Source organism: Microbacterium sp. Cr-K32, assembly GCF_000708345.1.
GTDB lineage: Bacteria > Actinomycetota > Actinomycetes > Actinomycetales > Microbacteriaceae > Microbacterium > Microbacterium maritypicum_A.
Genome location: NZ_JARD01000020.1, coordinates 56,352 through 107,813 on the forward strand (window position 1 = coordinate 56,352; position 51,462 = coordinate 107,813).

General features: G+C 68.0%; 51 protein-coding genes and 1 tRNA gene (1 of these 52 cut by a window edge). 34 read left to right on the forward strand and 18 right to left on the reverse strand.

The genetic code is table 11. The annotated features are described in order from the left end of the window. Both GZ64_RS0110450 and GZ64_RS0110455 read right to left on the reverse strand, forming a co-directional pair. Positions 1 to 263: the 5' portion of an arylsulfatase gene (locus tag GZ64_RS0110450; protein ID WP_029266409.1), read on the reverse strand. Its footprint begins 2,092 nt before the window's first position; only the first 263 of its 2,355 coding nucleotides appear in the window; the start codon lies at positions 261 to 263; its stop codon lies beyond the left edge, outside the window. Positions 264 to 386: 123 nt separating this feature from the next. Continuing rightward, on the reverse strand, positions 387 to 881 hold the full coding sequence (locus GZ64_RS0110455) for a DUF1269 domain-containing protein (protein WP_029258438.1): 495 nt from the start codon (positions 879 to 881) through the stop codon (positions 387 to 389). Between the two features lie 334 nt (positions 882 to 1,215). On the opposite strand from GZ64_RS0110455, the gene GZ64_RS0110460 reads away from it, so the two are divergent. The 5 genes from GZ64_RS0110460 to GZ64_RS0110480 are packed head-to-tail and all read left to right on the forward strand — an operon-like array spanning position 1,216 to position 6,648. Beyond that, positions 1,216 to 2,643 (forward strand): amino acid adenylation domain-containing protein, encoded by a 1,428-nt coding sequence (locus GZ64_RS0110460; protein WP_051667964.1) that lies wholly within the window; start codon positions 1,216 to 1,218, stop codon positions 2,641 to 2,643. Continuing rightward, complete coding sequence (locus GZ64_RS0110465; protein WP_051667967.1) at positions 2,628 to 3,962, forward strand: hypothetical protein; 1,335 nt, start codon at positions 2,628 to 2,630, stop codon at positions 3,960 to 3,962. The genes GZ64_RS0110460 and GZ64_RS0110465 overlap by 16 nt, the downstream gene beginning before the upstream one ends. Before the next feature lie 11 nt (positions 3,963 to 3,973). Next, complete coding sequence (locus tag GZ64_RS0110470; RefSeq protein WP_081859732.1) at positions 3,974 to 4,744, forward strand: enoyl-CoA hydratase/isomerase family protein; 771 nt, start codon at positions 3,974 to 3,976, stop codon at positions 4,742 to 4,744. A 42-nt stretch (positions 4,745 to 4,786) separates the two neighbouring features. Next, on the forward strand, positions 4,787 to 5,512 hold the full coding sequence (locus GZ64_RS0110475) for a response regulator transcription factor (RefSeq protein ID WP_231479869.1): 726 nt from the start codon (positions 4,787 to 4,789) through the stop codon (positions 5,510 to 5,512). A gap of 5 nt (positions 5,513 to 5,517) precedes the next feature. Further along, positions 5,518 to 6,648 (forward strand): sensor histidine kinase, encoded by a 1,131-nt coding sequence (locus GZ64_RS0110480; RefSeq protein WP_197020521.1) that lies wholly within the window; start codon positions 5,518 to 5,520, stop codon positions 6,646 to 6,648. Positions 6,649 to 6,693: 45 nt separating this feature from the next. Here GZ64_RS0110480 and GZ64_RS0110485 read toward each other — a convergent pair whose 3' ends face one another. The 3 genes from GZ64_RS0110485 to GZ64_RS19875 all read right to left on the reverse strand — a co-directional run bounded on the left by GZ64_RS0110485 (position 6,694) and on the right by GZ64_RS19875 (position 10,214). After that, positions 6,694 to 8,604: a heavy metal translocating P-type ATPase gene (locus GZ64_RS0110485; RefSeq protein WP_029266421.1), complete on the reverse strand. Its 1,911-nt coding sequence runs from the start codon at positions 8,602 to 8,604 to the stop codon at positions 6,694 to 6,696. A gap of 79 nt (positions 8,605 to 8,683) precedes the next feature. Then, positions 8,684 to 9,973 (reverse strand): Na+/H+ antiporter NhaA, encoded by a 1,290-nt coding sequence (nhaA, locus tag GZ64_RS0110490; RefSeq protein ID WP_029266423.1) that lies wholly within the window; start codon positions 9,971 to 9,973, stop codon positions 8,684 to 8,686. Between the two features lie 67 nt (positions 9,974 to 10,040). Further along, on the reverse strand, positions 10,041 to 10,214 hold the full coding sequence (locus GZ64_RS19875; protein ID WP_017831028.1) for a hypothetical protein: 174 nt from the start codon (positions 10,212 to 10,214) through the stop codon (positions 10,041 to 10,043). Between the two features lie 72 nt (positions 10,215 to 10,286). Between GZ64_RS19875 and GZ64_RS0110500 the strand changes: the two genes are divergently transcribed. Next, a complete protein-coding gene (locus GZ64_RS0110500) occupies positions 10,287 to 11,930 on the forward strand; it encodes an MFS transporter (RefSeq protein WP_036331396.1) in 1,644 nt (547 codons plus the stop codon). Between the two features lie 23 nt (positions 11,931 to 11,953). Here GZ64_RS0110500 and GZ64_RS0110505 read toward each other — a convergent pair whose 3' ends face one another. Together GZ64_RS0110505 and GZ64_RS0110510 are read right to left on the reverse strand one after the other, a co-directional pair. Further along, a complete protein-coding gene (locus tag GZ64_RS0110505) occupies positions 11,954 to 12,391 on the reverse strand; it encodes a cupin domain-containing protein (RefSeq protein WP_029266427.1) in 438 nt (145 codons plus the stop codon). 57 nt (positions 12,392 to 12,448) lie between these two features. Further along, positions 12,449 to 12,919 (reverse strand): hypothetical protein, encoded by a 471-nt coding sequence (locus GZ64_RS0110510; protein WP_156040317.1) that lies wholly within the window; start codon positions 12,917 to 12,919, stop codon positions 12,449 to 12,451. A gap of 156 nt (positions 12,920 to 13,075) precedes the next feature. Between GZ64_RS0110510 and GZ64_RS0110515 the strand changes: the two genes are divergently transcribed. The 3 genes from GZ64_RS0110515 (at position 13,076) to GZ64_RS0110525 (ending at position 15,671) form a co-directional block, all read left to right on the forward strand. Continuing rightward, positions 13,076 to 13,960, forward strand: coding sequence for an aldo/keto reductase (locus tag GZ64_RS0110515; RefSeq protein ID WP_029266431.1), 885 nt, complete (start codon positions 13,076 to 13,078; stop codon positions 13,958 to 13,960). Position 13,961: 1 nt separating this feature from the next. Further along, positions 13,962 to 14,717 (forward strand): SDR family oxidoreductase, encoded by a 756-nt coding sequence (locus GZ64_RS0110520; protein ID WP_029258422.1) that lies wholly within the window; start codon positions 13,962 to 13,964, stop codon positions 14,715 to 14,717. A 93-nt stretch (positions 14,718 to 14,810) separates the two neighbouring features. Further along, the gene (locus GZ64_RS0110525; protein WP_029258421.1) at positions 14,811 to 15,671 is read left to right on the forward strand and encodes a helix-turn-helix transcriptional regulator; all 861 of its coding nucleotides are present in this window, start codon (positions 14,811 to 14,813) and stop codon (positions 15,669 to 15,671) included. Between the two features lie 43 nt (positions 15,672 to 15,714). Here GZ64_RS0110525 and GZ64_RS0110530 read toward each other — a convergent pair whose 3' ends face one another. Further along, the gene (locus tag GZ64_RS0110530) at positions 15,715 to 17,454 is read right to left on the reverse strand and encodes a CocE/NonD family hydrolase (RefSeq protein ID WP_029266433.1); all 1,740 of its coding nucleotides are present in this window, start codon (positions 17,452 to 17,454) and stop codon (positions 15,715 to 15,717) included. 119 nt (positions 17,455 to 17,573) lie between these two features. Here GZ64_RS0110530 and GZ64_RS0110535 point away from each other — a divergent pair, with 119 nt between their 5' ends. Together GZ64_RS0110535 and GZ64_RS0110540 are read left to right on the forward strand one after the other, a co-directional pair. Further along, complete coding sequence (locus GZ64_RS0110535; protein WP_029266435.1) at positions 17,574 to 18,185, forward strand: TetR/AcrR family transcriptional regulator; 612 nt, start codon at positions 17,574 to 17,576, stop codon at positions 18,183 to 18,185. Between the two features lie 50 nt (positions 18,186 to 18,235). After that, positions 18,236 to 19,339, forward strand: a complete 1,104-nt coding sequence (locus GZ64_RS0110540; protein WP_029266437.1) for a magnesium and cobalt transport protein CorA — start codon at positions 18,236 to 18,238, stop codon at positions 19,337 to 19,339. A 119-nt stretch (positions 19,340 to 19,458) separates the two neighbouring features. Here GZ64_RS0110540 and GZ64_RS0110545 read toward each other — a convergent pair. Continuing rightward, positions 19,459 to 19,531, reverse strand: a tRNA-Arg gene (locus GZ64_RS0110545). Positions 19,532 to 19,547: 16 nt separating this feature from the next. Next, on the reverse strand, positions 19,548 to 20,363 hold the full coding sequence (locus GZ64_RS0110550) for an SGNH/GDSL hydrolase family protein (RefSeq protein ID WP_029266439.1): 816 nt from the start codon (positions 20,361 to 20,363) through the stop codon (positions 19,548 to 19,550). Positions 20,364 to 20,455: 92 nt separating this feature from the next. Between GZ64_RS0110550 and argS the strand changes: the two genes are divergently transcribed. Continuing rightward, positions 20,456 to 22,120 carry an arginine--tRNA ligase gene (gene argS / locus GZ64_RS0110555; protein WP_029266441.1) on the forward strand — a complete coding sequence of 555 codons (1,665 nt, stop codon included), beginning with the start codon at positions 20,456 to 20,458 and terminating at the stop codon, positions 22,118 to 22,120. A 40-nt stretch (positions 22,121 to 22,160) separates the two neighbouring features. Beyond that, a complete protein-coding gene (locus tag GZ64_RS0110560) occupies positions 22,161 to 23,006 on the forward strand; it encodes an LmeA family phospholipid-binding protein (protein WP_029266443.1) in 846 nt (281 codons plus the stop codon). Positions 23,007 to 23,049: 43 nt separating this feature from the next. Here the strand turns inward: GZ64_RS0110560 and GZ64_RS0110565 are convergent, their stop codons facing one another. The 4 genes from GZ64_RS0110565 to GZ64_RS0110580 are packed head-to-tail and all read right to left on the reverse strand — an operon-like array spanning position 23,050 to position 26,365. After that, a complete protein-coding gene (locus tag GZ64_RS0110565; RefSeq protein WP_029266444.1) occupies positions 23,050 to 23,799 on the reverse strand; it encodes an alpha/beta fold hydrolase in 750 nt (249 codons plus the stop codon). 2 nt (positions 23,800 to 23,801) lie between these two features. Then, entirely contained in the window at positions 23,802 to 24,383 is a 582-nt protein-coding gene (locus GZ64_RS0110570) for a TetR/AcrR family transcriptional regulator (protein ID WP_029266446.1), read from the reverse strand. Continuing rightward, positions 24,361 to 25,263 carry an alpha/beta fold hydrolase gene (locus GZ64_RS0110575; protein WP_029266448.1) on the reverse strand — a complete coding sequence of 301 codons (903 nt, stop codon included), beginning with the start codon at positions 25,261 to 25,263 and terminating at the stop codon, positions 24,361 to 24,363. The genes GZ64_RS0110570 and GZ64_RS0110575 overlap by 23 nt, the downstream gene beginning before the upstream one ends. 55 nt (positions 25,264 to 25,318) lie before the next feature. Continuing rightward, positions 25,319 to 26,365 carry a YihY/virulence factor BrkB family protein gene (locus GZ64_RS0110580; protein ID WP_021199356.1) on the reverse strand — a complete coding sequence of 349 codons (1,047 nt, stop codon included), beginning with the start codon at positions 26,363 to 26,365 and terminating at the stop codon, positions 25,319 to 25,321. Between the two features lie 147 nt (positions 26,366 to 26,512). Here GZ64_RS0110580 and lysA point away from each other — a divergent pair, with 147 nt between their 5' ends. From lysA to prfA, 5 genes are all read left to right on the forward strand, one after another. After that, entirely contained in the window at positions 26,513 to 27,931 is a 1,419-nt protein-coding gene (gene lysA, locus GZ64_RS0110585; protein ID WP_029266452.1) for a diaminopimelate decarboxylase, read from the forward strand. A 21-nt stretch (positions 27,932 to 27,952) separates the two neighbouring features. After that, positions 27,953 to 29,257, forward strand: coding sequence for a homoserine dehydrogenase (locus tag GZ64_RS0110590; protein WP_029266454.1), 1,305 nt, complete (start codon positions 27,953 to 27,955; stop codon positions 29,255 to 29,257). 2 nt (positions 29,258 to 29,259) lie between these two features. Continuing rightward, positions 29,260 to 30,222, forward strand: a complete 963-nt coding sequence (gene thrB, locus GZ64_RS0110595) for a homoserine kinase (protein ID WP_029266456.1) — start codon at positions 29,260 to 29,262, stop codon at positions 30,220 to 30,222. Between the two features lie 159 nt (positions 30,223 to 30,381). Further along, a complete protein-coding gene (gene rho, locus GZ64_RS0110600; RefSeq protein WP_231479870.1) occupies positions 30,382 to 32,313 on the forward strand; it encodes a transcription termination factor Rho in 1,932 nt (643 codons plus the stop codon). Positions 32,314 to 32,324: 11 nt separating this feature from the next. Beyond that, positions 32,325 to 33,404: a peptide chain release factor 1 gene (gene prfA / locus GZ64_RS0110605; RefSeq protein ID WP_021199361.1), complete on the forward strand. Its 1,080-nt coding sequence runs from the start codon at positions 32,325 to 32,327 to the stop codon at positions 33,402 to 33,404. 21 nt (positions 33,405 to 33,425) lie between these two features. On the opposite strand, the gene GZ64_RS0110610 is transcribed toward prfA, so the two are convergent. After that, positions 33,426 to 34,079: a response regulator gene (locus GZ64_RS0110610; RefSeq protein WP_029266460.1), complete on the reverse strand. Its 654-nt coding sequence runs from the start codon at positions 34,077 to 34,079 to the stop codon at positions 33,426 to 33,428. After that, a complete protein-coding gene (locus GZ64_RS0110615; protein ID WP_029266462.1) occupies positions 34,076 to 35,719 on the reverse strand; it encodes a sensor histidine kinase in 1,644 nt (547 codons plus the stop codon). The genes GZ64_RS0110610 and GZ64_RS0110615 overlap by 4 nt, the downstream gene beginning before the upstream one ends. Positions 35,720 to 35,887: 168 nt before the next feature. Between GZ64_RS0110615 and GZ64_RS0110620 the strand changes: the two genes are divergently transcribed. Beyond that, entirely contained in the window at positions 35,888 to 37,432 is a 1,545-nt protein-coding gene (locus GZ64_RS0110620; RefSeq protein ID WP_029258407.1) for a CitMHS family transporter, read from the forward strand. Positions 37,433 to 37,502: 70 nt separating this feature from the next. After that, on the forward strand, positions 37,503 to 37,910 hold the full coding sequence (locus tag GZ64_RS0110625) for a phage holin family protein (RefSeq protein WP_029266464.1): 408 nt from the start codon (positions 37,503 to 37,505) through the stop codon (positions 37,908 to 37,910). A gap of 21 nt (positions 37,911 to 37,931) precedes the next feature. Here the strand turns inward: GZ64_RS0110625 and epsC are convergent, their stop codons facing one another. Both epsC and cysK read right to left on the reverse strand, forming a co-directional pair. After that, complete coding sequence (epsC, locus tag GZ64_RS0110630; protein WP_029266466.1) at positions 37,932 to 38,504, reverse strand: serine O-acetyltransferase EpsC; 573 nt, start codon at positions 38,502 to 38,504, stop codon at positions 37,932 to 37,934. A gap of 8 nt (positions 38,505 to 38,512) precedes the next feature. Beyond that, the gene (gene cysK, locus GZ64_RS0110635) at positions 38,513 to 39,451 is read right to left on the reverse strand and encodes a cysteine synthase A (RefSeq protein ID WP_029266468.1); all 939 of its coding nucleotides are present in this window, start codon (positions 39,449 to 39,451) and stop codon (positions 38,513 to 38,515) included. Positions 39,452 to 39,551: 100 nt separating this feature from the next. Between cysK and prmC the strand changes: the two genes are divergently transcribed. The 14 genes from prmC to GZ64_RS20045 all read left to right on the forward strand — a co-directional run. Beyond that, entirely contained in the window at positions 39,552 to 40,412 is an 861-nt protein-coding gene (gene prmC, locus GZ64_RS0110640; RefSeq protein WP_029266470.1) for a peptide chain release factor N(5)-glutamine methyltransferase, read from the forward strand. 52 nt (positions 40,413 to 40,464) lie between these two features. Continuing rightward, positions 40,465 to 41,199, forward strand: a complete 735-nt coding sequence (locus GZ64_RS0110645) for an L-threonylcarbamoyladenylate synthase (protein WP_029266472.1) — start codon at positions 40,465 to 40,467, stop codon at positions 41,197 to 41,199. Continuing rightward, entirely contained in the window at positions 41,196 to 42,365 is a 1,170-nt protein-coding gene (locus tag GZ64_RS0110650; protein ID WP_021199370.1) for an MraY family glycosyltransferase, read from the forward strand. The genes GZ64_RS0110645 and GZ64_RS0110650 overlap by 4 nt, the downstream gene beginning before the upstream one ends. Beyond that, positions 42,365 to 42,883 (forward strand): hypothetical protein, encoded by a 519-nt coding sequence (locus GZ64_RS0110655; protein WP_021199371.1) that lies wholly within the window; start codon positions 42,365 to 42,367, stop codon positions 42,881 to 42,883. Before GZ64_RS0110650 ends, GZ64_RS0110655 begins: the two co-directional genes overlap by 1 nt. Before the next feature lie 132 nt (positions 42,884 to 43,015). Continuing rightward, positions 43,016 to 43,813 carry a F0F1 ATP synthase subunit A gene (atpB, locus tag GZ64_RS0110660; protein ID WP_036271459.1) on the forward strand — a complete coding sequence of 266 codons (798 nt, stop codon included), beginning with the start codon at positions 43,016 to 43,018 and terminating at the stop codon, positions 43,811 to 43,813. Positions 43,814 to 43,857: 44 nt separating this feature from the next. Further along, positions 43,858 to 44,094, forward strand: coding sequence for an ATP synthase F0 subunit C (gene atpE, locus GZ64_RS0110665; RefSeq protein WP_021199373.1), 237 nt, complete (start codon positions 43,858 to 43,860; stop codon positions 44,092 to 44,094). A 27-nt stretch (positions 44,095 to 44,121) separates the two neighbouring features. Next, a complete protein-coding gene (locus tag GZ64_RS0110670) occupies positions 44,122 to 44,679 on the forward strand; it encodes a F0F1 ATP synthase subunit B (RefSeq protein ID WP_021199374.1) in 558 nt (185 codons plus the stop codon). Continuing rightward, positions 44,679 to 45,470 carry a F0F1 ATP synthase subunit delta gene (locus GZ64_RS0110675; RefSeq protein ID WP_029266477.1) on the forward strand — a complete coding sequence of 264 codons (792 nt, stop codon included), beginning with the start codon at positions 44,679 to 44,681 and terminating at the stop codon, positions 45,468 to 45,470. The genes GZ64_RS0110670 and GZ64_RS0110675 overlap by 1 nt, the downstream gene beginning before the upstream one ends. A 47-nt stretch (positions 45,471 to 45,517) precedes the next feature. After that, positions 45,518 to 47,158 (forward strand): F0F1 ATP synthase subunit alpha, encoded by a 1,641-nt coding sequence (gene atpA / locus GZ64_RS0110680; protein ID WP_021199376.1) that lies wholly within the window; start codon positions 45,518 to 45,520, stop codon positions 47,156 to 47,158. A gap of 19 nt (positions 47,159 to 47,177) precedes the next feature. Beyond that, positions 47,178 to 48,074 carry a F0F1 ATP synthase subunit gamma gene (locus GZ64_RS0110685; RefSeq protein WP_017830990.1) on the forward strand — a complete coding sequence of 299 codons (897 nt, stop codon included), beginning with the start codon at positions 47,178 to 47,180 and terminating at the stop codon, positions 48,072 to 48,074. A 21-nt stretch (positions 48,075 to 48,095) separates the two neighbouring features. Continuing rightward, on the forward strand, positions 48,096 to 49,550 hold the full coding sequence (gene atpD / locus GZ64_RS0110690) for a F0F1 ATP synthase subunit beta (protein ID WP_017830989.1): 1,455 nt from the start codon (positions 48,096 to 48,098) through the stop codon (positions 49,548 to 49,550). A 2-nt stretch (positions 49,551 to 49,552) separates the two neighbouring features. Beyond that, positions 49,553 to 49,813, forward strand: coding sequence for a F0F1 ATP synthase subunit epsilon (locus GZ64_RS0110695; RefSeq protein WP_017830988.1), 261 nt, complete (start codon positions 49,553 to 49,555; stop codon positions 49,811 to 49,813). Between the two features lie 76 nt (positions 49,814 to 49,889). Continuing rightward, positions 49,890 to 50,636 (forward strand): YaaA family protein, encoded by a 747-nt coding sequence (locus GZ64_RS0110700; RefSeq protein ID WP_029266479.1) that lies wholly within the window; start codon positions 49,890 to 49,892, stop codon positions 50,634 to 50,636. 145 nt (positions 50,637 to 50,781) lie between these two features. Next, positions 50,782 to 51,462, forward strand: a 681-nt coding sequence (locus GZ64_RS20045; RefSeq protein ID WP_081859733.1) for a DUF5684 domain-containing protein, incomplete at its 3' end; no start/stop codon positions are given.

The window sequence follows — 51,462 nt, forward strand, 5'->3', positions numbered from 1 at the left end:
GTCGTGTGGAATCGGGTGTACTTCAGCCCGGCGTTCCCGAGGCGTTCGGCCGTGGGCGTGTGTATCGGGCCGCCGAATGCGCTCGACGCGCCGAAGCCCACATCGTCGAGGAGGATCACCAGGACGTTCGGTGCGCTCTTGGGCGGGCGCTTGGCGACGAGGGGAGGGAAGTCGGCCTCCGACTTCTTCGCGTCGAAGACGACGGGCCCCTGATACTCACGGTCAGGAAGCGGCAGGATCGATCCGGGCAGTTCCGCGGTCATGGAAGTTCCTTCTTCGTATACATGGGGTGTATCGCGAGTGCATGGGGGTGTATCGCGAGCTGGACGCCGAGCACCGCGGGTCGGACGGAGCCAGCCACCGTGCTCGACGTCCGTGTGAATCGACTACTGCGCGCCTCCGAGGTCGTGGATGAGCTCCTTCTCGTCCTCGGCGGAGAGGGAGGTCTGGACGACCGTGCCCTGGAACGGCGCGAGTGCGGCGGCGAACTTGTCCTCGGTGATCTTCGTCGCGTACACGACGACGGCGGACTTGCCGGCGGAGACCGTGCTCTTCACCCGGTCGCGGAACTCCGCATCGATGCCGGTCTTGTCGAGGCCGGCGAACAGCGCGCCGAAGAGGCCGCCGAAGAGCAGTCCGGCGATCGGTACGAAGAACAGGAGGCCGATGAGCATGCCGAAGAGTGCACCGCCTGCGGCTCCGACACCGACGTTGCCGGCAGCGCCCGGATACTCGACCTTGGTCTTGCCCTTCTCGTCGACCTTCACGAGCGCGAGGCCCGCGAGCTCGACGACCAGGTCGTTCTGCAACGACAGGATCTCGTCGTAGGCCCCTTCCGCCTGGGGCTCGGAGTCGAAGGAGATGACGATCAGTTCGGCCATGGGTGAGTTCCCTTGTTCAGGGCTGAGTCGACCACCCTCAGCCGTTGACGACAGGAGGCCACTCCGCGGTGGCTCCCGCTCGAGGTCAGGCTAACCGTGCTGGACCCGCGAAACGCGGGCGTCACCGTGAATTCACCCGGGGGACCTTCGGCGATGACAGGGGATACGCAGGGAACTGATCACGCTCTGTAATGATTGCCCGCCGCCGCGGGAGGTCGGTCGCAAAATACTGGGCACACCGAAACGAAAGGTGTTCCCCGTGTCCGCTCCTGCTCCTCCCGCCGTATCCCCGTCCGCCCCGGGCGCTCCGTCCGCCCGCCGTACGATCCTCGACATGCTCAGCCGGTGGATGTGCGAACAACCGCTGGCCGTCGCGGCACGGCACGCAGGGCGGGAGCTGACCTACGGAGAGCTCGATCAGCTCTCCGGCGTGCTGGCGGCGGATCTTCGACGGAGAGGCGTCGGGAGAGGCGATCGGATCGGGATCTTCGTGGAGCGCGGATTCGAGATGGTGGTCGCCATCGTGGCCGCACTGCGGCTCGGAGCGGCGTATGTGCCCGTCGATCCGCGAATCGCCACCGAGGTCCATATGGCGCATGTGGTCGCTGTGACGGGCATGCGTGTCGTGCTCACCCAGGCGCGGTTCGCGGACCGCGTGACGTCGGCGACGGGCATCCTGGCGGTGCCGATCGATCGCGCCCGCACCGCGGACGCGGATGCCTCTCCGCAGGAGACGGTCGCGCCACGCGCCGGAGATGAATGCGTGATCATCTTCACGTCCGGAACGACGGGTACGCCCAACGGCGTGCGGGTGACCCACCGCAACCTCGAGAACTTCCTGTTCGGAGGGCCCGGAGCGCTCGGCATGAAGCCGGGGACCGTGGTCGCCCAGATCCTCAACATCGCTTTCGACATGGCGGTCTGGGAGATCCTCGGCGCGCTCACCCACGGTGCCACGCTGCACATCCGCGGACGGGACTTCGCCGAGGCTCTGCGTGCCGCAGACGTCGTGATCGCGACCCCGTCGATCCTCACCCCGCACGACCCGCGACGGCTGGGCCGGTTCACCGCCGTGGCCGTCGCCGGGGAACGGTGCCCTCGTGCCCTCGCCAACCGCTGGGCTGCCGTGACGGATTTCTACAACTCGTGCGGTCCGACCGAGATCACGATCGTGAACACGATGCATCTGTGCACCCCCGATGAGGCGGATCCGCCGATCGGGCGTCCGATCCCGGGAACGACCGCCTACATCCTGGATGAGGGTGGCGCTCCGGTCGCCGACGGCGAGGTCGGGGAGATGTGGGTCGGGGGAGCGGGGGTCACCGCCGGGTACCTGGGAAACCCGCGTCTGACCCGCGACCGTTACCGACTCGACCCGTTCTCCGACGACGGCAGTCTCATGTTCCGCACCCGCGACCTCGCCCGATGGAATGCGGACGGAGATCTCGAGCACCTCGGACGCACGGACGACCAGGTCAAGATCCGGGGCTTCAGAGTCGAACCCGACGCCGTGAGCGCACTGCTCGAGCGGGAAGACTCCGTGCAGCACGCGGCCGTCCTCCCCACCGATGATCGCACCGCGCTGGTCGCTTTCGTGACTCCGGAGGACGCCGACGTGGAGGCTGCGCTCGCCCATGTGCGTGAAGCACTGCCGTACTACTGCGTGCCGGAGATCGTCCATCTCGAACCGGCTCTTCCGATGACGACGCGCGGCAAGGTCGACCAGACGGTGCTGAGGAGCCACGCATGGCGAGCAGCGTGACTCCCGGGACCCACGTGCGCTCCGCGGCGCTCACCGGGTGGCGGCTTCTTCTCACCCGTCCTGCTCTGATGCCCTACAACAGGCTGGTGGTGCTGGTTCTCGCGCTCAACGCCGTCGTCGCCGGGATCATCGCCACGACCTCGGCCTCGATGTCGTCCGACGACGCCGCCACCCTCCTCATCACCATGAGCGGCGTGAACCTCACAGCCGCAGTGTTGATCCGCCAGCAGTACGTGATCAACCTCCTGTTCCGGCTCGCGACGAGCGTGCCGAAATCGGCGCCGCTGGCGGTCCGTCGACGTCTCGCGAAGGTCTACCACTTCGGTGGGATCCACGTCGGAGCCGCGGTCGCGGCCGTGGGCTGGTTCCTGGGGGGAGCCGCCACCGTCGTCTTCAGTGATTCCTTCTCCGTGTTCTCGAAGAGCGTGGCCGTCGCCCTCGTCGCGTGCCTGGTCGGAATCCTCGTACCGGCGCTGCCTCCGATCCGCCAACGCCGCCATGACCTGTTCGAGATGACCCATCGCTTCGGAGGATGGTCCGCTCTCACCCTCTTCGCCGTACTCACCGTGGCGCTCGCCGCCGATGCCGCCGACTCCGCCGGCGCTGCGGGGATCGGACGAGTCCTCGCCGCGTCGCCGTCGTTCTGGCTGCTGCTGGTCATCGTGCTCAGCGTCGTCGCACCGTGGCTGCGGCTCAGGAAAGTGCCCGTCCGCATCGCGACGCCGTCGTCTCACGTCGCACTCGCGGACTTCGATCACGGCGTGCGTCCCTTCGCCGGTTCGTCCACCACCCTGGCGCGGCATCCGCTCGGCCAGTGGCACTCGTTCGCGAATGTCGTCACCCGCGACGAGACCGGTTTCCGGCTCACCATCTCGCGGGCGGGGGACTGGACCGGAAGACTCATCGACGACGCGCCCTCGCATGTGTGGACACGAGGGATTCCGACGGCGGGCGTGGGAAACGTGGACAAGCTCTTCGAGCGCGTCGTGTGGGTCGCGACCGGAAGCGGGATCGGCCCGTGCCTGCCGCACCTCTTCGCCGACACCACGCCCTCGAAGCTCGTGTGGGCGACCAGAGAACCGGAAGCCACCTACGGCGACGATCTCGTCGAGTCCATCCGTGCCTCGCACCCCGATGCCGTGATCTGGAACACCAGCGAACAGGGGCGCCCCGACCTCGTGGCACTGGCGCTCGAAGAGTTCACGTCGTTCGACGCCGAAGCGGTGATCTGCATCTCCAACCAATCGACCACCCGCCGGGTCGTCTCCGCGCTGGAAGCCCTCGGGGTCCCCGCGTACGGGGCGATCTGGGACTCCTGAAAGGCCTTACCGTGTCCACACTGCTCATCAGCTCCGAGGGGACCACCCTCACCGTCACCCTCGACCGCCCCGCTCAGCTCAACGCTATGGGCATCGACGAGCTCGATGCCATCCGGCATGTGTTCACAGAGCTCGCCGAGACGGTGCCCGCGGATCGCCCCCGCGCCGTGGTCGTGCGTTCGACCGGAACACGCGCGTTCGTGGCCGGGGCCGACATCGCCGAGATGGCGGCCGCATCGTCCGACTCCGGTGAGCGCATCAGCCGCGCCGGACAGGCGGCCATGGACAGCATCGCCGCCTGCCCCATGCCGGTCATCGCCGCCGTCGACGGTCACGCGCTCGGAGGTGGGTGCGAACTCGCGGCCGCCTGCGACCTCGTGTACGCCACGGCGAACTCGCTCTTCGCGCTGCCCGAGGTCGGGTTGGGCCTGATCCCGTGCTTCGGCGGCACGTATCGTGTTGCCGCCCGGATCGGCGACGGCCGGGCGCGACGCATGGCCCTGACGGGCGAGCGGGTGACAGCCGCGACGGCGGAGGAGTGGGGTCTCGTCGACGCCGTGCTTCCCGACGCCGATGGGCTCGCCGCTGCGGTGGGCGGTCAGACGCTCGCGTTCAGCCGTGCGTCGAGGAGCGCGCTCGCCGCCGTGAAGGCCGCTTTCGCGATGCCCGCGCCGCTGCGTGCGGTGGCGGAGCGCACACTGTTCCGGGACGCTCTGGCACACGCAGATGGCCAGGAGGGCATGGCGGCGTTCCTGTCGAAGCGCGCCCCGTCGTTCCGCTGAGAGTGCAGGACTCTGTCGGCAACGACGACGTATCTTCGGAAGGTGCTCAGAACCGTGGAAGTGCAGTTGGCCGACCTCGCGAACGGCCGGGTGCTGGTCGTCGAGGACGATGAGGAGCTGCGCAGCATCCTCGTGGCCTATCTGCGTCGTGCCGGGTTCTCCGTCGAAGCGGTCGCCGACGGCTTCGCGGCGTTGGAAGCCGCGACGCTCAGTCCTCCGGATGTGGTGCTCCTCGACCGCATGATCCCCGGCGTCGACGGCGTGGAGATCTGCCGTCGTCTGCGCACCACGTCGAACGCTCCGATCCTCCTGCTCACGGCGATGGGGCAGCCGCATGAACGCATCGACGGCCTGGAAGCCGGCGCGGATGACTACGTCGTCAAGCCCGTCGCACCGCGCGAGATCGTGCTCCGCGTGATCCGGCTGTTGCAGCGGACCGCGCACCAGGGCGCCGGCGAGTCGCCGATCACCCTCGGACGGTTCCGTTTGACGCCGGCGATGCGGGTGATCCAGAGCGATGGCGTCGACCTGGAGCTGACCGTCCGGGAGTTCGAGCTGTTCGCTTTCCTCCTCCGCCACCCCGATCGGGTGCACTCGCGCGAGGAGATCGCCGGCGGAGCGTGGGGATGGGAGGCCGGAGACACCTCGGCTGTGGCCGTCAACATCCGTCGCCTCCGCCTGAAGGTCGAGCCCGATGCCTCCCGGCCGGTCGTCATCCGCTCGGTGTGGGGGCACGGCTATCTGCTCGACAGCGAAGGGACGAGATGAACGCGATGCTCCTCGAAACGCTCGGAGTCGTCGTGGCGGCGGTGATCCTGACCGGAGTCTTCGGGGCGGTCGCGCTTCGGCTGACCCGCAGGTACTCGATGCGCTGTCAGATGATGATCGTCGTGATGACGGTGGTCGTGGGGATGTCGGCATCCTTCGCCTTCGCGGCCTCTCGGATGCAGATCGAGGAGGACGATCTGCCGCTCATCCTCGGAGCGACGATCCTCGCCGGCTCGGGCACGATGCTGCTGGCGTGGCGCCTGGGCAACCGGCTGGTCGAGGAGAGCAGACGGATAAGCCTGCACACCCGGCAACTGGCATCGGGTCGTCCCCTCGACGACCACACGGTGGTGTCGAACTGGGAGTATCGGCAGATCGATCGAGAGCTCCACAACGCTGCGCGCGCGCTCCACGAGGCACGGGAGACGAATCTCCGGCAGGAGGAGGCGAGACGGCACCTCATCACCGGGATCTCCCATGATCTGAGGACACCGTTGGCCGCCATCGACGCGATCATCCGCGCTCACGAGGATGGGATCATCGAGGACCGTGTCGAGTTCACGACGAGGCTTCGCGCGCAGAGCAGTCGTCTCGGGGCGCTGGTCGAGGACTTCTTCGCGTTCTCGCTCATCGAGATCGATCGGGTGCCGCTGAGCCCGGAGCACCTCGATGTCGCCGATCTGGTCGGCGATGCCGTGGGAACAGCCCGTAATCTCGGCGCGACGGTGCACCTGGAAGTCGACGAGTCAGGCGACGTCACGGCCTTCGCCGATCCTCTCAGCATCGAGCGCATCTTGATGAACCTGCTCGCCAATGCGGTGCAGCACACCCCTGAGGGGACCGCGGCGACGGTCTTCCTGGAGGCCGATGCCGACGCGGTCAGGATCAGCGTGGAGGACCACGGCTCCGGCATGACCCCTGAGGCTCTCGAGCAGGCGTTCGATGCCGGATGGCGTGGCGACCTCGCCCGCACCCGGAGCATGGCCCCCTTGGCGACGAGCGGAGCCGGGCTGGGGCTGGCGATCGCGCGCGGACTCGCGGTGGCGAACGGCGGAACGCTGGAAGGTCGTTCGCAGAGTGGGGCCGGCTGCCGGTTCACCCTCACGCTGCCGCAGCGAGACCGTCCACATGGATGATCCGCCTCCGTCGGGTCGGTCGTCGTACGCGCAGGTCGTGACTCCTCACTCCTTGCGCTGCGGTGCCGGTGCCTCGGTCTTCACCTGCGGACGGGCGGGCGCGGAGGCGAGCACCGTCGAGGGGCCGCTCAGCGCCCGCAGCGCGTACAGGATCGTCGCGAGATCGACGAGCTCCTGGACGAGTGCTCCGACCACCGCGGGGATGAGGCCGGTCATCGCGACGATCATGAGACCGACGCTCAAGCCGATCCCGATCCAGATCGCGGTCAGGGCGACCCGCAGAGTGTGGCGACCGATCGACACCGCATCGACGAGCTTCGCGAGCGAGTCGACGAGGATCACGACATCAGCGGCATCGCCGGCAGCGGTCGCTCCCTTCGCGCCCATGGCGACGCCGATGTCGGCGGCGGCGAGCACAGGGGCGTCGTTCACGCCGTCGCCGACCATCATGATCGGCCGCGGTTGGAGTTCACCGGCGAGAGCGACCTTCTCGGGCGGAAGCAGCTCGGCGTGGATCTCCGAGATGCCCACCTGATGAGCCACTGATTCCGCCGTCGGCCCGACGTCGCCCGTGAGCATGACCACGCGATCCACCTCGTGCGTCCGCAACCACGAGACGACGGCCGCTGCTTCGGGCCTTGGGTGGTCGGCGAGTACGAGCACCCCGGCGAAACGGCCGTCGACGGCCACGTAGGCTGCGGCCTGACTCAGCTCCAACGTCGCCCGCACGGTGTCGGGCGCGAGAGCGGCCACGTAGGCGGGCTTGCCGACGACGACAGCTCGACCATCGATCTCGGCGACGACACCGTTCGTGGCCTCCTCCCTGGCCTCTGTCGCGACACGCAGCGCGAGTCCGCGCGCGTCCGCGGCGCGACGGATGCCCTCGGCGAGCACGTGCGTCGAGTACTGCTCCGCCGAGGCGGCGAGTTGCAGGACCTCGTCCGCGCCGAAGCCGTTCGCCGGCCGGACATCGACGAGTTCCGGTCGGCCCTGCGTGAGCGTTCCCGTCTTGTCGAAGGCCGCCGATCGCACGCGCGCGATCTGTTCGATGACGGCGCCGCCCTTCATGATCACGCCTGTCTTCGCCGCGCGTGAGAGGCCTCCCAGGAACGCGACCGGGGCGGCGATCAGGAGAGGACAGGGCGTCGCGAGCACGAGGACCTCGGCGAAGCGCGTCGCGTCGCCCGAGATGGCCCAGGCTGTGCCGGCCAGGACGAGCGACACCGCGGTGAAGGGGATCGCGAAGCGGTCGGCGAGCCGCACCACCGGCGCGTGGGAGTCCTCTGCGGCGTGCACGAGTGCGACGATCTGCTGGTACTGGCTGTCTGCGCTCGAGCGAACGGCCTGGATCCGCACAGCGCGACTGCCGTTGATCGCTCCGGAGAGCACCTCCCCTCCGGACTCGCGGGCCACGGGCATGCTCTCGCCGGTCAGCGATGACTCATCGAAGGTTCCGGTCTCGGTGAGCAGCACGCCGTCGACGGGCACCACCTCCGACGGGCGCACGAGGAGCACATCGCCGATCGCGACCTCGTCGACGGGGAGATCCCTCACCTCGTCCGAATCCGCGGCCTGTGCGTGCACGAGCACGTGGGCGATGCGCGGAGAACGATCCAGCAACGCGGACAGGTCGCGCTTCGCGCGACGGCCGGCGAAGTCTTCGAGCGCCTCTCCGCCCGACAGCATGAGCACGATGATGAGGGATGCGATGTACTCGCCGACGGCGAGCGTCGCCACCATCGCGACCACAGCGAGGATGTCGAGACCCACGTGGCCGCGAAGCACATCCCGCACCATGCCGACGAGGGTCCAGACGACGAACGCGGCCACGTAACCGGTGGCGATCCACCGTCCGATGACGGCCGCGTCGACTGCGTGCAGGATGAGCACGCCGACGAACACGAGGACGGTGGTCGTGATCGCCGGATAGCGCCATAGCAAGCGGAGAAACCTCATGCTCCAGCTTCCCGCGAATCGGTGCGGAGTGCCACCGACGGGCGGCGGGGCGGCCGGCCTTTCGAGCAACCGCCGTGCGTCAGCGCACCTGACCGGCGTCGTGAACCTCACGACGTCCCCGTGCATTGCTGCGCGCCAGGATGATCCCGCCGAGCAGGGCGGCGATGAACGATCCGACCAGTACCCCGATCTTCACGTGTTCGTCTGCAACCGAGCTCGATCCGTAGGCGAGTTCGCCCACCAGGAGGGACACCGTGAACCCGATACCGGCGAGGAACGCCATTCCGGTCAGATCGGGCCAGCGCAGCGACTCGTCCAGGCGCAGCGCAGGGAGGTGACTCAGCAGGAAGGTCGTGGCGAGGATGCCGATCGGCTTCCCGATCACGAGGCCGACGACGATTCCGATGGTGATCGGGTCCGTGAACGCCGACGTGAGGCCTGCCCACCCGCCGACGGTGACCCCGGCGGCGAAGAAGGCGAAGACCGGGACCGCGAACAGCGTGGCCACGATGCTCCAACGGTCGGCGAAGTGCGCGGCCATACCGTCGTAGACCGGTCGGCCGGCATCGTCCGTGCCGACCCGCACGCGGGCGCGCTCCGTCGCCGTGACGGGCACGACGAAGCCGAGAAGCACGCCGGCGACGGTCGCGTGTACACCGGATGCGTGGATGCACACCCAGACGGCGATGGCGAGGGGGAGCAGGATCCACCACGCCCGCACCCCCTTCGCCACCAGGGCGGCGAATCCCGCCAGCGGCAGCAGCGCCAGGATCAGCCACGGAAAGCTGATGGTGTCGGTGTAGAACGTCGCGATGATGGTGATCGCGATGAGGTCGTCGATGATCGCCAGCGTGAGCAGGAAAACCCGAAGGGCGGGAGGCAGGAACTTGCCGACCACGGCGATCACGGCCACGGCGAACGCGATGTCCGTGGCCGTGGGGATCGCCCAGCCGCGCAGGGCATCCGAACCGCCGGCGGCGTTGATCACGACGAAGATGAGAGCGGGAACCACCACGCCGCCGACCGCGGCCGCGATCGGCAGGGCGGCTCGACGCGGATCGCGCAGACGTCCGGCGACGAACTCCTCCTTCAGCTCGAGACCGACGACGAAGAAGAAGATCGCCAGCAGCCCGTCGGACGCCCAGGCGCCGACGCTGAGTTCGAGATGCAGTTCCGGGATGCCGAACGTGAAGTCGCGCACGGACTCGTACCAGGGGGCGGCGGGACTGTTGGCGAGGACGAGCGCGGCGAACGTCGCCGCGAGCAGGAGCGACCCGCCGAGGACGTCGCTGCGGGCGTTGGAGCGGATGCCGTTCCACAGCGCATGCGGGGCGAGGGAGAAACGGGCAGGGGAAGAATTCGGGGACACGGAAAAGACCTCACGCGAGAGAAGGGGTGAATGGCGCAGAAGACCACCGCCCCGTTCGAGGCGTGGTCTAGTTCCGTGGCGGCGGGCAGCCGGCGATCTCGCCGTGCGAGAGGGTGCCCCAGACACTGGTCCACCCGTTCGTGCCCGGGTGCAGGATGACCCGCATCCATTCCCTCATCGGGGTCGCCGAACGGAGACGGTGCGGGGCACGCGTCGAACCGGCGATCGAGAGGAGGGGCACGTATCGAGCCTATCGTCGTCCCGCTGGGATACCGCCTACCGCGATCGAATTTCGCTAACTAGGCTAGCGATCATGGAAAGATACGTGCGCTTGCGTTGGCTCGGGCTCGTCTTCATCAGCATCGCGGTCTCGCTGATCATCGTCGATTCGACGATCGTCAACGTGGCGATCCCCGCGATCGTGGAGGACCTCGGCATCACCTCGACCGAGGTCCAGTGGGTGCAGGAGTCGTACACGCTCGTCTTCGCGTCGCTGCTGCTCGTCTTCGGCAGCCTCGCCGACCGTTTCGGTCGACGCCGGGTGATGATCATCGGCGTCGTCGTCTTCGGAGCCTCGTCGGTGTTCGCCGCCCTGTCGCCGGACGGCGGCATGCTCATCCTGGCCCGACTGGCGCAGGGCGTCGGCGGTGCGATGATCCTCCCCACCACCCTCTCGATCATCAACGCGACCTTCCGAGGCAGGGAGCGCGGAATCGCGTTCGCCGTATGGGGTTCCACGATCGGTGGCATGGCGGCCGTCGGTCCGCTCCTCGGCGGGTGGCTCACGACCGCCTACTCGTGGCGCTGGGCTTTCGGCATCAACATCCCCCTCGGCATCATCATCGTGATCGGCGTGCTCCTGACCGTTGCGGAATCCCGCAGCGATCGCGTCTCCCGCGTCGACATCGTCGGAGCATTGCTGTCGATAGCGGCGATGGGAAGCCTCGTGTTCGGCCTGATCGAGGGACGGACCTACGGCTGGTGGCTCGTCGACACGCGGCCGCAGTTCGGAGACTGGGCCTGGCCGTGGGAGCTGTCGCCGATCCCGCTGTTCTTCGCTGTCGCCGTCCTCGCCGTCATCGCGTTCATCCTGTGGGGACGGCACCGCGAACGGGTGGGGAAGTCGACGCTGCTGGCGCTGCGGCTGTTCTCGATCTCCTCGTTCCGCAACGGGAACATCGCCGCAGCGGTGGTGTCGTTGGGGGAGTTCGGCATCATCCTCGCGCTTCCGCTCTGGCTGCAGTTCGTGCGCGGTTTCGAAGCCGTGCAGACAGGGCTGCTCCTGCTCGCGCTGGCGGGCGGATCGTTCCTCGCCAGCGGTGTCGCCGGAGCCTCGAGCGGAAAGGTCGCCCCGGTCTGGGTGGTGCGTGCCGGCCTCATCGCCGAGATCATCGGTGTCGCGGGAGTCGGCTTCGTCATCGGCCCTGACGCATCCTGGGGACCGCTCATCCCGTTCCTCTTCGTCTACGGACTCGGTGTCGGCCTCGCCACGGCGCAGCTGACCGGGGTCGTGCTCGCCGAGGTGCCGGTCGCGGACAGCGGGGCGGCCTCGGGCACGCAGTCCACGTCTCGGCAGATCGGCGCCGCCCTCGGCGTCGCTGTTCTTGGCACTGTTCTCTTCACCAGCACCGCCGGGATCCTCGCGTCTTCGCTCGACGAGCGCGGTGTCCCCGCCGCCCAGCGCGACCAGATCGTGTCGGCCGTGGTCGACAGCGCAGGGGCGGCGATCAGCGGGCTGGAGTCGAATGCCGCGACCGCTGATGTGGCCGATGATGCCAAGGCCGCCTTCTCCGAAGGGACCCGCTACGCCGCCTGGACAGCGGCAGGGTTCCTCGCCCTCGGCCTGCTCGCCACCGTGTCCCTCGGATCGACCACGGTGCGCACTCGACCGGAGGACGAGGACGGGCGGACGGAGGAAGAAGAAGGCCGCCAGCAAGACGACGAAAGAGCAATCTGACGGAGGGCGTCGCCACTCCCGCCCTACTGTCGCGAAGCAGGATCTCCGGTCCGCCGGTCGAAGCGCCCCGCGTAGTCGTCGTCGGTGATGTGCTCTTTCCACGCCGTGGTCTCCGCCGGGTCGTCCGCGTTCTCGAGCATGGCGATGTGCTCCATGAACGAGTCGCCGGCGGCGGCGTGCCAGTGATCCTGTCCGGGCGGCGTGTACAGCGTCTCTCCGGGGTGCACGTCGATGATCTGCCCGTCGCGCGTCCCGAAGCGGGCGACGCCCTGGGTGACACGAAGGTACTGACCTCGGGCGTGCGAGTGCCACGCGGAGCGCGCCCCGGGTGCGAACTTGACGATGGCCACGGTCATCCGTTGGTCCCCATCGTGCGGTGCGGCGATTCGGTCCACCCAGACGCCTCCCACGAACTGGTCTGCAGTGTTCTTGGCGGTCGGTGTGGTCGGTTCGAGGTTCACAGTGGCGTTCCCATCGCAGTGAAGGAGAAGGGGGGGCAGAGGAGGCGGGGAGTCGGGTCAGCGGAGAGCATTCTCGCGGATGTCGGCGAGCGCGTTCATGAACCCTTCCGAACATCCGCTGGATCCCGCGAGTCGGTCGACCACGATGTCGTCGAGCGGCGTGCCCACCACCTCTCTCGGGAGGGCATCAGCGAACCGCTGTTGATACCCCAGCGATATCTCGTCATCTGCCGGCGTGGTGATGTCGACGTCTGTGACGATGCCGTTCTCGATGGTGAGAGTCACGTCGTGATGGGACGGGAGCGAGCCATACCAGCCGCGTGCGGAGTACTCTCCGTCACGATAGGTGTCCGTGGTCACGGTGTCTCCCTCGACCCTCGGTGGTGCTGATGGTGCCGAGACGTCGGGCCGTGCATCGTCTGATCCGGCGCACGCGGCGATCGAGACGGCCGATGCCACGATGCCGACAGCAGCGGCGACCCGGCGCCCGACTTTCGTGGGGCTTTGCGGGGAAGCGGTGCGGGCCATGTTTCGACGGTACGCCCGTACCTCATCGCCTGGGGTGCTCTGCTGTTACCTGGATAGGTGGCCCCTGGTGCTGCGTTGCGGCGGGCGGGACTGACCGCTTATCCGTGTAACGACAGTCACTCCCAGGTGCTGATGGATGGTCATAGTGTCGATCCCATGACGAACACTCACCTCACCCTGAACAACGGCGTCGAGATGCCCGCATTGGGTTTCGGCGTCTTCCAGACACCGCCGGACGAAACGGTCGAGGCTGTCTCTTCCGCCCTCTCCACGGGGTACCGTCTCATCGATACCGCCGCCGCATACGCCAACGAGCGAGGAGTGGGCGACGCCGTCAAGGCGTCCGGTCTTTCCCGCGACGACGTGTTCATCGAGTCGAAGGTCTGGATCAGCGACTACGGCTACGACCAGACGCTGCACGCATTCGAGAAGAGCGCCCGCAAGCTCCAGGTCGACGTCATCGACCTCTTCATCCTCCACCAGGCCCTCCCCGGTGAGTTCGACAAGACCATCGCCGCCTACACGGCGCTGGAGACTCTCCTCGCCGAGGGCAAGGTCCGCGCCATCGGCGTGAGCAACTTCATGGTCGACCACCTCACGACGCTGCTCGCGCAGACCGAGATCGTGCCGGCGGTGAACCAGATCGAGGTGCACCCGTACTTCCAGCAGCGCGAGCTGCAGGCGTTCGGCAAGGACCGCGGCATCCTCACACAGGCCTGGTCGCCCATCGGCGGCATCACGTCCTACCGAGGGGACGATTCCCAGAGCACGTTCAACGACCCCGTCATCGTCGCCATCGCCGACGCACATGGAAAGTCGGCAGCCCAGGTGATGCTCCGCTGGCACATCCAGAACGGCGTCCAGGCCATCCCCAAGTCGGTGAAGCCTGCTCGTATTGCGGAGAACTTCGACGTGTTCGACTTCGAACTCACCGACGACGAGATCGCTCGCATCGACGCTCTCGATGCCGGCGTTCGCGGGGGCCCGGAGCCCGAGGTCATCACGCTCGAGGCGTTCGGTCGCGATATCCCGGAGAACTGACATGACCGAGCAGTCCACGGTTCTCGTCGTGGGGGCGACCGGAAGCATCGGCGTGCACGTCGTCCGCGAGGCTCTCACGAGAGGACGACACGTGCGCGCGTTGGTGCGTGACGCATCTCGCGCCGCGCGGGTCCCGGAGGGCGCGGAGATCGTCATCGGCGATCTCACCTCGGCCGAGACGCTGGCGGACGCTGTCGCCGGGGTCGGCTCCGTGGTCTTCGTCCACGGCTCCCATGGTGGCCGTGGTGTCGCAGAGAAGGTCGACTACGGAGCAGTGGCCAACGTGCTCACTGTGCTCGACGGACGCCCTGTGCGCATCGCCCTGATGACCGCTGTCGGCACGACGGATCGGGCGAACGAAGGTCACGACTGGAAACGGAGGGCCGAGCGCCTCGTCCGCGCGTCCGGCAACCGGTACACGGTCGTCCGCCCCGGCTGGTTCGACTACAACGCACCGGACGAGCGCCACATCGTCTTCCGCCAAGGGGACCAGTACAGCACGGCCTCGCCGGCAGACGGGGTCATCGCCCGCGACCAGATCGCGCGCGTGCTGCTCGACTGTCTGGAGATCGACGCGGCGGACCACCGAACCCTTGAATTGGTCGCGGAGCGAGGGGCAGCGCAGGAGGACCTGGCCCCCGAGTTCGAGGCGCTCGTCCGAGATACTGGAATCGACGGCGCACTCGACATGCCGAACATGCCTCTCACCGACGAACCGGCCACCGTGCGGGACGACCTGAGCCGGCTCGGCCGGTAGCTCGTCGACCGGCGGCTCGTGAGCGCCGCCGGTCGGTACGTATCCGCACACGACACCCATCCACACACGACGGGAAGGCACGACGTGGCAGGCATGACACAACGAGCCGAGGTGAGTGAGTTCCTCTCCACGCGGCGAGCACGACTCACCCCGGAGCAGGCCGGCATCATCGGCGGAGGCCGACGACGTGTCACCGGTCTCCGCCGCGAAGAGGTGGCCATGTTGGCCGGGATGAGCGTCGACTATTACGCCAGGATGGAGCGCGGCAACCTGTCCGGCGTCTCCCCGGAAGTGCTCGAGTCGCTCGGGCGCGCACTCCACCTCGACGACGCCGAGCTCGCCCACCTCCATGACCTCGCCCGAAACGCCGCCCCGAACCGTTCTGCACGCGCACGTCCGCGGGCTGCGACGCCCGTCATCCGGCCCGCGCTTCAGCGACTCCTGGACAGCATCAGCGTTCCCGCCTACATCTCGAACGCACGCAAGGACTTCCTCGCCGTGAACGTCATCGGTCGGGCCGTCTTCGCGCCGATTCTGGACGACGCCGCCAATCAGCGCAACAACGCCCGCTACACGTTCTTCAACCCCGCTGCGCAGAACTTCTACGTCGATTGGGAGTCCGGGGCCAACAGCATCGTCGCCTCACTCAGAATCGAAGCGGGACGCAACCCGCACGACAAGGACCTCACCGATCTGATCGGCGAACTCGTCACGCGTAGTGACGTCTTCCGTACGCGCTGGGCAGCCCACGATGTTCGCTTCCACCGCACCGGAAGCAAACGGATCCACCATCCTGACGTCGGGGCGCTCCTCTTCGACTACGAGGGTTTCGAGCTGCCTGCGGATCCCGGGCTCGTCATGTTCACCATGACCCCCTCGCCGGGCGGCGCCACCGAAGAGCGTCTCCGATTGCTGGGGAGTCTGTCCGCCATGGAGAGCGCTCAGTCGGAGTGATCCACCGACGTCGTCGCAGTGGAGACGAGCACCGGGCCTCTGGTCAACCGTTTCGCATGGACACCTGCAGGTAGGACGCATGGTCGGCGCCGGTGTGGATCACGTGAGCGCCCTGATTGACTGGGACATACTCTTCGATGCCAGGCATCAAGGTTCCCAACAGGTTGCGGGCGCTGACGATGAAGCGGAGCTGCTCGCCGGGGGCGAAGGCGAGGCCGAGAGGGAGCAGGTCGATCTCGATCTCGACGATCTCGCCTGCTGACAGCTTCTCGACGCGGTCGAAGGAATGCACCGGCACATCGTCCGTCGTCAGGTTCTCGTCGAGGTGGCGCGCGGAGACGCGAAGGCGACCGTCGGACCCTTTGTACTTCAGAATCGTCGCGCCATGGTCCGTGAGGTCGTGCGACATCGCGCTCTGGTTGGGGACGGTGAACTGCTGCAGCGGCGTGCCGTAGGCATCGAGCTTCTGGATCAGTACGAAGAGGTCCATGTCGTCGGCGTCACGGGCTTCGACGAACAGGTGCGCCTTCGGGTACCCGACGAGCAGTGCTGTCTCGTCGAAGCGGAGCAGGAAGGACGCGGCGTTCGGGTTCCTGTCCACGACGTACGTGACGGTCGAGGCATCGACCGGAATATCGGGAGTCAGGCGCCGCGTATGACCGTCGAGGTAGAGCTTCGTCGACACCGCTTCGGTCGGGGGGAACTCATCCGCCGGCATATCGACCTTGTCCCCACCGGCGAGATCGAGGACGCTGTAACGCACTCGCGGCGTCGATTCCCATCCGTTGTCGATCCCCTTCAGGTAGCGGTCGAAGAAGCGCCGGAGATCGTCGACGTTGTCCTGGTCGTAGTAGTCGGGCCATTCCTGGCCGTTGTGGACGCGCAGCCACTTCTCTTCGGAGGCGATGCGGCGCCAGGCGCGGAAGGTGCCTGCGGTGTGAAGGGTGTTGGAGTAGCTGGCGACGATGTAGGCGGGCACGGTGATCTTGTCGAAAGCGGGGACCTTCTCGCTCCAGAGCTCGTCGAACAGCGGGTGCGCGTCGACTTCGGCGAGGATGTCCTCCTTGAGGTTCTTGCCGAAGAAGCTGCCTTCCTGCAGTTGGCGAGCGAATCCGGTGTCGGGCATGCCGCCGCGCAGGACGAGATCCCGGTAGACGTCGCTGACACCCTCCCAGGGGTTGATGGCGGCGAGATGCGGTGGCTGCTCTGCGGCGGTGAACCACTGAGAGACGGCGAGGTAGGAGGTGCCGGTCATTCCCACCTTGCCGCTGCACCAGTCCTGCTCGGCGAGCCACTCGATGAGGTCGTAGGCGTCGCGTCCGTCCTGACGATCCCAGAGCACGCTGTCGCCCTCGGAGTCGACGACACCGCGGATGTCGGGGTTGCAGACCGCGTATCCCTGCGCGCACCAGTATGCCGGGTCGGGGCCCTCGAACTTCTCGAGCCCGGAGACGATGGAGTTCGAGAGCCCGACGAGCCCGAATACGCCCATCACGCTCATCGACGTCCCCTGTGCCTTGCCGTACGGACTCCACCCGAGGATCACCGGTACCGTTTCCGGTCCGACAGGACGGAAGACATCGACGTAGATGGTGACGCCGTCGCGAAGCCGAATGGCGATGTCCTTCTCGAAGACCACATCCACCGGGAGCGGGCGGAACGGAGGTGCGACCTGGTGCCCGGCTTCGAGCACGCGGACGCCGGGGTCGAACGCGGTGAGGAGTCCGGTTCGGCCTGCGGGGAGCGGGTGGGAGGGCGTGAAGATCTTCTGTTCGGTGGACATGGCGATTCTTTCATCTCGTGGACGTGGCCCAAGATCTCGGGTCGCTGCGAGCGTACGTCTGATCTTCACAAAACTCAACGCGTGTTGAGAAACTGGCGGGCTAGGCGTAGATTGATCGGGTGAGCACTGAGGAGAAGCCGGTCAGCCGACGCCCCGGGCGGCGGCCAGGCCCGGGCAGCACACGTCGCACCGTCCTTGACGCCGCCAGAGCGCGGTTCGCGACCGAGGGTTTCGCCGCGACGACGATCCGTCGTGTGGCGGCAGACGCCGGCGTCGATGCCTCACAGGTGATGCAGTTCTTCCGCTCCAAGGATGAGTTGTTCGCCGCGGTGATGGCGATACCCGCCTCCGCCCTCGACCGCTTCGACACAGCGTTCGAAGGCCCGGACGAGCACCTGGGGGAGCGGGTCGTGCGCGCCTACCTGCAGGCGTGGGAAGGGCCGGGCGAGGAATCCGAACCGCTCATGGCCATGCTCCGCGGGGCCATCGTCAACCAGCATGCCAACGACCAGCTTCGTGATTTCATCCAGTCCCGCTTGCGGGAAGGCACGCACGCAAGCGGCGACCCGGATGCCGCGCTGCGTACGGGCCTCGGATCCGCCATGCTCGTCGGTATCGTCACCGCGCGTCGCATCATCGGTGTGCCCACGCTTGAGCAGGCAGACGTCGATGATCTGGTCCGTGTCGTCGCCCCGGCCCTGCAAGAGGTGCTCGCACCTCGGGCTTCCTGATCCCCGCCACGATCTGCGGCATACTCCGAACAGAAGCGAGAGGACACGGCATGACACAGCCCACGAGCGACGAGACGAGCCGTCGCCGCGGCGGGATGTTCCGCCGTCGTACCGTCAGCGCGTCGATGCCCACAGAGGGGACGACGCGTCGGACACGGTACGTCGAGGATGGCCACCTGGTCCGGGCTCCTCGCGACACCACGGTGGACGGTGCTCAGAAGTTCATCGATGAGGATGGGCGTCGGACCGCGCTCCTGCTGTATCCGACGCCGACGCCGGAGGACGTGGCGGACCTGACGAGTGTGTGGGGCCTGCACCCGCTTCTCGTCGAGGATCTCCTCCATGCCGGGCAGCGTCCGAAGCTGGAACGCTACGGCGACACGCTCTTCCTCGTCGTTCGGTCGGCCTGGTACATCGACGCGAAGGAGGATGTCGACTTCGCCGAGTTCCATGTCCTCGTACGCCCGCAGGCGGTCGCCGTGTTCTGCCAGGACGGACGGTGGATCGACGGTCTCGACGCGGATGATGCCTCCGGCGCCGCCGACCGTGGCGATGGCACCCTTCTCGATGACGAGCAGCTGTTGCACTACGGCCCTGAAGCCATCGTCTATCGCCTCCTCGACGCCGTCGTCGATGGCTACACGCCGGTTCTTCGCGGCCTTGCCATAGACCGCGAGCAGATCGAGCGCCAGGTGTTCAGCGGTGATGCGACCGTCACCGAACGTATCTACCGCCTAAGTCAGGAGGTCATCGACCTGCAGCAGGCGACGTCCGGTCTCGCTGAGGTGCTCGCGGCCTTGCGGAAAGGATTCCGCCGGTACGACATTCCCGAGCCGTTGCAGTCGTACCTGCAGGACGTCGCGGATCACCTCAGTCGCGCCGAGACGCAGATCAGCGAACTCCGTGATTCCCTCTCGCAGATTCTCACCGTCAACGCCACTCTCGTCGCGCAGCGGCAGAACGAGGACATGAAGAAGATCTCCGGCTGGGCCGCGATCCTCTTCGCTCCGACGCTCATCGGCGCGATCTATGGCATGAACTTCGACAACATGCCCGAGCTCCACTGGGCCTTCGGGTATCCGCTTGCCGTGGGGGGCATGGTCGCGTTCGCGCTCGTTCTGTACATCATCTTCAAGCGACAGAAATGGATGTGAAGCGCGGCGTCCCCGCTGAAAGCCTGGCCAAGACGAGAAAAGCCGCCTGAAACCAGGCGGCTTTCTCATACTCGGATGGACTTCGTATGGATCGACGTTCCATTCGCGTACAACGTGTGTGCCCCCGACAGGAGTCGAACCTGCGACCTACGGTACCGGAAACCGGCGCTCTATCCACTGAGCTACGGAGGCGTACCGATCGACAATATCACTCGTCGGGGGTGGTCTCCGACCCACCGGCCACGGTGACGGGCGCGGCGCGCAGTTCGTCCAGCGCCGCAGCGAGCTTCTCGGCCAGATAACGGTGGCCGTCCGTGGAGGGATGCTGGCGTCCCGCGTCCACGTCGATCACGTCGAGGTAGTTCTGCGGGGTGATCCAGTCCTGGGCGATGGGGGAGATGTACCACCAGCCGCGTGCGGCGGCGAGCTCGGAGAGATCCGCGTCGATACGCGCGGTGGCCGCGCCCACGGGGAGCTCGTGCGGCGCCGGACCGAGCACCACGATCGTCGCCTCCGGGTAGGTGGCGGCCATCGCGTCCCACGCGGCGTTGACGGCCTCGCGGTACCCGGCGACACCCTGTGCGCGGTCGTTGATGGACCCCTGGATGATGACGAGATCCGGCGAGAGGGACGTGTCGAGGGCGGCGATCCGCTCGCCGAAGGAGGGGCCGTCGATCCCGGGCTTCAGGTATCCGCTCCCGCGGACTCCGTTCACGACGGTTTCGCCGTCGAGCAGGTCCGCCAACAGGTAGGCGTAGCCGAGGGTCGGGACGGTCGCCGCCGAACCGTAGGTCCAGGAGTCGCCGAACACCAGCACGGTCGGATGCTCCGGCAGGACGAGCGGCGCCGGCGCGATGACCGCCGAGGGGCCGGATGCCGCATCGGCGGGTGCGCTGATCGGAGTCGTGGAGGGCGCCGGGATCCATGGCCGCCACACGCCGAGGACCACTGCCGCGACGGCGATGAGCAGGCCGGCGGCGATACCGGCGGCGCCCACTCGGCGACGGGTGGCGGGCGGCTTCATGGCATGAGAGTAGATCACCGGAGGCCGAACGCAAATTCGGGGAGCCCCGCGCCGTCGGTCGTGCACTCCCTGCCCCGTAAACTGGGGAGGCTATGAACCCCGAAACCCTCGCCGCAGCCATCCTCGCCGTCCTCGCACCGATCGCCGAGGAACGACGTCCCGGCGAGCCGCTGGAGCTCTCCGCATCCGACATCGTGCTCGAGCGCCCCCGCAACCGCGACCACGGCGACTGGTCCTCGAACATCGCCATGCGCATGGCCAAGCCGTTCGGCACGAACCCGCGCGAGCTCGCGCAGCAGATCGTCGACGGCCTCGCCGACGTCGACGGCATCGCCAGCGCTGAGGTCGCGGGCCCCGGGTTCATCAACATCCGTCTCGATGCCGCAGCGGCGGGTGCGCTGGCGAAGGTCATCGTCGATGCCGGTAGCGCTTATGGCACGAACGCGTCGCAGGCGGGAGTGAGCGTGAACGTCGAGTTCGTCTCCGCGAACCCGACCGGTCCGCTGCACATCGCCCATACGCGCTGGGCTGCTCTCGGCGACTCGATCGTGCGTCTGCTCCTCGCGAGCGGTGCGAACGCCGTGCGTGAGTACTACATCAACGACGCCGGTGCGCAGATGGAGCGCTTCGCGAGCTCGGTGCTCGCGGCGGCGAAGGGCGAGCCCACCCCCGAGGGCGGCTACCCGGGCGCGTACATCACGACCCTCGCCGGCCGTGTTCTCGAGGCGCGACCCGACCTGCTGCAGCTGCCGGATGCCGAGCAGTCCGCCGTCGCGATGGAACTCGCGTACGAATTCCAGCTCGCCGAGATCAAGAGCTCGCTGGACCGCTTCAACGTGCCGTTCGACGTCTGGTTCTCGGAGCGCACGCTGCACGCCAAGGATGCGTCCGGCACGAGCCTGATCGACCAGGCCGTCGACCGTCTGCGCGAACAGGGACACGTGTTCGACGACGAGGGCGCCGTGTGGGTGCGCACGACCGACTTCGGTGACGACAAGGATCGTGTCATCCGCCGGTCGAACGGCGAGTACACGTACTTCGCCGCCGACGCCGCCTACTACCTGAACAAGGGCGACCGCGGCTTCCAGAACAAGATCTACCTTCTCGGCGCCGACCACCACGGTTACGTGCACCGCCTCAAGGCCGTCGCCGGAGCGGCAGGAGAGGACGCGGAGAAGAACGTCCAGGTGCTCATCGGCCAGATGGTGTCGATCAACGGTGCGCGCCTCAGCAAGCGTGCGGGAAACATCATCGAGATGGATGATCTGCTCGACTGGCTCGGTAGCGATGCGCTGCGATACTCGCTGGAGCGCTCGCCCGCCGACTCGCCGCTCGACCTCGACCCCGAGCTTCTGCAGAAGCGCACGAACGACAATCCGGTGTTCTACGTGCAGTACGCCCACGCGCGTACCCACAACGTCGCACGCAACGCCGGCCAGTCCGGTGTGGACCGCTCGGAGTTCGCTCCCGAGACGCTCACGCACGAGACCGAGGCGGCGCTGCTCGGTGCGCTGCAGGAGTTCCCGCGCATCGTGGCGTTCGCCGCCGACGTGCGCGAACCGCACCGTGTCGCCCGGTACCTCGAGGAGCTCGCCGGCCTGTACCACCGCTGGTACGACAACTGCCGCGTGATCCCGCTGAGCGAAGACCCGATCGAGAGCGTCCACCGCACCCGGCTGTGGCTCAACGACGCCACAGGTCAGGTGCTGCGCAACGGACTCGAGCTCCTCGGCGTCTCCGCACCAGAGCGGATGTAGTGCGGCTCGGCGTTCTTCTCGGTGCGGCAGGATGGCAGGCATGAGCGACGACAACCACACCCTGCCGTACCCCGACGCCGCCGCGGAGCATCCGACGCTCGTGATCCCCGGTTCCGCCTCCGCTCAGGAGGCGGCCGCGCCGCGCACACGGCCCCGCTGGCCCTGGGTGCTGCTGATCGTGGTCGTCGTGCTCGCAGTGCTCCTGGTCGCTGCGGAACTCATCGCTCGAGCCGTGCTCCCCGGCGTCGTGCGGTCGATCGTCGTGGAACAGCTCGACCTGCCCTCCGACCAGCAGCTCGACGTCGAGACGCAGGGGCTCCTGCTGCCGCAGCTGATCGGCGGCACCCTCGACACGCTGCGTCTGTCGACGGATTCGGTGACGTTGGAGGGCATCACGGGCGCCGTCGATGTGACAGCGACGGACGTCCCGCTGCACGGCGGCGATCTGGGCGGCGCCTCAGGGACCATCCGCATCGATCAAGAGCAGTTCACGTCTCTGCTCGCCGGGACCGATCTGCCCGTCGACTCCGTGGAGTTCGCCGCCCCGAACGCCACGGTGAGCGGGTCGATCAGCGTGCTCGGGGCCGCCGTTCCGCTGTCGCTCACGCTCACGCCCGGCACGGTCGACGGCGACCTCGAGCTGACACCGGTGGCCGCGAGCATCGGCGGACTCGACATCGATCTCGACCGGGTCGCCTCCACTCTCGGCGCCATCGGCGAAGGGCTGACGCAACCGCAACGGGTGTGCATCGCCGATCAGCTGCCCGCAGGCCTCGCCCTCACCGGACTCGAGGTCGTCGACGGTGCGGCCGTGATCGATATCGATGTGGACGGGGCGATCGTCACCGACACCACGCTCCAGGACAAGGGCGTGTGCCCGAGCTGACCCCGAGTCGTCTTCCGGCGGCGCTCTCACCCGGCGTCCCGGGCTACGCGGGGTGAGGGGGCTCGTCGAGCGTCGCCTCGATGTGTCGGGCGAGCCACGAGGGACGCTGCAGGGGGATGCCGTGTCCGCAGTCGTCGACGACGCGCAGATCGCTGTGGGGGAGTGAAGCGTGGAGCAGAGCCGCTGAGCGCTTCATGAGCGACCTCTCCTTCCCCCCGACGAGGATCGACGCCGCTCCGGGATACGACCGCCAGGCTGGCGGTGGTGAGAATCGAAGGTTCTCCTCGACGGAGCGGAGCAGACTCTCCCGTGAGATGCCAACCGACGTACGCACGTAGTCGTCCAGGAGCTCGTCCGGGATGAACAGCTCCCGGGCCTGCATCCGGGCGAACCACTGCTTCTTCGCGAGGCCGGCGGTCGCGCCGAGAAGGGCGAGTGTGGGACGGGTCGCCCACATCGGAGCGGCCTGTGCGCTGACCACGACGACGTTCCGCACCCTCTCTGCGTGCCGAGCTGCGAGCTGCACGGTCAGCTGGGCGCCGAGTGAGAAGCCGACGACCGTGGCGGGTCTCCCGAGGTCGTCCAGCAGGCGGGCGAGGGCCGTGGTCGTGACCGCGTGAGACACATATGCCTCGTCGGTGCTGTGACCATGTCCGGGAAGATCGGGGACGACGATGCGCAGACCCTCGCCGAGGTGCGCGCGCAGCGGCTCCCACATCCACCCGGCGACACCTCCACCGTGCAGGAGCAGCAGGGGATGTCCGTCGCGTGCTCCGAAGCTCTCCACATGCATGGTCAGGTCCTCTCGAAGGTCTCGGCCATGCGGCCGATCGTGTCGATCGCGCGTTCGAGTTGCGCGGAGTCGAACGGTCCGAGCAGTCGTGCCGCCGAGAGGAGGCCGATCGACGCGCTCGAGAGCGCGAGGGCGAGCGCCTCGACGTCCACGTCCGCCACGATCTCGCCGCGCCGTTGCAGGCCGTGCAGCCACTCGACGACGCGTCGCTGCCGATCGCGATACCGGCTGTCCGTGATCTCCGCCACGTGCGCACCGAGGATGCCACGGTCGTCGAGGAACGCCGCCGTCATGAGCGCATCGGCACTCAGCGCGCGTGCGGAGGCGCGATACGCAGAACTCAGGCGGGGTCGGTCGCCCAGTTCGCGGCTCACGCGGTCATTCATGCGCGCCGTCCCGCGCTGCAGGAGTGCATCGAGGATCTCCCGCTTGCCGCTGAATTCCAGATAGACCGCACCCTTGCCGATCCCGGCGCCGTCGGCGATCGACGTCACGCTCACGCTGTCGAAGCCTTGCGCGAGCACCAGTCGTTCGGCCGCGTCGAGGATGCGCTCGCGACGGTCAGGGACGCGGGGTCTGGGCATCGCCGCTCCTTTCCAGGTGTTCCCGCATGGCCGGGATGACGAGGTCGGGGCGGTCGCGCTGAACCCAGTGTCCGGCACCGGGTACGGTCACCAGCGACCCCACCGGAAGCTGCTCGGCGGCGATCCGGATGCGCGCGAGGGGAACGCCGGAGTCACGATCGCCGTGCACGAGGAGCGTGGGCGTCGTGATCGAAGGCAGCTGCTCGACGTACACGGTGCGCAGTCCATTCCAGAGCACCTGATCGCGCTGCCATTCCCCGAACGTCTCCAGGCCGGTGCCGGTGGCGGCCTCGGCGAGCACTGCATCCACGAGTTCAGGCGTGCGCGCTGTCGGGTTCCGCACCAGCTCTCGCAGCCCTCGTTCCATCGCTGAACGGTTGTGCGCGTACGCGCGGGTCATCCGGGCGAGCAGACCCGAACGCAGCAGGAGGAATGTGCCGAAGTGCGTGAGCCGACCGGAGAAGCCGTCGGCCAGACGGGGCATCAGACCGTAGCATCCGAGCAGTATCGCTGATCGCGCGCGGCCGGGTCGATCCAGGAGATGCCCGACCGCCATGCCGCCGCCGAGTGAGAGGCCGGCGACGGCGTAGTCGGCGAGACCGATCCCGTCGACGAGCTCGCCCACGTATCGCACGAGCCGCTCCTGAGTGAGCGGCCGGTCCGGACGTGGGCTCTGCCCGAAGCCCGGATGGTCGGGCGCGATCACGCGATGCCCCGCCTCGGCGAGAGCATGTCCGACCGCACTCCACGAGAGTTCGGCGTTATCGGCACCGCCGCCGTGCAGGAGCAGGACGGGCATACCGGACTCGCATGCCGGTCGCCACTCCAGAGCGGAGACCGTGGCCTGGGGGAGGACGATGCTCGTGCGTCGGGGATCCATGGCATCCTCTCGTTGTGACCAATCTACTAGATCTGGTCACAACGCGGGCGCACGGTCACGAAGTGGTGTCAGGACTCGCGGCCTTCTGCGCCGCTCGCAGTTCGGCCGTGGCGATCTGCACGTCGACCTCCGCGCGCTGCAGTCGTCGCTGCGGAAACGTGGTCGCCGCGAACTTCGCGTGCACGCGATCGGACTTCTCCTCTTCGGCAGTCACGATGTAGGCGCAGGCGAAAAGCATCACCTGTGCGGAGAAGTTCAGCCAGATCAGCAGCGCGAGCAGCGAGGCGAACGAGGCCAGCAGCGGATTGCTAGTGGCGCCACCCACGAAGAGGCCAGACAGCTCCTGCAGTGCCAGGAGTCCCAGCGCGCCCAGCAGCGCACCGGACCAGAGCGATCGAGGCGACGGGCGGACTCCGGACAGCAGGCGGAACACACCGATGATGATCACCGCGTCCAGGGCGAAGACGACCACGAGCGACACCAGGCGCACCGTCCAGGCCGCGACGGGTGAGTCCTCGGGAAGGCCGAGCATTCCGGCGATCCATGTGACGCCGAGCTGGCCGGCGAAGGTGAGGAAGGCCGAGGCGACGAACGCGACACCGATGCCGAGCGCGAGCGCGAGGTTGCGCAGGATCACCCAGATCCAGAGGATGTCGTCCTGCACGGTCCCGGCGAGCACGCGCACGGCCGTGCGCAGTGAGCCGATGGCGCCGAGCGCGGACCCCACGAGGGCGACGAGGGAGATGATCCCGGCGATCGACAGCGAGGCGGGCGCACGCAGATCCTCGGTCTTGATCACGCCATCCTCGCCGATGAGCCCCGGTACCGCCGCCTGCACGGAGTCGATGATCGCCTGCCAGGCCACGGGATTCCCGGCGAGCCACAGCGCCGCGATGGAGAAGCCCAGCAGCACGCCGGCGAACACGCTGAAGAGCGCCCGGTACGTGACGCTGTCGGCGAGCATCGGTCCGCGACGCTCGGTGTAGAGCAACGCGGCGCGCACCGGTCGGCGCGCGAGAGCCCAGGCGATCACCGGCCCGGTGATGCGCGCGATGAGTCCCGGCTCTGCGGGGGAGTCTGATCTCGTTTCGCTGTTCGTCACGCCCCCACACTATGAGGCGACGCCGGTCGCCCGCAGGGGCTTGACGCCGCGCGTCACCCTGACCAAGGGCGACCGGGCGGTGCCCTAGAATCGGGTCAGCCTCGATGTGCGTGCCCCGCCCGAGATCCTTCCCACGATTGGTGATCAGTGCTTCTCCCTGCCGATTCGCTCGCTCCGGAATGGCTCGCCGTCCCCGAAGACGCGAACGACCTCGCCGACGGCGTCTGGCCCGCCTCCGCGGTGCGCGATCCCGACGGCGTTCTCGACATCGCGGGCGTCAGCGCCACCACGCTCGCCCGCACCTACGGCACCCCGCTGCTGGTGCTCGACGAAGACGAGGTGCGGGGGCGTGCACGGCGGTTCCGGCTCGCCTTCGACCAGGCGGCGGCCGAGAACGGCACCACGGCTCAGGTCTATTACGCGGGCAAGGCATTCCTCTGCACGACGGTCGCGCGGTGGGTGGTCGACGAGGGACTTCGCGTCGACGTGTGCACCGGGGGAGAGCTGGCGGTGGCTCTCGCGGCCGGCGTCGTGCCGGCATCCATCGGCTTCCACGGCAACAACAAGTCGGTCGCCGAGCTGGAGAGAGCCGTCGAGGTCGGCGTCGGCACGATCATCGTCGACAGCGCCGTCGAGATCGAGCGCCTCGCGGCGATCACCGCTCGCACCGGAGCCACGCAGCGTGTGCTGGTGCGCGTGATCAGCGGGGTCCATGCCGAGACCCATGATTTCCTCGCGACCGCTCACGAGGACCAGAAGTTCGGCTTCCCGCTCCCGGATGCGGAGAAGGCCGTCGCGCGCATCCGTGAGATCCCCGGCCTGGTCTTCGCCGGTCTGCACTGCCACATCGGATCGCAGATCTTCGGCGTCGCCGGGTTCCGCGAATCGGCGTCCCGCGTGCTCGACCTGCATGCGGCGCTGCTCGAGAGCGGCCCCGTGCCGCAGCTCAACCTCGGCGGCGGCTTCGGCATCGCCTACACGCGAGTCGACGACCCGACGCCCATCGAGGAACTCGCAGGCGCGATCATCACCGCCGTCGCCGAGGACTGCGCGGCTCGGGGCATCCCCGTCCCCGCGCTCTCGTTCGAGCCGGGCCGTGCCATCGTCGGCACGGCGGGCGTCACGATCTACGAGGTCGGCACGACCAAGGACGTCACGATCGATTCCGGAGCCGTGCGCCGCTACATCAGCGTCGACGGCGGCATGAGCGACAACGCGCGTCCCGCTCTGTACGGGGCCCAGTACTCCGCACGGCTCGCCTCCCGCGTGGGCGAGGGCGGGCCCCGCCTCAGCCGCGTGGTCGGCAAGCACTGCGAGTCCGGCGACATCGTCGTCGACCACGAGTACCTGCCCGACGACCTCGTGCCGGGCGATCTGCTCGCGGTTCCGGCGACCGGCGCGTACTGCGTCTCGCTCGCGAGCAACTACAACCATGTGCCGCGTCCGCCGGTCGTCGCCGTGCGCGATGGACGTTCTACGGTCATCGTCCGCGGCGAGACCATCGACGACGTGCTGGCCCGCGACGCGGGCATCGACGGGGCGAGCGCCCCCGAGGGAGACCAATGACCCACCTCCGAAGGAGTAACCATGACTGACTACCGACGACTTCGCGTGGCGCTGCTGGGTGCCGGAGCGGTCGGCTCTCAGGTGGCGGCACTCCTGCTGCGACACGGCGACGAGCTCGCCGACCGTGCCGGCGCCGAACTGCAGCTCGCCGGCATCGCCGTGCGCGACATCGACGCTCCCCGTGACGTCGACCTGCCCAAAGAGCTCTTCACCACCGACGCCGAGTCGCTGATCCTGGGTGCCGACATCGTGATCGAGCTCATCGGCGGAATCGAGCCGGCCCGCACGAGCATCCTGCAGGCGATCGGATCCGGAGCCGACGTCGTGACAGCCAACAAGGCGCTGCTGGCGACGCACGGGCCCGAACTCTTCGAGGCGGCCGACCGCGTGGGCGCCTCCGTGTACTACGAGGCCGCGGCCGCGGGAGCGATCCCGATCATCCGTCCGCTCCGCGACTCGCTCGCCGGCGACCGTGTGGTGCGCATCATGGGCATCGTGAACGGCACCACCAACTACATCCTCGACAGGATGGACACCGAGGGCGCCGACTTCGCCGACGTGCTCGCCGATGCGCAGCGCCTGGGCTACGCGGAGGCCGATCCCACGGCCGACGTCGAGGGGTACGACGCCGCGCAGAAGGCCGCCATCCTCGCGAGTCTCGCGTTCCACACCGCGGTCCCGCTCGACGCCGTCTACCGCGAGGGCATCACCTCGATCACGGCCTCCATGATCGAAGAGGCTCGCGCCGCCGGCTTCGTGATCAAGCTGCTCGCCGTCTGCGAGCGCATCGAGGCGAACGGCGCCGAGTCCATCTCGGTGCGGGTCTACCCGGCCCTGGTGCCCACCTCGCATCCGCTCGCCTCCGTGCACGGCGCGAACAACGCGGTGTTCGTCGAGGCCGAGGCCGCCGGCTCGCTGATGTTCTACGGTGCAGGTGCCGGCGGTGTGCAGACCGCCTCCGCGGTGCTCGGCGACGTCGTCTCGGCCGCCCGTCGCCACATCGCCGGCGGGGTCGGGGTGGGGGAGTCCACTCGCGCCAACCTTCCCGTCGTGCCGATCGGCCACGTCACCACCCGTTACCAGATCACGCTCGAGGTCGCGGATGCGCCCGGCGTGCTGGCCACCGTCGCGAGCATCCTCAGCGACGGCGACGTCTCGGTGGCGACGGTCGTGCAGACCGTCGAGGGGGAGGACGAACCGACCGCCCGTCTGATCATCGGCACGCATCGCGCGACCGAGCAGGCACTCAGCGCCACCGTCGACGCTCTCGCCGACAGCGAGGTCGTGGCCCGCGTGGTCTCGGTGCTCCGGGTGGAAGGCGAGTGACGATGGCGGCAGCCCTCGCGCCGGCCGCAGGCGACGCGGTGCCGGCGCGCACCGTCGAGGTGCGGGTTCCCGCGACGAGCGCCAACCTCGGCCCCGGCTTCGACACGCTGGGCCTGGCGCTCAGCATCTACGACACCCTCGAGGTGACGGCCCTGCCTCCGGGGCAGTTGGAGATCGAGGTGACGGGATCCGGCGCGACCGAGATCCCCCGCGACGAGTCGAACCTGATCGTCCGCACCATCGCGTACGTCTTCGCCGACGCTGGCCGCCCGGTACCCGGGCTGCGGATCGTCGCCGAGAACGGCGTGCCGCACGGTCGCGGCCTCGGGTCCTCCGGAGCCGCCGTCGCCGCGGGAGTCCTCGCCGCGAAGGGGCTGCTCGCGGGCGACGTCGAGATCGGCGACACCGACCTCCTCCGCCTCGCGACCGAGCTGGAGGGCCACCCCGACAACGTGGCTCCGGCGCTGTTCGGCGGGCTGACGATCGCGTGGATGTCCGAGCGCGGACCACAGCACAAGAAGCTGCTCGTGCATCGCGGCGTGTCGCCTCTCGTGCTCGTCCCCGCGTACACGATGTCGACGTCGCAGGCGCGATCGCTGCAGCCCCCGCAGGTGTCCACCGCCGATGCCGTGTTCAACGTCTCGCGCTCGGCGTTGCTGATCGCCGCTTTGATGCAGAGCCCCGAACTCCTCCTGGACGCGACCGCCGACCGCCTGCACCAGGACTACCGGGCCGGAGCCATGCCCGAGACGCAGCGTCTCGTGCAGGCACTGCGGGCCGCAGGCTTCGCGGCCGTCGTCTCCGGAGCCGGCCCGAGCGTCCTCGTGCTTGCCGACGGTCCCGGCAGCCGCCAGGATGCGGTCGAGCTGGCCGATCGAGTCACCGACACCCCGTGGGAGGCGCTCCTGCTCGCAGTCGACGTCCGTGGTGGTACAGTGGGGACTCGAGCGGAGGGCTCCACGTAACTGCGTGAATCTGGCCCCATTGCATCTCTTGCAAGACCCGCACGCAAACCCCTGTGGCAGAGCTCATTCCAGAGCCGCCTGCCGAGGCTGGCTGGCGCCGAGCGTCAGCCCGTGCGATCGCGCGCAGCACCCGTTGTGTGCGTTCAACGCTCATTCCCCATGACATATAAGGGAGTACTCGTGGAGAACCTCTCCGAGACCCAGAACGATCAGTCGGCGCCCACCGCCGAGGCACCCGCGGCATCCGCGGAGTCGACGACCGAGTCCGCGCCTGCCCGCAAGCGCGCGCCGCGTCGTGCGAGCACCGCGACGGCTGCGGCCAAGGCCGAGAAGGCCGAGGCGGCGAAGGCCGAGAAGGCGGCGAAGACGGATGCCGCGCCGGAAGCGGCTGCAGCCGATTCCGCATCCGCCGGCGCAGATGCCGCCGAAGCCGCGCCGAAGGCGAAGCGCCCGAGCCGCAGCCGTGCGAAGAAGGCGGATGCCGAGGCTCCTGCCGCGGATACCGCTGCCGCCGAAGCGCCTGCTGCCGATGCCGCAGCTACTGCCACGGCCGAGGCTCCGGCCGAGCCCGCACCCAAGACGACCGGGCGCGGACGCCGCGGAGCACAGAAGCCCGCTGCCGACGCCGAGGCGCCCGCTGCCGAGCCGACGGCGGAAACCGGTTCCGACGCCGCGCCTGCGGAGAACTCGCAGAACGGCGACTCGGACTCGTCCGACGGTGGCGAGGAGCAGGGTGGCCGCGGTCGCAACCGCAACCGCAGCCGCAACCGCGGACGTGGCCAGAACGGCGCGGCGCAGGAGCAGCAGGCACAGCCCGCTGCCGATGACGACCAGGCCGGTGGCAACAACCGCAACCGTCAGCGCAACAAGCGCCGCAGCGGTGTGCCGACCGACGAGTTCGACACCGAGATCGGCGAGGACGACGTCCTGATCCCGATCGCCGGCATCCTCGACGTGCTCGACAATTACGCGTTCGTCCGTACGACCGGATACCTCGCCGGTCCGAGCGACGTGTACGTGTCGCTCGGTCAGGTGAAGAAGTACAACCTGCGCAAGGGCGACGCGGTCGTCGGTTCGATCAAGCAGCCGCGTGAGGGCGAGCAGCAGGGGCGCCAGAAGTACAACGCCCTCGTCAAGGTCGACTCGATCAACGGCCTCTCGATCGACGACGCGGCCACCCGCGTGGAGTTCGGCAAGCTCACCCCGCTGTACCCGCAGGAGCGCCTGCGCATGGAGACGGCTCCGGAGAAGCTGACCCAGCGCATCATCGACCTGGTCGCCCCGGTCGGCAAGGGCCAGCGTGGCCTGATCGTCGCGCCGCCCAAGGCCGGAAAGACCATCGTCCTGCAGCAGATCGCGAACGCGATCGCGCAGAACAACCCTGAGGTCCACCTCATGGTCGTGCTCGTCGACGAGCGCCCCGAAGAGGTCACCGACATGGAGCGCTCGGTCAAGGGCGAGGTCATCGCCTCGACGTTCGACCGTCCGGCCGAAGACCACACGACCGTCGCCGAACTCGCGATCGAACGCGCGAAGCGCCTGGTCGAGCTCGGCCGCGACGTCGTGGTGCTGCTCGACTCGATCACCCGCCTCGGCCGGGCCTATAACCTGGCGGCCCCGGCATCGGGTCGTGTGCTCAGCGGTGGTGTCGACGCGTCGGCGCTGTACCCGCCCAAGCGCTTCTTCGGCGCTGCGCGCAACATCGAGAACGGCGGATCCCTCACGATCCTCGCCACGGCGCTGGTCGAGACCGGCTCCAAGATGGACGAGGTCATCTTCGAGGAGTTCAAGGGCACCGGCAACAGCGAGCTGCGTCTGTCCCGCCAGCTGGCCGACAAGCGCATCTTCCCGGCGGTCGACGTGAACGCGTCGAGCACTCGTCGCGAGGAGATGCTGCTCTCGGCCGACGAGGTCAAGATCACCTGGAAGCTGCGTCGCGCCCTCGCCGGCCTCGACCAGCAGCAGGCCCTCGAGGTCGTGCTCGGCAAGCTCAAGGAGACCAACTCGAACGTCGAGTTCCTCGTGCAGATGCAGAAGTCGATCCCGACGCTCCCCTCGGGTGCGCACGGGCACGACAACAACATCCGCTGAGCGGCTGAGCCGTGTTCGAGTCCGTCCAGACTCTGATCGATGAGCATCGCCGGGTGCAGGAGGAGCTCTCCGACCCGGCGGTGCACGCCGACGCCGCCCGGGCCAAGCGCGTCAATCGCCGCTACGCCGAGCTGTCGCGCATCGTCGCCGCGTACGAGGCCTGGGTCGCTGCCACCGACGATCTGGAGACCGCTCGCGAGTTCGCCCGCGAGGACGAGTCCATCGCCGCGGAGATCCCGGCGATGGAGGAGGAGCTTCAGCTCTCGCAGGAGCGCCTCCGACGTCTGCTGATCCCGCGCGACCCGGACGACGCCCGTGACGTGATCATGGAGATCAAGGCGGGGGAGGGCGGCGCGGAATCCGCGCTGTTCGCCGCCGACCTGCTGCGCATGTACATCCAGTACGCGGCCTCCAAGGGCTGGAAGACGGAGCTGCTCGAGCGCAACGAATCCGACCTCGGCGGCTATAAGGACGTCCAGGTCGCAATCAAGGGCTCGTCCTCCGATCCCGCACAGGGCGTCTGGGCGCACCTGAAGTACGAGGGCGGAGTTCATCGGGTGCAGCGTGTGCCGGCGACCGAATCGCAGGGGCGCATCCACACCTCCACCACCGGTGTGCTCGTGTTCCCCGAGGTCGATGAGCCGGAGGAGATCCACATCGACCAGAACGACCTGAAGATCGACGTCTTCCGGTCGTCCGGCCCCGGCGGCCAGTCCGTGAACACGACGGACTCCGCCGTGCGCATCACGCACGTGCCGACCGGCATCGTCGTCTCGATGCAGAACGAGAAGTCCCAGCTGCAGAACCGCGAGGCCGGCATGCGTGTGCTGCGCGCCCGGCTGCTCGCGCGACAGCAGGAGGAACTCGACGCCGCGGCTTCCGACGCCCGCCGATCGCAGATCCGGGGCATGGACCGCTCGGAGCGCATCCGCACCTACAACTTCCCCGAGAACCGCATCGCGGATCATCGCACCGGGTTCAAGGCGTACAACCTCGATCAGGTGATGGACGGTGCTCTCGATCCGCTGATCGAGAGCGCCATCACCGCCGATGAGGAAGCCCGGCTCGCCGCGGTCGGCTCCGAGTCCTGAGCGAGGGGCACGCGCCCCGAGTCAGGTCCGTGCGATGTACCGATGCTCGGGACGTCCTGTCGTGCCGTAGTTGAGTCGCACCTCGACGACGGTCCTGGCGGCCAGCGCCGCCAGATGCCGTTGTGCGGTCGCGCGGGAGATCCCGACGCGTTCGCCGATCTCGGCGGCTGAGGCTTCGCCGTCGCCGAGTGCCGCGAGCACGAGCTGCTCCGTCGCCGAGCGCGAGATCGACACCGGCTCACCTGCACCGTGCAGGATCGCCGCGGCGCGATCGATGTCTTCCTGGCGCAGCGCACGGTCACCGCTGAGGAGGTTCCGATAGCGGATGTAGCGGTCGAGGAGGCTCGACAGCGCTCGTCGCTCGAACGGCTTCACGAGGTAGCCCACCGCCCCCGACCGGAGCGCCCTGCGCACGGTGGAGGCGTCGTCGGCCGCGGAGATGAGGATGGCGTCGACCCCGGACTCCCGTACGAGCGCGATGCCGTCGCCGTCCGGGAGGAAGACGTCGGCGATGAGGAGGTCAGGGCGCGATGAGCGGATGCTGTCGCGTGCCTCTGCGAGGGAGCGGACGGTCTCGGTGACGGTGCAGCCGGGGTGCTCCTCGACGATGCCCTGATGCAGCTGGGCCACTCGGAAGTCGTCGTCGAGGATGAGCACGCGCAGAGGCTCGGTCATGTGTTCTCCTTCTCATCGTGGCGGGCTCTGTCGACGGCACCGCCGATGCGTGCGGCGAACACCGCGCCGCTGTCGGGCCCGCCCGGATCGATCACCCAGAGGTCTCCACCGCTCCGACGGGCGATCTCCGTCGAGAGGGGCAGCCCGATCCCGTGCCCGTGCACGTCTCCGGCGGCATCCTGCTCCCGCGACCGCGGCGTCGACGGGTCGCTGCCCCCGAGGCCGGACCCCGAATCGGAGACGGTGAACACGAGGGCGTCGCCGTCGTCCAGCACGGCGACCTCGACCCAGCGTGGTCTCCGCTCGCCTGCGACGGCGGCGGCGACGGCGTTGTCGATGAGGTTGCCGAGCACGGCGGCGACGTCTTCCGCCTCGCGGACGGTCCCGAGCAGCTGGGTGTCGTCCGCGATCCGAAGGGCCACCCCGCGCTCCCCGGCCTCGACGCCCTTGGCGCCGAGGAACGAGTGCAGGAAGGGATCACCGAGGAGGTCCAATCCGACGACGGGGAACACCACCGGCCCCCGCTCCACGAGTTCGCCGAGGAACGTGCGCGCCTCTCGCACCCGATCGGCGTCGATGAGCCCGGCCGCCACATGCATGCGGTTGGCGAACTCGTGCCGCTGTACGCGCAACGCCGCCGTCATCGTCCTGACGGTCTCCAGCCGCTCGGTCAGGGCGACCAGATCCGTGCGATCACGCACGATCAGCACGTCGCCGAGCGCGTGGCCGTCGCGCACCACGGGGCGAGAGTCGAGGTAGAGCATCCGGTCGCCGACGATGGCACGGGAACGGGGGCGTGCGCCTGTCGCCGCCTCGAGGACGGCTGTGGTCAGGCCGAGTTCCTCGATGGGCCTTCCGATGGGATCGTCGAGCCCCAGCAGGCGATCGGCGGCGGCATTGCTCACGCGCACCACTCCTCGGGGGTCGACGGCGACGACGCCGTCGACCACGCCGTCCAGCACCGCCGTCTGGTTCTGGACGAATGCCACGAGTTCTTCCGGCTGGACTCCGAAGGTCAGACGCTCCCAGCGCCGGCGGAGCAGCAGGAATGCGAGGCCGGCCAGGGCGAGCGCGCCCGCCGCCGTGACTCCGATCACCGTCAGCAGGGGAGGGAGATCATCGAACACCCCGGCACGCTCGAACCCCACGCTGACCTCGCCCACCGGCGTGCCGGCGTCGTCGCGGACGGGGACTTTCGCCCGTGCGGATTCGCCGAGTGTGCCCGTCTGCCAGTCGACCACCTCCGCGCCGGCGAGCACCTCCTCGTAGGGAGTGCTGACCACTTCTCCTATGCGCGAGGGAGTGGGGTGCGCGAGTCGGATGCCGTTGTCATCGGTGAGCACGACGAACAGCGCTCCGGTGCGGCTCGTCACGTCGGAGGCGATGCGCTGCAGGTCGCCGTCGCGCAGCTCCGCCGCGTCGGGAGTGCCCTCCGAGAGGGAGATGCGCGTGACCTCTGCACGCACCTGCGGGTCCTCGGCGAGGGTGCGGGCGATGCCCATCGCGGTCGACTCGGCCTCTGCGCGCAACTGCTGCACGGTGAGCAGCAGATACACGCCCGTGCAGAGGGCGACGACGAGGGTCACCGTGGCGAGCTGGAGCAGCAGGGCGCGCGTGGCGAACCGCGGTCTGGTCGACATCGTCCTCGGCACCGTGCTTCTCCTACGCTCATACCGCGCAATATGCGCAGAACCCACGCTACGCGCACAACGTCAGGGAATGCGGGATACCGCACCCGGACGTCGTCGATTGCCTAGTCTCGACGGGATCCGTCGCCGATGACGGAGCCACGACGAAGGAGTCAACGCATGCCAGACGCACTCACCGGCCTGTTCGCGGCCGCCGAAGAGGCGCCGACCTACGACGTGGCGTTCGTACCGCCCGAGTGGGTGCTGGTGCTCCTCGGATTCACCATGGTGCTCGCGTTCATGACGCTCATCATGACCAAGCGCCTCACACCCATGGTGGCCCTGATCCTCGTACCGACCGCGTTCGGACTCTTCGCGGGAGCGGGCCTCGGCCTCGGCGACATGATCCTCGACGCGATCGGCGCGATGGCCCCGACCGCGGCGCTGCTCATGTTCGCGATCATGTTCTTCGGCATCATGATCGACGTGGGGCTCTTCGATCCCCTCATCCGGCTGATCACCCGCCTGCTCGGAGACGATCCCGCCAAGGTGGTGCTCGGCACCGCGATCCTCGCCGGTGCGGTGTCCCTCGACGGCGACGGCTCGACGACCTTCATCATCACGACCTCGGCGATGCTGCCGATATACCTCCGACTGGGGATGAGCCCGGTCGTGCTGACGTGCGTCGCCGGACTCATGAACGGCACCCTGAACATCGTGCCGTGGGGAGGGCCCACGGTCCGGGCGGCGACCGCTCTGGGACTGCAGCCGACCGACATCTTCGTCCCGATGCTTCCCGCGCTGGGCGCCGGGATCGTCGTGACGCTCGGCTTCGCGTGGATCCTGGGGCTGCAGGAACGCCGTCGACTCGGACGGCTGGACTCCGAGGGGCTGCTGGTCGGGGCCGACGGGGGATCGCTCTCGACGGTGCCGAAGATCTTCCGCGGAGCCGAGCCGAAGCCGGGTGCACGTGCGTCGCTGCGCACCGGGAACCTGGTGGTCGTCGCCGGTGGACACGCCCCTGTCTCGGCCGCGAACGTCGATCCCGCCGATACGGCCATGGCCGACACGATGCTGGATCCTGCACGCCCCACCCTCCGGCCGAAGCTCATCTGGTTCAACCTGGTGCTCACCGTCGCGGTGATGGTGCTGCTGGTGCTCGACATCCTGCCGCTGCCGTACGTGTTCATGGTGGGTGCCGGGCTGGCCCTCGTCATCAACTTCCGCGGCATCAAGGAACAGGCGTCGGAGATCGTGGCGCACGCTCCGAGCATCGTGGGGGTCGTCTCCATGGTCATCGCGGCCGGGGTCCTGGTCGGCGTGCTCACCGGCACCGGGATGGTCGATGCGATGGCCACCTGGATCACGAACGTGCTGCCGCCGGCCCTCGGACCGTTCCTGGCGCCGATCACCGGCGTCCTCTCGATCCCGTTCACGTTCTTCATGTCGAACGATGCGTTCTACTTCGGCATCCTCCCGGTGCTCGCCCAGAGCGCGGCGAACTTCGGCATCGATCCTGTCGAGATGGCGAGGGCGTCCATCACGGGGCAGCCCGTGCACCTGCAGAGCCCGCTCGTGCCGGCGATCCTGCTGCTCGTGTCGCTCGCGAGCGTCAACCTCGGCGATCACCACCGCAAGGTGCTGTGGCGTGCGACGATCGTCTCGCTGGTCATGCTCGGTGTCGGCATCCTGACCGGCGCCGTCCCGTTCTTCGTGGCGCAGTGACGACCCGCCGACGGGGAGCGCGGATGCCGCGTTCCCCGTCGGCCGGCGTGCGGAGCGCTATGCTCGGCGCGTGATCACATTCCTCTTCCGCGGCCTGCTCTACGTGGTGTCGGCCGGTCTCGGCCTGATCGCCGCCGACCTCCTGCTCGACGGCTTCGAGATCGACTGGGACAAGTGGTGGGGCTTCGTCATCTGCATCCTGATCTTCGCGATCCTGCAGAGCGTGCTCGCGCCGTGGGTCGCCAAGGTCGCCAATCGCTACGCGCCGGTGCTGATGGGAGGCATCGGGATCTTCTCGACGCTGATCTCCCTCATCGTGGTCGTCCTGCTCCCCATCGGCGGGCTCCGCATCACGGACCTCACCGGATGGCTGCTCGGTTCGGTCATCGTGTGGCTGATCACCGCGGTGGGCAGCGTGGTGCTCCCTCTCATCTTCCTGCGCAAGAAGGTCGCGTCCGTGAAGTCCGCACGCCGCTGACGGGCCCACGCGGCAGCGGGTTCAGATCGCGTAGTGGTCGGGAGCGGTGAGGAGGGCCCTGGTGTCTTCTCCGAGCGTGCGGTGGCGCGGCTTCGCCGGCACCCCGACGAGCACGCTGTCGGCCGGGGCATCGCGGGTGACGACGGCGTTGGCACCGACCACGGATCCCGCGCCGATCGTGACGGGCCCCAGGATCTTGGCACCGGCGCCCACGGCGACGCCGTCTCCGAGCGTGGGGTGACGCTTGCCCGACGTCCGCGTGCGTCCGCCGAGCGTGACGCCGTGGTAGAGCATCACGTCATCGCCCACCACGGCGGTCTCCCCGATCACGACGCCCATTCCGTGATCGATGAAGAACCGCCGGCCGATCCTCGCACCGGGGTGGATCTCGATCCCCGTGAGCCAGCGCGAGATCTGCGAACCGGCGCGCGCGAGCAGGCGCAGCCGTCGCCGCCAGAGCGCGTGCGAGACGCGGTGCGCCCAGATGGCATGCAGGCCGGGGTACAGCAGAGCGACTTCGACGGCGCTGCGCGCGGCTGGATCGCGGAGGCGCGCTGCTGCGATGTCCTCGCGCATCCGACCGAAAATGCCCATCGACAGCCTCAGTCTTCGCGGAGGTCCTCGAACAGCGCGGTGGAGAGATAGCGCTCACCGGTGTCCGGGATCACGACGACGATCGTCTTGCCGGCGTTCTCCGGACGGGCGGCGACCTTGAGCGCCGCGGCGACGGCAGCACCCGACGACATGCCGACGAGGAGACCCTCCTTGGCCGCGAGCTCACGCGCGACGCGGATGGACTCGTCGAACTCCGCCGTGAGGATCTCGTCGAGCACGTCGCGGTCGAGCACGTCGGGGACGAAGTTCGGGCCGATCCCCTGGATCTTGTGGGGGCCGGGGCGTCCCTCGGTCAGCACGGGGGAGTCCTTGGGCTCGACGGCGATCACCTGGACGCCGGGCTTGGCGGCCTTGAGCGCCTGGCCGGTTCCGGTGACGGTCCCACCGGTACCGACGCCCGCGACGAGGATGTCGACGGCGCCGTCGGTGTCGCGCAGGATCTCCTGCGCCGTGGTCTCGCGGTGGATCTGGGGGTTCGCGGCGTTCTCGAACTGCCGGATCCAGATCGCGCCGGGGGTCTCGGCGACGATGCGCTTGGTCTCCTCGATCGCACCGCTCATGCCCTTGGTGGGATCGGTGAGCACGATCTCCGCGCCGAACGCCTTGAGCAGGACCCGGCGCTCCTTCGACATGGAGGCAGGCATCGTGAGGATCACCCGGTAGCCGCGCGCGGCACCCACCATCGCGAGGGCGATGCCGGTGTTGCCGCTGGTCGACTCGACGATCGTGCCGCCCGGCTTCAGCTCGCCCGATGCCTCGGCGGCGTTGATCATGGCGATGCCGATCCGATCCTTCACGCTCGACGCGGGGTTGTAGTACTCGAGCTTGGCGAGGACGGTGGCGCCCAGTCCCTCGGTCACCCTGTTCAGCCGGACGAGCGGGGTGTTGCCGAAAGCGGTCGTGATGTCGGAGTGGATACCGGGCATGGTGAGCCTTCCTGTGCGGGGGTCGCTGCCGCACCAGCCTAGGGGAGCGTCCCTATGGGCGAGGCTTTGTGACGTCAGCGCGCGCTCTACGCTGGAAGACATGTCCGACACCTCCCTCGCCGCCGTGGTCCGCACGGCTGCCCAGCGTCTCGCCGACGTCGGGGTCCCCGATCCGCTGGTCGACGCCGAGCTCCTCGCCGGTCACGTGCTCGGCCGTCGGCGCGGCGAGGTGCAGGCGGCGATCGTTCGCGGAGACGACGTCGACGACGAGACGGCAGCGGCTCTCGACGTCCTCATCACGCGTCGGGCTGCCCGTGAGCCGCTGCAGCACATCACCGGTACCGCGCCGTTCCGCCACCTCGAGCTCGCCGTCGGTCCCGGCGTCTTCGTGCCGCGTCCGGAGACCGAGACCGTCGTCCAGTACGCCATCGACGCCCTGCTGAACTCGGCCGAGACCGCCCCGATCGGGATCGATCTCGGAACCGGGAGTGGCGCGATCGCCCTCGCGATGGCCACCGAGGTGCCGCACGCCCGCATCTTCGCGGCCGAGCTCTCCGCGGATGCCCACGCCTGGGCGCGTCGAAACGTCGCAGGGATCGACAACCTGACACTCGTCCTGTCCGACCTGGGCGAGGCGTTCCCGGAACTCGAGGGCACGGCGTCCGTGGTCATCTCGAATCCGCCGTACGTGCCCGACGCCGCGATCCCGCGCGATCCGGAGGTGCGACTCTTCGATCCGGCGATGGCGTTGTACGGGGGAGAGGACGGGCTCGACATCGTGCGCGTACTCAGCTCGCGGGCGCTGCGATTGCTTCGTCCCGGGGGCCTGCTGGTCATCGAGCACGGCGAACTGCAGGGCGAATCGATCAGGGAGATCCTCACCCTCGACGGCTGGCGCGCGGCGGCGACACATCGCGATCTGACACTGCGCGATCGCACCACCACCGCACTCCGACCCTGATCAGCAACCTCGGAGCGTGCTCACCGGCCGCGCCGCATAGAATCGAGTCGTCATGTCAACCATCTTCGACTGCAGCGACGAGTCGCAGCTCCTCGCCGGCATGCGCCATGCGCGCCAGGCGATCGGCCGTGGCGACCTCATCGTCATCCCCACAGACACGGTGTACGGCGTCGGCGCCGATGCCTTCTCGCCGGCCGCCGTCCAGCGACTCCTCGACGCGAAGGGGCGGGGCCGCGACCAGCCGCCGCCCGTGCTGATCGGCACGAAGGAGACACTCGCCGCCCTCGCCGAATCGGTCCCCGAACCGGTGGAGCGGCTGGTCGAGGCGTTCTGGCCCGGTGGCCTCACGATCGTGCTGCCCGCGCAGCCGTCGCTGGTCTGGGACCTCGGTGAGACGCTCGGCACCGTCGCCGTCCGCATGCCGGAGGGGCGGGTCGCACTCGAACTGCTCGCGGAGACCGGTCCACTGGCCGTCTCCAGCGCGAACCTGACGGGAGAGGCCGCCGCCATCTCCGCGTACGACGCCGAGAAGATGCTGGGTGACAGCGTCGCGGTCTACCTGGCGGACGGACTGAGCAAGAACGGCATCGCGTCGACCATCGTCGATGCGACCTCGTTGGTCCGCCGCGGTGCGGACTCCGAGACGGGAGGCGTGCGCATCCTCCGCGACGGCGCCGTGACACGGGCGCAGCTGCAGGAGGTGCTCGGAGATCTCCTCGAGCCCGAGGACGATGCCGAGCACGAGCATCACCACCAGCATGCGCCGGACCAGGACGGGGATTCGTGAAGCAGTATCTCTTCACGATCATCCTCACCGCCGCGATCACGTTCGTACTGACCTGGGCGGTGTGGAAGCTGAGCCTCCGGTTCAAGCTGTACCCCGCCATCCGCGACCGTGACGTGCACACCACGCCCAAGCCCCGTCTGGGCGGCGTCGCGATCTTCCTCGCCATCGCCGCGGCGTTCGGGTTCTCCGCGATCAATCCCTTCTTCCAGAGCATCTGGATCCCCCCGCAGACCATGTGGTCGATCCTCGGCGCCTCGCTGCTGATCGCGATCATCGGGGTCGTCGACGACCTGTGGGACATCGACTGGATGATCAAGCTGGGCGCGCAGTTCCTGGCGGCGGGCGTCATCACCGTCGGTGGCGGCCTGCAGATCCTCTCGTTGCCGTTCGGTGACCTCATCGTGGTATCGAGCTGGCTGAGCATCACCATCACGATGTTCGCGATCGTCATCGTGATGAACGCGGTGAACTTCATCGACGGGCTCGACGGGCTCGTCGCGGGCGTGTGCCTGATCTCGAACGGTGTGTTCTTCGCCTATTCCTACATCTTCACGCGCGACTCGGGCGCGTCCAGCTACTTCAACCTCTCGACCTTCATCGCGGCGGTGCTCATCGGCGCCTGCCTCGGCTTCCTGCCGTTGAACTGGAGTCCGGCGAAGATCTTCATGGGCGATTCCGGGGCGCTGGTGATCGGCCTGCTGATGGCCACATCGGCGATCGCGATCACCGGGCAGATGGACCCGTCCGCCCTCGACCCCGAGCGTCTCGGGCGTTCCCAGCTGGTCGGCGCGTTCCTGCCCATCCTGCTGCCACTGCTGGTCGTGCTGCTCCCGCTGCTCGACTTCGGGCTCGCCGTGCTCCGCCGGATGAGCGCCGGTCGCTCGCCGTTCTCGCCCGACCGGAAGCACCTGCATCACCGCATGCTCGATCTCGGTCACCGCGACCGCGACGCCGTGCTCATCTTCTACGCCTGGACGGCCGTCGTCTCGCTCGCCGTCCTCCTGATGTACGTCGGTGCCCGGGAGGACTGGCCCGGCCAGTATCTGCCGGGCGTCGGCTTCGGCATCGTGGGCATCGCCGCCTGCCTCGTCGTCACGCTGAGTCCCACCCGCCGCAGGAAGAGCGCAGCGGGCGCCGAACCCGAACCGACACCCGTGGAGTCCTGATGAGCCCGAGCCCCGTTTCCAGCACGCCGATCCTGCGCCGGACCCTGATCTGGTCGGCGATCGCCACCGCGGTGCTCGCGATCGTGGCGGGCGGAGTCGGTTATCTCGTCGCCCAGGGGGAGGGGCTCGTCAGCGGCCTGCTCGGTGTCGTCCTGGCTGCCGTCTTCCTCGGGATCACCGGACTCAGCATCCTGATCGCCAACCGCTGGTTCGGGGATCCGCTGTACGTGCAGCTGTTCTTCGCGATCGTCCTGGGCGGCTGGCTGCTGAAGCTCGGCCTCTTCGTTGTCGTGATGATCCTCCTCGCCGGTCAGCCGTGGCTGCAGCCGATGGTCTTCTTCCTGTCGATCGTCGCCGGCGTGCTCATGTCGCTCGTCATCGACGTCGTCGTGCTCACCCAGATGCGGCTCCCGAACGTCAGCGACACCACGCTGCCGACCGAGGTGCCCGAGGATCGTGCCCCCGGTGCGGCCAATCACATCGACGGCGGGCCGGTCGAGGGTGGCCAGCGGTCTTAGGGGACCCTCAGATTCTGATAGTGTTGAGACGTGCCCGCCGCTCGCCCGCGAGCGCTTGCGCTGTGAAGCACACCGACCATCGTCGCCCCGGTTCTGACCGGTGCCCCGAAGCTGGAGCCCGCGCTGTTTAATATCGCTGCGACCCTGACCCCCCGACTTGCCACCGACGGCGAGTTCCACGGCCCTTCGATCGATGAGTTCTTTCCGGAGATCCTCTTCCACGTAGGACCCATCCCGGTGAACCGGATCCACCTGATCCAGTTGCTCTCGGTGATCGCCGTGGTCCTCATCCTCTGGCTCGGCACCCGACGCATGAAGGTCGTCCCCGGACGTTTCCAGAGCGTCGTCGAGATGGGCCTCGGCTTCGTCCGTGGCGGCATCGCCCACGACCTGCTCGGTCGCAAGGACGGTGACCGGTTCCTCCCGATCCTGATGACCATCTTCTTCATGACGCTGTTCATGAACATCACCGGCATCATCCCGTTCCTGAACATGCCGGGTACGGCGATCATCGCGGTGCCGCTCACGCTCGCGGTGGTCAGCTATGTCACCTTCATCTACGCCGGCATCAAGAAGAGCCCCAAGAACTTCTTCAAGAACTCGCTCTTCCCCTCCGGTGTGCCGTGGCCCGTGTACTTCATCGTCACGCCCATCGAGCTGATCTCGACCTTCATCATCCGCCCGGTGACCCTCACCCTGCGACTGCTGATGAACCTGGTCGTCGGTCACATGATCCTGGTCCTCTGCTTCGCAGCGACCCAGTTCTTCTTCTTCACCGCGGGTGGCGGCTGGGCCGCTCTCGGTATCGGAACCCTCGCCTTCGGCGGCGCCTTCACTCTCTTCGAGATTCTGGTCGCCGTCCTCCAGGCATACGTCTTCACCGTCCTCACCGCGGTCTACATCCAGCTCGCGGTCGCAGAAGAGCACTGAGCGGGCGGGCAACAGCCCTCCCACCCAACGAAAGGAAAAACCCCGTGGACGCAACTACGGTTCTCGCTGACATCAACGGCAACCTCGCGGTGATCGGCTACGGCCTCGCAGCCATCGGCCCGGCCATCGGTGTGGGCATCGTCGTGGGCAAGACCATCGAGGGCGTCGCTCGTCAGCCCGAGCTGGCCGGCCGTCTCCAGGTCCTCATGTGGATCGGTATCGCCTTCACCGAGGCGCTTGCATTCGTCGGCATCGCCGTCGGATTCATCCCCTTCCCGTAATCCGAACCGACTTCTGAAGGAGACAGGATGCTGAACGCTCTTGTCACGAACCTCGCAGCAGAGGAGGGCGCGGTTAACAACCCGCTCATCCCGGCGTGGTACGACATCATCTGGTCGGGCCTCTGGTTCCTCATCATCCTCATCGTCGTGTGGAAGGTCGCCCTTCCCAAGCTGACGAAGATGCTCGACGAGCGGTCCGCCGCCATCGAGGGCAACATCGCCAAGGCCGACGAGGCGCAGAAGCAGGCGGAGGCGGCACTCGAGGAGTACACGCGTCAGCTCGCCGAGGCGCGTACCGAGGCCGGCGAGATCCGCGAGGCCGCCCGCGAGGACGGCAAGAAGATCGTCGCCGAGGCGAAGGACGCCGCGACCGCCGAGGCCGCACGCATCACCGCCACCGCGCACACGCAGATCGAAGCAGAGCGTCAGACCGCTCTCGTCTCGCTGCGCAGCGAGGTCGGATCGCTCGCTCTCGACCTCGCCGGTGGCGTGGTCGGCGAGACGCTCTCCGACGACGCACGTGCGACGGCTGTCGTCGATCGCTTCCTCGCCGAGCTCGAGGCATCCGAGAAGGCGGCTCAGTAATGGGCAGCGCGACCACTCAGGCACTCGCGGCATCCATCAAGACGCTTGCCGCAGCGAAGGACGTCACTCTCGACACCGCGCGGGAGCTGTTCGCTGCCGCGCATGCCGTGAGCGAGTCGTCCCAGCTGAGCGGCGCGCTTGCTGATCCTTCCGCTCCCGCCGCGGCACGACAGAACGTCGTCGCCGCGGTGTTCGGCGGGTTCTCCGCAGGCGCCCAGGGCGTCTTGAAGACGGCCGTCGCCGAGCGCTGGTCCCACGCGGGTGAGCTCGTCGACGGTATCGAGGAGCTCGCGATCCGCGCCGCAGCGATCGCCGAGCCCGGCACGGACATCGAGGGGGAGCTCTTCGGATTCTCCCGGGTGATCGCGGCGAACCCCGAGCTCGAACTCGCTCTGGGCAGCCGCGTCGGTGGAGAAGACGCCAAGAGTGCACTCGTCGAGCGCCTCCTGGCCGAAGGCTCCACCAGCGCCGCGACGACGCTGATCATCACGTCGCTCGTGCGCGAGCCGCGCGGGCGACGGGTCCGACGGCTGCTGAACCGGGCGATGAGCGTCGTCTCGAGCCAGCGTGGTCGAGTGATCGCCACGGTGCACACCGCGGCCCCTCTCAGCGACGCGCAGCGCGCCCGTCTCAGCGACTCGCTCTCGCGTCGCTACGACGGCCAGGTATCGCTCAACGTCGTCATCGACCCTGCCGTCGTCGGAGGCCTGCGCGTGCAGATCGCCGATGACGTCATCGACGGCAGCATCTCCGCACGACTCGCCGACCTTCGCCAGAAGCTCGCGGGCTAACACGACTTCGCGCGGGGAACCGCGCACCCAGATACAAAGGGAAGACAATGGCAGAACTATCGATCAGCCCCGACGTCATCCGTGACGCGCTGAAGGACTTCGCCGCAGCATACGAGCCCTCCGGGGCCGGGGCGACCGAGGTCGGCACCGTCATCGACGCCGCAGACGGCATCGCGCACGTCGAGGGACTGCCCGGCGTCATGGCGAACGAGCTCGTCATCTTCGCCGACGGCACCAAGGGTCTCGCACAGAGCCTGAACGAGCACGAGATCGGTGTCGTCGTCCTCGGCGAGTTCACCGGCGTCGAGGCCGGTCAGGAAGTCACCCGCACCGGCGAGGTCCTCTCGGTCCCGGTCGGCGACGGCTACCTCGGCCGCGTGGTCGACCCGCTCGGCAACCCGATCGACGGACTCGGTGCCATCGAGACCGAGAGCGTCCGCGCCCTCGAGCTCCAGGCTCCCGGCGTCATGCAGCGCAAGTCGGTGCACGAGCCGATGCAGACCGGCATCAAGGCCATCGACGCGATGATCCCCGTGGGCCGTGGCCAGCGTCAGCTGATCATCGGCGACCGCCAGACCGGCAAGACGGCCATCGCGATCGACACGATCATCAACCAGAAGGCCAACTGGGAGTCTGGCGACGTCAACAAGCAGGTCCGCTGCATCTACGTCGCCATCGGCCAGAAGGGCTCGACCATCGCTTCGGTGAAGGGCGCGCTCGAAGAGGCCGGCGCTCTGGAGTACACCACGATCGTGGCGGCTCCGGCGTCCGACCCCGCCGGCTTCAAGTACCTGGCTCCCTACACGGGTTCCGCCATCGGTCAGCACTGGATGTACGGCGGCAAGCACGTCCTCATCATCTTCGACGACCTGTCGAAGCAGGCTGAGGCCTACCGTGCCGTCTCCCTCCTCCTGCGCCGCCCGCCGGGCCGTGAGGCCTACCCGGGTGACGTCTTCTACCTGCACTCGCGTCTGCTCGAGCGTTGCGCGAAGCTGTCCGACGAGCTCGGTGCCGGTTCCATGACGGGTCTCCCGATCATCGAGACCAAGGCGAACGACGTCTCGGCCTACATCCCGACCAACGTGATCTCGATCACCGACGGCCAGATCTTCCTCCAGTCCGACCTCTTCAACGCCAACCAGCGTCCTGCGGTCGACGTGGGTATCTCGGTCTCGCGAGTCGGTGGTGACGCTCAGGTCAAGTCGATCAAGAAGGTCTCCGGAACGTTGAAGCTGGAGCTCGCGCAGTACCGCTCCCTCGAGGCGTTCGCGATGTTCGCATCCGACCTCGACGCGGCTTCGCGTCGTCAGCTCTCCCGTGGTGCGCGTCTGACCGAGCTGCTCAAGCAGCCGCAGTACTCGCCGTACCCCGTCGAGGAGCAGGTCGTCTCGATCTGGGCCGGTACCAACGGCAAGCTCGACACGATCGAGGTCTCCGACGTGCTGCGCTTCGAGCGCGAGCTCCTGGACTACCTGCGTCGCAACACCCAGGTCCTCGAGACCCTCCGCGACACCAACGTCCTCGACGACGCCACGGTCGCCGAGCTCGACAAGCAGACGGATGCCTTCATCCTGGAGTTCCAGGGTGGCAAGGGACACGCCATCGGCGCCCCGGGTCACGAAGAGCACGCTGCGGCCGAGGCGGAAGACGTCAACCAGGAGAAGATCGTCAAGGGTCGTCGCGCGTAACCGCGTGAGGTACTGACATATGGGCGCTCAACTCAGGGTCTACAAGCAGAAGATCTCTTCTGCTCAGACGACCAAGAAGATCACGAAGGCGATGGAACTCATCGCGGCTTCGCGCATCCAGAAGGCGATGGCACGCGTCAAGGCGTCCACTCCCTTCGCGCGTGCCGTGACGAGGGCCGTGTCGGCCGTCGCGACGCACTCGAACGTGGATCACCCGCTGACCCGTGAGTCCGAGAACATCACCCGCTCCGCGGTCGTGATCTTCTCCTCGGACCGCGGTCTCGCCGGAGCCTTCAACTCGCAGATCCTCCGTGAGGGTCTCGAGGTTGCGGAGCTCCTGCGGGAGCAGGGCAAGGAGCCGGTCTTCTACCTCATCGGTCGCAAGGCCGTCGGATACTTCCAGTTCCGACGCCTTGCTGCCGCTGCGGAGTGGACGGGCGACACCGACACCCCGTCGTTCCACACCGCGGAGGAGATCTCCGCGACGCTGCTCGAGTCCTTCTCCCGCGGGGGACAGGACGGCGGCGTCGACGAGATCCACCTCGTGTACAACCGTTTCGTCAGCATGATGACGCAGTCGCCCGAATCCGTGCGTCTGCTCCCGCTGGAGATCACGGAAGCCGATGAGTCGGAGGCCGGTAACACCGTTTACCCGCTGTACGAGTTCGAGCCGGACGCCGAGACTGTTCTCGACGCGATCCTGCCGGTGTACATCCAGAGCCGAGTCTTCAACGCTCTCCTGCAGTCGTCTGCCGCAAAGCAGGCGGCGACGCAGAAGGCGATGAAGTCGGCCAGCGACAACGCCGACAAGCTCATCACCGACTACACCCGTCTGCGCAACAACGCGCGCCAGGCGGAGATCACGCAGCAGATCGCCGAGATCGTCGGCGGCGCCGACGCCCTCTCGAGCAAATAGACCATCAGGAAAGAGACGAAAATGACCCTCACCGCTCCGGCTGACCAGCCGGCGACCGCGGTCGTCGGGCGCGTCGCACGCGTCAACGGTCCGGTTGTCGACATCGAGTTCCCTCATGACTCGATCCCCGACATCTACAACGCGCTGAAGACCACGATCGCGATGGGCGAAGAGTCCACCGAGATCACGCTCGAGGTCGCTCAGCACCTCGGCGACGACCTCGTCCGCGCCATCGCGCTGAACCCGACCGACGGCATCGTCCGCGGCCAGGAAGTCCGCGACACCGGTGAGGCCATCTCGGTCCCCGTCGGCGACGTGACCAAGGGCAAGGTGTTCAACGTCATCGGCGAGGTGCTGAACCTCGAGCCCGGCGAGACCATCGAGGTCACCGAGCGCTGGCCGATCCACCGCAAGGCCCCGAACTTCGACCAGCTCGAGTCCAAGACTCAGATGTTCGAGACCGGCATCAAGTCGATCGACCTCCTCACCCCGTACGTGCTGGGTGGAAAGATCGGTCTGTTCGGTGGAGCCGGTGTCGGTAAGACCGTCCTCATCCAGGAGATGATCCAGCGCGTCGCGCAGGACCACGGTGGTGTGTCGGTGTTCGCCGGTGTCGGTGAGCGCACCCGTGAGGGCAACGACCTCATCCACGAGATGGAAGAGGCGGGCGTCTTCGACAAGACCGCCCTGGTGTTCGGCCAGATGGACGAGCCGCCGGGAACGCGTCTTCGCGTCGCCCTGTCGGCTCTGACGATGGCGGAGTACTTCCGTGACGTGCAGAAGCAGGACGTTCTGCTCTTCATCGACAACATCTTCCGCTTCACGCAGGCCGGTTCCGAGGTCTCCACGCTGCTGGGCCGTATGCCCTCCGCCGTGGGTTACCAGCCGAACCTCGCCGACGAGATGGGTGTGCTCCAGGAGCGCATCACCTCGACGCGTGGTCACTCGATCACCTCGCTGCAGGCGATCTACGTGCCCGCCGATGACTACACCGACCCGGCTCCGGCGACGACGTTCGCCCACCTCGACGCGACGACCGAGCTCTCTCGTGAGATCGCCTCGAAGGGTCTGTACCCGGCCATCGACCCGCTGACCTCGACGTCGCGCATCATGGACCCCCGCTACTTGGGCGAGGACCACTACCGCGTCGCGACGACCGTCAAGCAGATCCTCCAGAAGAACAAGGAGCTGCAGGAGATCATCGCCATCCTGGGTGTCGATGAGCTCTCCGAGGAAGACAAGATCGTCGTGTCGCGTGCACGTCGCATCCAGCAGTTCCTCTCGCAGAACACCTACATGGCCAAGAAGTTCACGGGCGTCGAAGGTTCGACCGTCCCGCTGAAGGAGACCATCGAGTCGTTCGACGCGATCACCCGCGGCGACTTCGACCACGTGGCCGAGCAGGCCTTCTTCAACGTCGGTGGCATCTCCGACGTCGAAGAGCAGTGGGCGAAGATCCAGAAGGAGAACGGCTGACCATGGCGCTGCATGTCAGCCTCGTCTCCGCTGATGCGGAGGTCTGGACGGGAGAGGCGAGCCTCGTGGTCGCCAAGACCGTCGAGGGCGAGATCGGCTTCATGACCGGCCACGAGCCGGTGCTGGCCATCCTCGCCGAGGGCCAGGTTCGCATCACCCAGTCGGATGGCACCAAGGTGCTGGCCAACGCGCAGGACGGGTTCCTCTCGATGGAGGGCGACACCCTGACGATCGTTGCCGGCAACGCGGCTCTGATCGCCTAGCAGTTCCTGTTTCACGCGTCCGCCTCGGCACCCGCACGGGTTCCGAGGCGGACGCGTCTGTATCCACCGAGGTTCCATGAAGATCCTGCTCCCTCCTTCGGAGACCAAGCATGAGGGCGGTGAGGGTTCCCCGCTCGACCTCGCGTCGCTGGCACTCCCGTCTCTGAACGAGCGGCGCGCCGCTGTCGTCGAGGCTCTGATCGACCTCGCTGCCGACGAAGAGGCTGCCCGTCGGGTGCTCAAGCTGAGTGCTCGGCAGAGCGGCGATGTCGCGCACAACAGGGCGCTTCGCTCCGCTCCCACGATGCCCGCGATCGACCGGTACACGGGGGTGCTGTTCGACGCGCTCGATGCCCGATCGCTCTCCGTCGCGTCCCGTCGATGGCTGGGTGCCCATGTCTGGATCCACAGCGCTCCGCTGGGACCGGTGGGCGCGCTCGACGCGGTCCCGACGTATCGGCTGGCCGCCGGCACCTCCGTCCCCGGGCTTCCCGCGCTTCGGCGGCATTGGGCGGAGGCCACCTCTGCAGCGATCGCGGAGGCGGATCCGTCGTTCGTGCTCGACCTGCGGAGTGAGGCGTACGTCGCGCTGGGACCCGTGCCGGACTCCGTCTCCTCCGCTTACGTGCGGGTCGTGACGGAGCACGGGAGGGCCCTCAATCACTTCAACAAGAAATCGAAGGGTGCACTCGTCCGGGCGATTGCCGAGGATCGACCACGGGTCGGTTCCCTTCGCGGTCTTCGGCTCTGGGCGGAGAAGCGAGGGATCATTCTCCGCGATGGCGCACAGCCGGGCGTGCTGGAGCTCGTCGTCGACGAGTGAGCAGGGGATCGGCCGGGTGCGCCGTGCGTCCACGCGCGACCACGAGTCGAACGCGCCCGACGGCGTAAGAGACATGCGCGCGTACCCCGGGAAGCGCTAGTGTGTTCAGCGCATGATGCCGCATCATGACTTTCTGGAGGGAACCATGAACGACTACTACGGCTATGACGGCCTGTCAGGCGGAGCGATCCTCGCGCTGACCCTGGTCTACACGATCCTGCCACTCGCCATCTACGCACTCTACTCGTGGTTCTACATGAAGATCTTCGAGAAGGCGGGAGTGCAGGGGAAGTGGCGCGCGTGGGTGCCCGTCTACAGCACGATGATCTTCTACAAGCTCGGCGATCTGAGCCCCTGGCTCGTCCTCTACCTGATGGGTGCCGGTATCCTCGGCGCGATTATCCCGTTCCTCGGGTGGTTCCTGATCCTCCCGCTCGTCGGCATCGCGGGTCGCGTGGTCGACCTGATCGCCGCCTGGCGCGTCGGGCTGAAGCTGCAGAAGGACGCTGTCTGGGTCGTCCTCTACTTCTTCCTGCCTCCGGTGTGGCTCGGCATCAACGCGTTCGACAAGTCGCGCTGGAACCCGAGCATCCAGCCCGCTTCCTGGGCTGCCAACGGTCTGCTCGGCGACCGCACCGCGTGGGAGGGCATCCCCGCTCAGACGTCGGCCGCGGCGCCGCAGCCCGGTTACGGTGCTCCGCAGGGCTACGCGCAGCCCGGACCGCAGGGATACGCGCCTCCCGCGCAGCCGGGGTACGCACCGCCCGCGCAGCCCGGCTACGCACCTCCCGCAGGCCCTGCAGCTCCGGCGACCGGTGCCCCGGTT

Bases quoted from the DNA above. Each gene is read 5' to 3' on its own strand.
- GZ64_RS0110570 (WP_029266446.1), bottom strand. From the start codon at position 24,383: ATGCCCAGACCCCGCGTCCCTGACCGTCGCGAGCGCATCCTCGACGCG.
- rho (WP_231479870.1), top strand. From the start codon at position 30,382: ATGACATATAAGGGAGTACTCGTGGAGAACCTCTCCGAGACCCAGAAC.
- GZ64_RS0110655 (WP_021199371.1), top strand. From the start codon at position 42,365: ATGAGCCCGAGCCCCGTTTCCAGCACGCCGATCCTGCGCCGGACCCTG.
- GZ64_RS0110685 (WP_017830990.1), top strand. From the start codon at position 47,178: ATGGGCGCTCAACTCAGGGTCTACAAGCAGAAGATCTCTTCTGCTCAG.
- atpA (WP_021199376.1), top strand. From the start codon at position 45,518: ATGGCAGAACTATCGATCAGCCCCGACGTCATCCGTGACGCGCTGAAG.
- GZ64_RS0110525 (WP_029258421.1), top strand. From the start codon at position 14,811: ATGACACAACGAGCCGAGGTGAGTGAGTTCCTCTCCACGCGGCGAGCA.
- GZ64_RS0110510 (WP_156040317.1), bottom strand. From the start codon at position 12,919: ATGGCCCGCACCGCTTCCCCGCAAAGCCCCACGAAAGTCGGGCGCCGG.
- GZ64_RS0110565 (WP_029266444.1), bottom strand. From the start codon at position 23,799: ATGCATGTGGAGAGCTTCGGAGCACGCGACGGACATCCCCTGCTGCTC.
- GZ64_RS0110530 (WP_029266433.1), bottom strand. From the start codon at position 17,454: ATGTCCACCGAACAGAAGATCTTCACGCCCTCCCACCCGCTCCCCGCA.
- GZ64_RS0110590 (WP_029266454.1), top strand. From the start codon at position 27,953: ATGACTGACTACCGACGACTTCGCGTGGCGCTGCTGGGTGCCGGAGCG.
- GZ64_RS0110540 (WP_029266437.1), top strand. From the start codon at position 18,236: ATGACACAGCCCACGAGCGACGAGACGAGCCGTCGCCGCGGCGGGATG.
- GZ64_RS0110520 (WP_029258422.1), top strand. From the start codon at position 13,962: ATGACCGAGCAGTCCACGGTTCTCGTCGTGGGGGCGACCGGAAGCATC.
- epsC (WP_029266466.1), bottom strand. From the start codon at position 38,504: ATGGGCATTTTCGGTCGGATGCGCGAGGACATCGCAGCAGCGCGCCTC.
- GZ64_RS0110560 (WP_029266443.1), top strand. From the start codon at position 22,161: ATGAGCGACGACAACCACACCCTGCCGTACCCCGACGCCGCCGCGGAG.
- GZ64_RS0110700 (WP_029266479.1), top strand. From the start codon at position 49,890: ATGAAGATCCTGCTCCCTCCTTCGGAGACCAAGCATGAGGGCGGTGAG.
- argS (WP_029266441.1), top strand. From the start codon at position 20,456: ATGAACCCCGAAACCCTCGCCGCAGCCATCCTCGCCGTCCTCGCACCG.
- GZ64_RS0110615 (WP_029266462.1), bottom strand. From the start codon at position 35,719: ATGTCGACCAGACCGCGGTTCGCCACGCGCGCCCTGCTGCTCCAGCTC.
- GZ64_RS0110620 (WP_029258407.1), top strand. From the start codon at position 35,888: ATGCCAGACGCACTCACCGGCCTGTTCGCGGCCGCCGAAGAGGCGCCG.
- GZ64_RS0110460 (WP_051667964.1), top strand. From the start codon at position 1,216: ATGCTCAGCCGGTGGATGTGCGAACAACCGCTGGCCGTCGCGGCACGG.
- GZ64_RS0110575 (WP_029266448.1), bottom strand. From the start codon at position 25,263: ATGGATCCCCGACGCACGAGCATCGTCCTCCCCCAGGCCACGGTCTCC.
- GZ64_RS0110455 (WP_029258438.1), bottom strand. From the start codon at position 881: ATGGCCGAACTGATCGTCATCTCCTTCGACTCCGAGCCCCAGGCGGAA.
- GZ64_RS0110670 (WP_021199374.1), top strand. From the start codon at position 44,122: ATGCTGAACGCTCTTGTCACGAACCTCGCAGCAGAGGAGGGCGCGGTT.
- GZ64_RS0110610 (WP_029266460.1), bottom strand. From the start codon at position 34,079: ATGACCGAGCCTCTGCGCGTGCTCATCCTCGACGACGACTTCCGAGTG.
- GZ64_RS0110465 (WP_051667967.1), top strand. From the start codon at position 2,628: ATGGCGAGCAGCGTGACTCCCGGGACCCACGTGCGCTCCGCGGCGCTC.
- GZ64_RS0110675 (WP_029266477.1), top strand. From the start codon at position 44,679: ATGGGCAGCGCGACCACTCAGGCACTCGCGGCATCCATCAAGACGCTT.
- GZ64_RS0110645 (WP_029266472.1), top strand. From the start codon at position 40,465: ATGTCAACCATCTTCGACTGCAGCGACGAGTCGCAGCTCCTCGCCGGC.
- atpD (WP_017830989.1), top strand. From the start codon at position 48,096: ATGACCCTCACCGCTCCGGCTGACCAGCCGGCGACCGCGGTCGTCGGG.
- GZ64_RS0110695 (WP_017830988.1), top strand. From the start codon at position 49,553: ATGGCGCTGCATGTCAGCCTCGTCTCCGCTGATGCGGAGGTCTGGACG.
- GZ64_RS0110480 (WP_197020521.1), top strand. From the start codon at position 5,518: ATGCTCCTCGAAACGCTCGGAGTCGTCGTGGCGGCGGTGATCCTGACC.
- thrB (WP_029266456.1), top strand. From the start codon at position 29,260: ATGGCGGCAGCCCTCGCGCCGGCCGCAGGCGACGCGGTGCCGGCGCGC.
- cysK (WP_029266468.1), bottom strand. From the start codon at position 39,451: ATGCCCGGTATCCACTCCGACATCACGACCGCTTTCGGCAACACCCCG.
- GZ64_RS0110515 (WP_029266431.1), top strand. From the start codon at position 13,076: ATGACGAACACTCACCTCACCCTGAACAACGGCGTCGAGATGCCCGCA.
- GZ64_RS0110550 (WP_029266439.1), bottom strand. From the start codon at position 20,363: ATGAAGCCGCCCGCCACCCGTCGCCGAGTGGGCGCCGCCGGTATCGCC.
- GZ64_RS0110485 (WP_029266421.1), bottom strand. From the start codon at position 8,604: ATGAGGTTTCTCCGCTTGCTATGGCGCTATCCGGCGATCACGACCACC.
- GZ64_RS0110500 (WP_036331396.1), top strand. From the start codon at position 10,287: ATGGAAAGATACGTGCGCTTGCGTTGGCTCGGGCTCGTCTTCATCAGC.
- prmC (WP_029266470.1), top strand. From the start codon at position 39,552: ATGTCCGACACCTCCCTCGCCGCCGTGGTCCGCACGGCTGCCCAGCGT.